This window comes from Nocardioides hankookensis, assembly GCF_042658885.1.
Classification (GTDB): Bacteria; Actinomycetota; Actinomycetes; order Propionibacteriales; family Nocardioidaceae; genus Nocardioides; species Nocardioides hankookensis.
On the sequence record NZ_JBHSRJ010000008.1, the window covers coordinates 333371 to 391041 of the forward strand.

Here is a 57671-nt window from a genome sequence, read left to right on the forward strand (position 1 = left end):
GCGCGACGAGGGCCGCCACATCGCCGTCGTCGTGGACGAGTACGGCGGCACCGACGGCATCGTCACCCTCGAGGACCTGGTCGAGGAGCTGGTCGGCGACATCCGCGACGAGTACGACGAGGCCGACCCCGTCACCGCACCCGACGTCGTCGACGCCCGCCTCACCATCGAGGAGTTCGCCCGCCTCACCGGCGTACCCCTCGACGACGGGCCCTACGAGACCGTCGCCGGCTACGTCATGCACGCCCTCGGCCGACTCGCCGAGGTCGGCGACACCGTGCTCGTCGGCGAGCACCAGCTCGTCGTCACCGAGGTCGACCGGCACCGGATCACCCAGGTCAGCGTGCGGCTGCTCGCCGGTTCCTCCGAAACGCCTCCGCCGGAGGACCCCCGCCCCTAGTCTCTCCCGGACCAGGGACGCGGCATCGGGCTGCGCCACTGCCACGGGGAGACACACATCTGCATGCGACGTGACCGCGCCGCCTACGTCCGACTGCCCGTCTTGCTGAGCGTCTTGCTCGTCGGATCGGGGCTACTCGTCCCGGCCTCGAGCGCGACGGTGAGCGCTCAGTTGCCGCAGGCATCGTCCATCGCTGGCGCATCACGACCGGAGGTCCACACCAGCGACCGCGAGAGGCACCTCGCCTCGCGCCCACCAGCCGTACACCTTCCAGGACGTCGTGCGGCGCCGCTCGCCGGGACGGACGAAGGTCGGATCACCGGCACGGTCACCGGCCCCGACGGCCGGCCGTTGCCCAAGATCAGTGTGATCGTCTACGCGTACGACGACACCGGCGTCTGGTACCCGTGGGACGAGGTATCGACGGGATCCTCCGGGCACTACGACCTCGGGCCCCTGGCAGCAGGGCCGTACCGACTGCAGTTCTTCGCCCCTCTCACCAACTACGTCGAGGAGTTCTGGCGCGACGCTGAGACGGTGGACTCGGCTGCGACGATCCGCGTCAAGCCTGACGTGGAGAGCGTCGCGGACGCGCAGCTCGCTCGCGGCGCAGCGATCCAGGGAGCGATCACCTCGGTCAACGGGGCGTCGACCGCAGGCATCGAGGTCCGCGCGTACTTCTGGAACACCCACACGAAGACTTGGGACTGGCGTTACTACGTCGCCAGTGACAGTCGCGGGCGCTACGACATGTCCGGTCTTCGGAGCGGCAAGTGGCGGATCGGCTTCGCCTACGAGGACGACACCTACTACGCCCAGTACTGGGACGGATCGCCGACCCTGGCGCGCGCCACGACCATCGCGACGGTGGCCGGCAAGAACTACCCGGGCCACGACGCGCGGCTGTCCGAACCCGCCGTCGCCAGTGGGACGGTCACCGACACCAACGGGGATCCCGCCGGGGACACGAACGTCTACGTCTACGCCTGGAGCGCCAGCGCGCAGCAGTGGTTCCTCTACAACAACGAGTACACGGAGCCCGACGGCAGCTACTGGACCGGCGGCCTCGAGCCCGGCTCCTACCTCCTCGAGTTCTCTGACAACGTGACCTTGGAGCGCGAGTACTGGGACGACGCCCTGACGTCGACGACGGCCGTGCAGCTTCGCGTCCACGACAACGACGAGATCACCGGCATCGACGTGCAGTTCTCGGACGGCTCCCTCCTCGACGTCGTCAACACCGGGCTGCCGACGACGACCGGCGTCGCTCGCGTCGGCCAGGCACTCGCAGCGACCTCTGGCACCTGGGGTCATGCCGGTGCACCCGCGGTGGCCTACCGGTGGTTCGCGGACGGCGTACCGGTGCCCGGGGCAACCTCGGCGACCTACGTTCCCGCGCCCAGCGATGTCGGCCAGGCACTCCAAGTGCAGGTGCGAGCCTCCAGTCCGGGCTACACCTCCACGACTGCCGCGTCATCGCCGCGCATCGTGGCCGCCGGCAGCCTCCGTGCGGTCACCAAGGCCAAGGTCGTCGGCAAGGCGAAGAAGAACGCCACGCTGCGGGTCTCCCCCGGTGCGTGGTCACCGTCGGAGGTCGCCGTGAGGTACCAGTGGTTCGCCGGCGCCAAGGCGATCCCGAAGGCAATCAGGCCGACGCTCAAGCTGGTCGGCACGACCCTCAGGACCGTGACCCGCAAGGCGATCTCGGTCGTGGCCACGGTGGCCGCGCCCGGCTACAACCCCGTCACCAGCCGGCTGAAGGTTGCGGGCAAGGTCAGGTAGCGAGCCCGACGAGCAGGATCGCGGCGACCCAGAGGAGCAGGGCGAGGACCGCGACCCCCGGCAGCCGGCGCGGGTGCGGCGTCCACCAGGCACAGGCGACGACGAGGAGCGCGACCCAGACGACGAGCAGACCGACCGCTGCCCACCACGGGACGACCAGCCCGCTCGCGGCGTAGAGGAAGAACGTGCAGGCCATCCCGGCCATGCCGATGAACGGCCAGGGCGAGGCCTTGGCGAGCGGTTCAGTCATTCCACTTCGGGTCGTTGTCCCACTCCTCGTTGCGCTGCTCGGCCTTGCCCAGCGCGCCCTCGGCCTCCTCGCGGGAGCCGAACGGCCCGAGCCGGTCGATCGGCGCACACATGTCCTCGCCCTGCTCGACGCGGTGGTGCTTCACGCAGAACCAGAAATCGCTCATGCCGGCAACGTACCCAGACCAGTCGCCGACGCAACGTTCCTGAAACACCAGGATGGGTAGGGTCCGCGCATGGAAACGCCCATGAGCACGCTGTTCGAGGGCTACTCGGGGACGCGCGCTGCGTACGACGAGATGTTCGACGCCGAGAAGCTGCGCCCGCCGTACGAACGCCTGCGCGACTCCCTCAACGACCTGACGATCCCCGACCTGGCCGCACGGGTCGAGGCCCTGCAGGCGAGCTATCTCGACCAGGGCGTGACCTTCGACATCGGCGGCGAGGAGCGCGCCTTCCCGCTCGACATCCTCCCGCGCGTGATCGAGATGGACACCTGGTCCACCATCGAGCGCGGCGTCCAGCAGCGGGTGGCGGCGCTGGAGGCGTTCCTCGCGGACGTGTACGACGCCGGGCAGGTCTTCTCCGACGGCGTGATCCCGCGCCGGGTGATCGTGACGTCGTCGCACTACCACCGCCAGGCCGCCGGCGTACGCCCGCCGAACGGGGTCCGCGTCCACGTCTCCGGCATCGACCTGGTGCGCGACGACGACGGGGAGTTCCGGGTGCTCGAGGACAACGTCCGAGTGCCGTCCGGGGTCTCCTACGTGATGACCAACCGACGGGCCATCTCGTCGGCCCTGCCCGAGCCGTTCGCCGAGCACCGGATCCGGCCGGTGGCGGGCTATCCCCAGCGCCTGTTGGCCGCGCTGCGCGCGGCCGCCCCCGCCGGCGTCGCCGACCCGACCGTGGTCGTGCTGACCCCCGGCGTCTACAACGGCGCCTACTTCGAGCACGCGCTGCTCGCCCGCACCATGGGTGTCGAGCTCGTCGAGGGCCGCGACCTGGAGTGCCGCCGCGGCCGGGTGATGATGCGGACCACCAAGGGCCTCGCACCGGTGCACGTGATCTACCGCCGCGTCGACGACGAGTTCATCGACCCGGTCCACTTCCGCGCCGACTCGATGCTCGGCTGCCCCGGCCTGATCGACTCCTCGCGCGCCGGCAACGTCACGATCGCCAACGCGATCGGCAACGGCGTCGCCGACGACAAGCTCGTCTACACCTACCTGCCCGACCTGATCCGCTACTACCTGAGCGAGGAGCCGGTCCTCAAGAACGTCGACACCTGGCGGGTCGGCGACGCCGAGGCCCGCGAGGAGGTGCTCGACCGCCTCGACGAGCTGGTCCTCAAGCCGGTCGACGGCAGCGGCGGCAAGGGCATCGTGATCGGCCCGCGCGCGACCGCCAACGAGCTGGTCGAGCTGCGCACCAAGATCCTCGCCGACCCGCGCTCCTGGATCGCCCAGCCCGTGGTGCAGCTGTCGACGGTCCCGACGTACGTCGACGGGCGGTTCGGGCCGCGCCACGTCGACCTGCGCCCGTTCGCGGTCAACGACGGCCAGCGCGTGTGGGTCCTGCCCGGCGGCCTGACCCGGGTCGCGCTCGCCGAGGGCGAGCTGATCGTGAACTCGTCACGGGGCGGCGGCTCCAAGGACACCTGGGTCCTGGCCGGCACCGGCCAGCCGGCGAGACCGCCCGAGCCCGTGCGGCCGGAGCCGGTCGCACCCGCACCGCAGTCCACCGGCCCGGCGATGTCGGAGCCGGGTGCCGACCAGGAGCCGCAACAGCAACAGCAGCAGCAACAGCAGGGGGTGGCCCGGTGCTGAGCCGGATCGCGGAGTCGATGTTCTGGATCGGCCGCTACGTCGAGCGGGCCGAGGACACCGCGCGCATCCTCGACGTGCAGACGCAGCTGATCCTCGAGGAGGCCGGCATCGACGAGCGCGAGACCTGCCGGATGCTGCTCCAGATCATGGGCGTCGAGATCGAGGACGACGACCCGGAGTTCCAGCAGGTCGACGTGACGACCGTGCTGCGCCACCTCGCCTACAGCCCCGACTCGTCCGTCTCGATCGCCACCGCCCTCGGGGCTGCCCGCGAGAGCGCCCGTCGGGCCCGCGAGACGCTGTCGGTCCCGATGTGGGAGGCGCTCAACACGACGTACCGCGCCATCCCTTCCGGCCAGTTCCGCTCGATGCGGCCGCCGATGGTCTTCCAGTGGGTGCGCGAGCGCGCGGCCCTGATCAACGGCACCGCGGACGCCACCATGACCCGCGACGAGGGCTGGCACTTCCTGATGCTCGGCCGCTGCATCGAGCGCGCCGACATGACCTCACGCCTGGTCGCGACCGCCGCGGTCTCGACCGGCTCGCCGTGGACGAGCACGCTGCGCGCGTGCGGCGCCTACGAGGCCTTCCTGCGCACCTACCGCGGCCTGGAGACCGACCGGGCGGCCGCGGAGTTCCTGCTGCTCGACCGGCTCTTCCCGAGGTCGGTGGTGTTCTCGCTCAACCGCGCCGAGCAGTGCGTCGACAACCTCGAGTCGTCGGGCCAGCGGGCCGGCTTCCAGAACGAGGGCCAGCGGCTGCTCGGCCGCACCCGCGCCGAGCTCGAGTACCGCTCACTGTCCGACGTGCTCGCTGACCTGCCCAACGAGATGGAGCGGCTCCAGCGCACCTGCGCGCTGGCCACCGACGCCATCACCCGCCGCTACTTCGCCCGAGCCGAGTCGCTCACCTGGCAGGGGGTCCTCTCATGAGCATGCAGCTGAGGGTCGTGCACAAGACGACGTTCGAGTACGACGGCCGCGCGGTCGCGTCGTACAACCAGGCCAGGATGACGCCACTGACGACGCCCGGCCAGATCGTGTCGCACAGCCGGCTCGAGGTCTCCCCCGCGCCGTGGACCTACGACTACCGCGACTACTTCGGCACCGCCGTGACCGCGTTCGAGGTGCTCGACCCGCACGAGTCGATGACGGTGACGGCGACCTCGACGGTGCACACCGACCGCGCGCCGGCCGGCATGCCGACGATCGGCTGGGAGCAGCTCGCCGACCCCGACGTCGCCGACGAGCACACCGAGTTCCTCGCCACCACGCCGGCCGTGGCGCTGCACCCCGAGCTCAGCGAGCGCGTGCAGCGGATCCGCGCCGACGCTGCGCTGCCCGGCGACGCCGCGCGCGAGGTGTGTGCCCTGGTCCACCGCGAGGTCGAGTACCGCGCCGGTGCGACGGACGTCCACACCCGGGCCGCCGACGCGTGGGAGCAGCGGGCCGGCGTGTGCCAGGACATGGCGCACCTGACGATCGGCGGGCTGCGCACGCTGGGCATCCCCGCGCGCTACGTCTCCGGCTACTTCCACCCGCAGAGCCGGCCGGCGGTCGGCGAGCAGGTGCCGGGCGAGTCCCACGCGTGGGTGGAGTGGTGGGACCACGGCTGGCACGCCTTCGACCCGACCAACGACTCCGAGCCGGGTGACCGCTACGTCGTGGTCGCCACCGGCCGTGAGTACGGCGACGTGAAGCCGCTCAGCGGCATCTTCTCCGGCGCGACCACCTCGGCGATGACGGTGGACGTGGCGCTCACCCGGCTGGCCTGACCCCGGGATGTAACGCCGCGGCACCCGCCCACGCTGTAGTGCGTAGCAGGGCGACGTCCGGCGCGCCCGGACGGGGAGAACCACATGTTGCGTCGTGTACTCATCGCTGTCGGCTGCGCTGCCCTGCTCGTCGGGTCGGTGTTCAGCCTGGTGACCGCGAAGGCCGACGTCCCACACGATCGCGCCAGCGCTCCCGTGATCAAGATCGGGAAGTTCCGCCACGACTTCTCCCCCAACGGCGACGGCTACCACGACCGCCTCGTGGTCCCGGTGACGCTGCGCAAGGCGTCGTACCTGCACGTGATGGTCACCGACCTCGACGCTGGTCTCAACGTCGTCTACAACAGGGTGCTGTGCCTCGGCCGGGCCGGCTGCCGGCTGAAGCCGGGCACCTACCGGGTCCCGGCCGCCGACATGTACCCGCTCAGCGCCTGGCGCCAGCGGCCCGGTGACTTCAAGCTCGTCTTCTGGGCCTCGGAGAGCCGCAAGGTCGACGCTCGCGACGTCAGCGCCGCGCGACGCGCCCGCACCGAGGTGACCCTCGTGCACGCCGTGCAGGGCCCGGAGCGGACTGTCCAGCGGTTCTTCTCGCCCAACGGCGACGGCCGCCAGGACGTCGCCCGCCTCGCCTTCACCCTCGAGCAGCCGTCCGTGGTCGAGGGCGTGGTGCGGGTCGACGAGGGCCACGGGGCGATCGTCGCCCGCCTGCCCCTCGGCCGGATGGGTGCCGGGCGCCACCTCTGGAACTGGACAGGGCTGGACGAGCACGGCGACCCGGTGGCCGAGGGCCGCTACGACCTCGCGATCTCCGCCACTCAGGTCGCCCGCCCGCGCCACACCGCGAGCAGCGGCTGGATCGGGGCCTGGATCCTGGACCGCACGCCGCCGGCCGCGCCGACGTCGGAGGCCACCCGTACGACGGTCTACCCGACCACCACCCTCTTCACCGACGAGGCCCGGTTCGAGTTCTCGAAGGACGTCCCCGTCGCTTCCCTGGACGCCACGGTGCTCCGGACGGACGGCACCCTCGTGCGCACGCTGGAGCCGAAGTCCATGCCGTGCGACTACGACTACGACCACGGCTTCGACGGCTTCGAGTGTGCGCTCGTGCGGTGGGACGGACGTGACGCTGCGGGCGTCGTACAGCCCGCCGGCTCCTACGTGCTGCACGCCGTCAGCTCCGACGCCGCGGGCAACCGGGCCGTCCAGGAGACCGCGCTCACCGTCTCCGGCGAGCCGCTCGTCGAGCACACCACGACCACGACACTGCCCACCGGGCAGCTGGGCGCGGGCACCAACGCGTGCTCGTACCCCCCGACGCCGCAGATCTGCCTCACCCACGGGCCGGTCGCCTCGGACCGCTTCCCCGGCGGCTGGTCCTACCGCTCTGAGGGCAGCGGCACCGCCCAGAGCGTCAACGCGGTCTACGGAGAGACCGGTCACGAGCAGTTCCGGGTGACCGTCACCGGCGGTCCGACCACCCCCGGCGACCCCGACACCGCCATGCTGAGCGGGACGCAGATGCAGGGCGACGGCAGCTTCATGTCGGGCTGGATCCCGATCACGATGTCCGATCTCCGCCTGAAGGCGTACGGCGCCTGGTCGGTGACGACGCAGGGCGGCAACGACTACGACACCGAGTCGGTCACCATCGAGCAGACCTACTTCGCCCCGGCGTCCTGAGGGTCACTCGCTCGTCACTCGTCCGTGGGCTTGAGCCGCTCCGCGACCCGGAGCACGGCCAGGCCGTGGTCCCAGTCGCCGCTCATGGCGGCCGCGAGCCGCAGGTGCGGCAGCGCCTCGGCGTGCCGTCCCTGGCGCTCCAGGCACCGGCCGAGCGCGTGCTGCGCCCAGTCGTCGGTGGGGTTGTCGGCCACGAGGCGCTCCAGGTCGGCCTCGGCGCGCTGGAGCTGCACCCGGATCAGGTAGGCCCAGGCGCGCAGGGTCAGCAGGCCGGCGTTGTCGGGGTCCGCCTCGAGCGCCGGCTCGAGGACCTCCAGGGCCTCCCGGGCGGCCCGACGCTCCAGGAGGTCGTACGCCGTACGGAAGGCCGACTCGGGTGCCGTCGTCTGTCCGGGGAACACGACCGGCGGCGTCGGCAGCATGTCGTCGTCCATGACTCCTGAACGTACCCTCAGGGCACCGGATTCCCAGGCGGATCGTCGTGCAGGATGCGTTGGAAGAGGATCGTGTCGCGCCACTCCTCGCGGATGTAGAGGAAGCGCTCGGCCACGCCGTACTCCTGGAAGCCGCTGCTCCTCAGCACTCCCTGCGAGGGCGTGTTCTCGACCAGCGTCCCGGCCTCCAGCCGGTGCAGCCCGAGCTTGGTCGCCTGCACCACCAGGTGCCCCACCCCCGCCTTCGCCAGCCCGCGCCCGAGGTGCTCGTGGTCGACCCAGTAGCCGATCGTCCCCGACTGCAGCACCGCCCGGACGATGTTGTTGAGCATCAACCGCCCGACCACCACGTCGCCGTGCCAGACCAGGTACATGTACGACCGGCCAGCCGCCGTCTCCCCCAGGTTCCGCGCGACCTCCGCCTCTTGGCCCTCGTCGGTGTAGAACGAGTCCGGCCGCCCCGGGTCCCACCGCGCCAGGTGCTCCTTGTTCTTCCGGAACGCCGCCGCCAGCGCCGCCCCGTCCCCCACCCGCAGCTCCCTGATCACATACCCGTCCACCACCGCTGCAGCGTAGCCACGGTGGTTGAGGTGCGAGCGAAACGGTCTCACCGGTGGTTGAGGTGCGAGCGAAGCGAGCCTCGAAACCACCACCCCGCAAACCTCCGGTGGTTGAGGAGGGCCGCCAGGCCCGTCTCGAAACCCCGGAAAGCCGACGCAAGGCCTGCACTCCCCTATCCTGACCCTGCGGACGGGCTGGCCGGGCGACCGCGTGGAGGCAACTCCCCGAGGAAGGTCCGGGCTCCACAGGGCGAGGTGGTGGGTAACACCCACCCGGGGCAACCTGCGGGACAGTGCCACAGAAAACAGACCGCCTCCCACCGCTTCGGCGGAGGGCGGTAAGGATGAAACGGCGGTGTAAGAGACCACCAGCGGCCGGGGCGACCCGGCCGGCTAGGCAAACCCCACCTGGAGCAAGATCAAGAAGTTCGGAGCCCTCGGGCCCCGGACGCGCGTACGTCTGAGGGCTGCCCGCCCGAGTACGCGGGTAGATCGCTGGAGGCGGCCGGCAACGGTCGTCGTAGATGGATGGTCGTCACGCTTCGGCGTACAGAACCCGGCCTACAGGCCAACCCGTCCGCAAAACACCGTCTGACCTGCGGAAACGCGATCACGACACCAATGCAGTCCGCAGATAGTCCGCAAGAAAAATACTCTTGCGCCTTCAACTACTCGCGCGATCTGTTCGAATACGTGCGGACCGCGGTGGTTGAGGTGCGAGCGAAGCGAGCCTCGAAACCACCACCGCGTACGTCTGTGGTCGCGCTCGTGACGAGCGCAATCTCGCTGGTCGAGTAGCCGTCGTGAGGAACGAGCGAGTCGTACCCCCTTCGTTGGTCGAGTAGCCGCGCGCGGCCGAGGAACGAGGTCGCGAGCGGCGTATCGAGGCCCCCGCAGCCATACCGCGGACAGCAACCACCGCCGATCGCTAAGGTCCGACCGTGTCCGCCGACGACAAGCAGATGAAGCTCCGGTACGCCGGCACCTGCCGCCTCTGCAACGCCGAGCTCGCGGCCCGAGCCGATGCGATCTACGAGCGCTCGACGAAGACCGTCCGCTGCCTCACCTGCTCCCCCGATCCGGCGGTTGAGGTGCGAGCGGAGCGAGCCTCGAAACCACCATCACAAATCGAGCACGTCCCGGTGGTCGAGCTTGTCGAGACCCCAGAAGCCGTGCACTCCGGCAACCCCGGCGCCTCAGCCCGCCGCGAATACAATCGCCGCCAGGCCAACCGCGAGACACGCATCCGCGGGAAGTACGGCAAGCTCGGCGGGCTCGTCCTTGCCATGAGCGACGACCCGCAGTCCACGAGAGCTTGGAACCAAGGCGCCAACGGCGAGGAGAATCTCGGTCAAGGTCTTAACAAGCTCGCCTCGCACAAGGTGCGCATCCTCCACGACCGCCGTATCCCCGGCACTCGCGCCAACATCGATCACATCGCCGTCACGCCGACCGGCATCTACGTCATCGACGCCAAGAAGTACAAGGGCCGGCCGTCACTCAAGCTCGAAGGCGGAATCCTCCGCCCACGCGTCGAGAAGCTCCTGGTCGGCACCCGCGACCACACCAAGCTCGTCGACGGGGTCCTCAAGCAGGTCGAGGTCGTCCAAGGCATCGTCGGCGACGCCATCCCCATCACGGGCGTCCTCTGCTTCGTCGAGGCTGACTGGCCGCTCATCTGCGGCGACTTCGTCACCCGCGACGTAAAGGTCTCCTTTGGCCCAGGAAGCTCTACCCGCGGCTCACCGTCAAGGGCTCCGCTTCAGGAGTCGACAATCTGCATCGCAAGTTGGCATCAGCACTGCCGCCTGCGTGATCGCCGAGTCGCTGGTCTGCTGCACACCGCCACCATTGCGCACCCCAGGCAGCTCCCGCTACGTGCAGATCGGGGCCTCACGGAGCGCGCCCGCCGCATTCGACGATCAGACAACCAATCGGGAGACGCGGAGTCCGGCGAGCGCTAGCCTCCAAGCCTGCGTCCGGTAGGCAGCCGGGGCCGACCGCCGGAGAGAGTTCGGAACTATGGCCACGAACAGTCCGTTAATTGTCCGCATGGCAGCTGAGGACCCTGCCGAGCGCGAGTTTCTGTCACAAGAGCTCGTCAACCGCGGACTCATCCCGCATGACAACACGGTGGACTATCTACTCAGCACGGTTCGAGCGGGCGCGATGACCGCCGAGTATTTGATCGCATCCGCCTCGCGAAGGCCCGACAGCGAACCTGCGTTCTTCATGGGCTCAATCATGAATTGGCTATGGGGCGCGGCGGAGCCGGAAGCCGTCAGTCGGTCCGAAGTGCTTACATGGCTCAATCACTCCGTTCTCACTCTGGCAGCGTTCAGTCCGAGCGCCGCGCAGTTGGCGGACGGCGCTGTCGAACGTATGGGCTCCGTGGCCTTCCTTGACTTGCTTGTACCTGACCGTTCCGATCCATCGATTCGGCGGGTTCAGGAACTCGCGGCTGCCGGCCGACGTATCGCCGCGCGCAGCCAGTACAACGCAGTTCGTGAAGCGCGCCGGGCTCGAAACCCTTGGCGCGGAATCGAGGAACTGAACGGTTTCGAGACGATCGCGGGCGACGCTGCGCTGCTGTCGCTAGTCGGGGCCAACATCGACCTCAGCCAACTCGATCGTGTCCTGCGATCTGACCTATACGAGCTTGCTGAGCAGTGGTCGCTGATCAACGCGGACGCGGAGGCGGCGCCGTCGGGGAGCTACGACCGATCGATCGTCGCGGTCGGTCCAACGGCAACGAGCCTGATGGTGACGTTCGAGGATGCGGAGGAACTTCGGGAGAACGACAGACGCGGGCAGATGCTCGTGTGGTTCGGGACGGATCGCGCGCCTCTAGTTCGCGATCATCTCGTCACCGGCTTCAAGAACGACGCGTCGTCTCCGCGAGAGGTCCACTACGGTCGGTGTCTTGTCTCCGTGCCCAAAGCACATCGCTTCGGCGAGGTGGTTACTCCGTGGTGGCGGCGGGTCGCTCGTCGGTCCAACGACGGAACCCTCAAACTTCGTGCGATCGAGAACTTCGATGGTCCGGCCCCCTTCGCCGCCAGCATCAACGACGCCCTGCAGGATGATCTAACGGATGAGCATTCGGCTCTCATCTACATTCACGGCTACAACACCAGTTTCGAGGCTGCAGCCGTCCGTGCGGCGCAACTCGGGTTCGATTTGAACGTCGACGGAATCACGGGCTTCTTCAGTTGGCCGTCGGCAGCGAAGGCGCGTATGTATCCTCGTGACGCCGACAACGTCGCGGCCAGCGAGCCACCGTTCTCGGAGTTCCTCAATACGCTCACGTCGCAGACGGCCATCACTCGCTTGAACCTCATTGTCCACTCAATGGGCAACCGGCTCGTGGCTGAGGCGCTTCACGCAGTGGAGCCGTCCCTTGCGACGAAAGGGGTAAAGCTCGGCGCGATCGTCCTCGCCGCACCTGACATCAATGTCGACCGGTTCAGGCAACTCGCTGCGGTCTACCCGCTCGTCGCCGCGAGCACAACCATGTACGTTTCCGAACGGGATCGAGCGCTCGGCGCCTCTAACTTCATCTGGGACTCTCCCCGCGCCGGACTAACACCTCCGATCACCGTGGTGCCGGGCATCGACACCATCGAGGTCACAGATATCGATGTCTCCCGTCTAGGCCACGGCTACTACGCCGCTGCACACCCTGTGCTCTACGACATCCGCGAAATTCTGCGCGGAAACGCCGAACCCCACACGCGGGTTAGGCTACGCGAACTGCGAGACAAACTCGGCCCGTATTGGCAACTGACACCGTGATTGTCTACGCGAGCGCGGGGGTCTGCTACACGAGGCGGTGTCATCGACCTAGCCCATTTCGCCGCCACTCGGCGCAGCGCAGTCGCCGGGCGGAACCCTTGACTCGTCGCAAGTCGCGAGTCGGCGCGCGAGAGATCGGGGCGTCGCTACCGTCGGTCGTCCGTACGCATGAGCTCGAATGGCGGCAGATTTTCATCGAGCACGTGATCGATGAGAATCCCATACGCCGTTGCCATCCCGCGGATATAGGGCGCCATGGCAATGCGCATGTCCTCAAGCGCCTTCCAGAACGCGTCCATGTCGTTCAAGTACCGCTGCGAGTCCGGGCCCGCTTGGTCTATGAAGTCGCGGGCCGCGTTTCGGACTGCCCGAAGCGCCCTGTCCATGTCATCGCCTTGCTCAACTGTCGCGAGTTCGCGCTTCATCAGTTGTCGGATCTCGTCCGCAGACCGGCGGCAGTACTCAGGATCCTCGCGACCGTGGCTATAGAAGAGCACCCGGCGGTCCTCGAGATCCGCCAGCACCCGCCGAGCCACATCTCGGTTTGTTTCCAGGTACTCCCATTGCACCGACCACGGCCCGACCCCCGTGATCCGAATGCTCTGGTTTCCGAAGTTGAACGGCACCACCGCAGCGTAATCACTCCGATCGCGATGCGGGACAGGTCTAGTTGGGCACGCGCTCCGCTCGCCCGCTCGTGCGGTCGCGGGTGTTATGCCGCTACCCGTCTTGGTCGGCGCCAACGCGCGGACATACCGCCGCGATCGGCACTATGTGGAAGCATTCGGCGACGGCGGGAGACTGCTGATCCAAACACTGGGGCTTAGTCACGTAGAGCCTGCAGTCGAATGGCAAACTCGCTGCATGAAGCCGGCTCCGTGGTTGCAGCCGGGCGGCAGCCTTCGTTGCTTCGCGTGCGAAACGTCCGCCGCCCGTCTGGGGCGTGGTGGCGATCCAGACAAGTTCAACGCCGATCTGCGGGAATCCCATCGCGTCCTGTGGAGCAGACCCCTGCCTGACGGCCAGAAGTTGGAACTCGAGGCGGACCGGTCCGGCTACCTAAAGGTCGTCTCACTTTCGGAGCGCCGCACTGTCGGCAGCGACAACTTCGCCACTACGCATGGGAACGCCCTACCCACCCTGGCTCGGGCGGTCGATGGATTTTCTCACGGTCACCTGTGCACCTTCTGCACGATCGGTGGCTACATCGTCTTCCCCAATGGTCTCGCGCAACAACTGCCAGTGCGGGCAAACAGCCGTGCACGCCGCTGGACCGTGAACCAAGCTCGCGGAATGGATCGACGCATCGCAGACCGATTTGACCTGACACTAGAGGTCATTCGCATGTACTACGCCGGGATAACTGATCGCGCACAGAACCCGATCGGCGACGTCCTCGAAGCCTACGGATGGTGGTTCGAATTGTTCGGGAGTGGGGCCCCGGGGTTCCCACGTATGCCGACTACTTCTTCTTAACGCCAATGCTAGACACCGACGGCGCCGTAAAACCGTTCGGAGCACTCTCGCTGGACTTCACGAACGCGCTCCCGGGTCACGACACTGACGCCTATCAGGCGTACGTGGCCGAACAACTTGAGTTCGTCAGCTTCCGGAACGCTCTCATCGAACGCTGGTGGAACGACGCCTACTCCTGACCGCTCGAGTGGCGCCCTTACCGCCGCCGGTGAGCTCAAGGACGGGAAAGCCCGCAAGTACGAATTGGGGCCGGGCTGAGGACGACGTCTCGGGGAGCGAGCAGGCGAACACGACAGCCGCATCAAGATTCGAGGTCGAGGGTCACCCCTGCGTTCAAGAGTTCCGCCCGAAGGATCATCTCTACGGCTCTGCGTAGCGCGGAGAGCCACTCCGCTTGACTGCTGGACGTCAGGACTGCCCACCTGTGCCAAGACTGTGCGGACTGAACCGGATCGGTCGCTAGAAATCGACCGTAGTGACCAGTTGCGTTACGCCGTCCATACCAGGCACGGACGGCCTGGTAGAGGTCGACCGCCGGCTGAACGGCCGCACCGGCATCGATGTTGCGGGCACGAAAGTGCTCAGAAAGAAGCTGATAGACCCGCGGCGCGGCGTAGCTAGTAGTGCCGTGCTGCCCCGGCCATTCGGAGCCCGTCGACAGGAGCACCGGTTGCCCTTCCCCGACTCGAGCGCCCGACAAGAGCTCAAGAATCGACCAGAGGCGCAGGAAACGGGCGTCAGCGCTCGGTTCGGCCAGTGCCTCCCTGTACAGGTCTGCGCACAAACGAAGCAGGGGGTCGCTACGTATGCCTTGGGTCAATTGCAGGATCTCGGACTGACTCTCTCCTGAGATGAAGCCGCCCAGGAGGTTCCCGGAGTACCCGCCACCGTGGTAAAGGAGTCTGCCCTCGACCCGGCCGTCAGGCTCGACTCGTTCGACGATCGTCGCAATGGGTCGCGCACTCGCTTGGCGTGTTAGCGCCAGCACCGCAATCAGTTCGCGACCCAAGTCGTGAACGAGGCCTGCGGCCGCCTCATGCGTTTGTCCATAGACCCGCGGGCACAACAGGTACGCGTATGGCGACTTGGCCTGAACCTGTTGAGTCCACCAGTCCTCGGGTATCGGCATCGCCCAACCTAGGCTCTGACGGATATCGTCCAGCGTCTGTGCCTGCTCTCCCGCCGACGGTCTCGCCGACCATGGCCGCATCTCACCGCTGGGCACCCGCTGCGATTGGGTGAGCAACACGCCCTCGATAACGAGCACGACACGATGCTCGACGGCGCCGTCTGCATCAGGCTCACCGAGCGGTTGACTGTAGCGTTCCTCTTGTGCGGCGGCGATCCGCCGATAGACGGGCTGTATGTCGGCCTCGGATGTCATCTCCTCGGTTGGATTGAGAATGCTCATCGCGACCACCGGCTGAACGAAAGTGTCTCCGTCCACGATCAGAGAATGAATCCAGAGCGCTGTTTCACGATTCAGCGACAGGCCACCCGCCAGCTCGATCTCGCCGTTTCCATCTGAGTCGATCTCCAGGGTCGCGCCCGCAATCCACATGACTTCCACGTCGTCGGTCCCGAACACGGCAACCTGCACCTGCTTTCCAGACCATTCACCCGCGCCCGTGACATTGATAGCGACTCTGTCGCCGTTGCTGAACCACCCCGGGAGTAACCGGGCTGCGAGACCAGCCGGCGGGACCTTTGGCTCTGTCATGGAGCGAAGAGTAGGACGCAGCAGGTACCCAAGCCGGTGGGATCTGCAGCGTCGCAGCTGCTGGCCTGCATCATGTCGCCGCGATCCGCCGAGGGTCGGACAGGGCACGTCCTGCTGGTGGTCACTTCCGGAACGAGGTCTCAACCGGGTCGAGAAAGAGGATGCAGTCGCTCGGCCGGTACTGGTCAATGTCAGCGACGACGTGGACGAGGTCTCCGGTACCGAAGCGATTCGGCACTTGGCCCGTGAAGTTCAGGTCGAAGGTGTTGACATCCTCAAACTTGAAGTAGGGGCCGACTGTGGCATTGCCAGCCTTGTCTCCGGGGGTGATGAGGATGTCGTACCTGGTGTCCGCGCTACCGTGCGGGGCCATGTCGGCGATGCCGCCGTCGAACTCGATGGTCCGGTCGGCGTTCTCGTTGGCGAACGCCTTGACCGCCTTATCGCACTCCCCGCCTACGAGAATGGCCGCGAACTTGTCGCTGTTCTTGGCGGTGATGACCGTGTCGGTCTCCTCGGTCTCGGTCGGGGGCTCTTCTGCTCCCTCGCTCGGAGTCTCGGAAGCCGCCTCAGTCGGCGTGGGAGACGCCGACGGGGTATCGGAGGGCATCGCGGGCGTGCTACTGACTGCCGGCTCCTTGGCGGTGGCGTCTTCGTCATTGTCGCCTCGGGCAAGACTGACGATCCCGACAATGGCGAGGATAAAAACGCCGACCCCGGCGAGCGCAGCGATCGGGATCCAGGGCACCTTGGGTGCGGGCTTACGGAAGGTAAGCGTGGTTCGCAGTTTGCCGGGGGTCTGGTCCACGAGCTCCCAGCCTTGGCCCTCCCACTTGGAGATGGACCGGGCTTCTGTGCCGCGGATGGCTTGGACGGTCTTGTGCTGGTACTTCACGCTGTCATCAGCCACGCGGCTTCTAGCCCCCCGGTATCACTTTGCTTGGTTCGGAACTCACGGGAGCATACGGGCCGAGTCCGGGTTGCAGGTGGGTCTCTCTCACTCTCGGCGACCACACGCGGGGCCAAGGCCAAATCCGCAGCGGCCCGACAGGTCAGGTTCAGCGCATGTCCGCTCTTCCCGACGCTCTTTGCCGCACGCGGCCGGACCTCCGGGATGATCCTCATCCGCACTCGCGCATTCGATAGCTCAGGGGCCGAGGCCTTCGATCTTCGCGCATCGTGCGGACAGGTCGCGGATGCTCTGCCACACGGCTGCTCGCGGCGCGTCGATCTTGAGTGCGCGGATGTATTCGTCGAGGCGGTGCGGGCGTTGCTGGAGGTAGGAGATGGCCTTGTTGAGGCTCTCTCCGACCGTCCCGCCGTACGCGTCGACCGCCTTGTGCGCGCCGGCCTTCAGGGCGGCTGCGTCGGGTCTCATCATGGCGAGGTCGATGAGGTCGCGGCTGAACGTCGATGTGTCTGCCCAGCGGTCATCGTTGGCAAGCAGCTTACTTGCGACTTGGTCGGTTCTCGTCAGGATTCGTACGCCGCAGATCTCATCCTTCGAGGACGGTGCGTCGAGGTCGATGCGGCCTTCGTGGATGATCTCGAACTTGATCGCAGCCCCCGCGACCAGCACCGAGGTCCGGATCCCGTAGCCGTCGACGGACGGTGTTCGACCTACTTCCAGCTCGCGTGTAGCCAGAGCGTCGAGTCCCTGTTCCCTGACGATCTGGCGCAACGTCCGGTAGGACCGCCGGTCGGAGACCAGGAAGTCGATGTCGACCGATTCGCGGTACTCATCGTTGGCGAGGACGATCGCGGTGCCGCCTCCGAACCAGCAGTTGTGCTCGGCCAGGAGTGGTGCGTTGAGCATCGACAGCACCTCGGCGACCCGTCGGTGGTGCGGCCGCCTAAACAAGGAGTCGCCCGTTGCTGTAGGTGTCCGCGAGGTGACGGATGAACGCCTTCTCGTGATCGGTGAGGGCTGCTTGGTCGAGGTGCCGCCAGCCGCGTTCGTAGAGGTTGAGTGCCTCTGTCTCAGTGATGGTGACGCCGGCGTCGGTCTGCCACGCCAACGTGCGCAGGCCGGGGTAATCACCAACCGTGATCGTCTCCGGCTCTGCTGCTGGCGCCTCGAGGATGGGGATGACGAGGTGGAGCCCGAGCGCAGTCGCGACGTTGGCGTAGGCCCCGATCGTGACCGAGGGGTTGCCGGCCTCGATCCTGTGCAGGGTCACGCGCGACACGCCAGCAGCCTCGGCACAAGCGACTACCGTGACACCAAGGGCCTTCCGGCGTTCACGCAGACGGGCGCCCAGGCGTTCGAGATCCGCCTGCTGCTCCGGACTCGTGTACGGACTACTTGCTGGCATGTTTCTCATTTTAGTCATTCGGTCTTTCGAGTCAATAATGAGAAACATTTGGAGGAAAGGCGGCACTGCTATCCGGCGGGATGCACCTCACTGCCCTCCCGAGAGCGGCCGAGGACCGAGTCGATCGCGTCGCGCGTACGGTCGTCGGAGTCGGGCCACAGGTGGCTGTAGGTGTCGAGTGTCTCGACGGCGGACGCATGGCCGAGGCGGGTCTGGACGGTCTTGACCGACTCGCCGTACCGGATGAGCAGCGAGGCGTAGTAGTGCCGCAACGCATGCATGCCCGGTCCGGTGGCTGCGTTCAGTCCAGCGATCTTGGCGACCGGTCTCCAGACGTGGCCGAAGGCCTGGCGGGTGATCGGTCGGCCCTCGAGGGTGAAGACCAGGTCGTCGTCGGCGATGTCGCGAGTGGCCAGGTGCTCGTTGAGGGCATCGACGACGGTCACGGGCAGCGGGATGGTGCGATAGCTCGCCCTGGTCTTGAGTGGCCCGAACTCAGTGACGCGTCCGAGCCGGGTCAACAACTGGCGATCGACCACTACCGGGCGTCGGACCACGCCCGCCGGTCCCACGATTGGCGCAGCGCCGGGCCGGGCTCCTCACCAGGATGCTCGCCACGCCACTGGGCCTCGCAGCGATCGATGTTGATCTCGATCTGTCGAGTCCGCGCGCTGAACGCTCCGGTGTACGGCGCCAGCTCGACCACCTCGCCGCGCTGGTCGTCGAGCGAGTACCCGTGCGCGGCCAGCGTGGTGCGAAACCCAGGATCGGTCATCACAGCGGCGTGCCCGATGCCGTTGATCGCCTCCAGGCTGTCGCGTACGCCCACGGTGTGCAGTCCGCGCCACCGCCCCGCCGCGAAGACCCGCGCGTTGATCTGCAGGTGGAGGTGCCGGTGCGGGTCGCCGGCACGAGAGGTGAAGTGACGGACGACGGCGGCCTCGATCTCCTCGACCGGCACCTGCACCTGCCGACCGCGCGGCCCCGCCCGAGTCGTCGCGTGCCCGGCCAGCCACCCGACGATCTCGGCTGCGGCACGATCCTGGGCAGCGTCGTACGCCGCCGCGATCTCCGGGTGCAGCGCCGCAGCGACCGACCCCGTCTTCGGCCCGTTGACGGTGACCTCGACGAAGCGCACAGCCTGGTCGTCGTTGCGCAGCCGACCCTTCGCCACGCCCGTCTCGGCGCCGTAGCCGGCGACCCACTTCTCATAGGTCTCGCCGTCCAGGTCGAGCTTGCGCTCGAGCACCAGCGTCTCGCCGGCGATGTCGCGACGAGCGACGAACCGCTGCGCCAGCCCGCTCCCCTCAGCCAGGTAGTAGTCGTCGGCCCGGGACCGATCCGCCTCGACGTAGTCGCGAGCAGCGCCGGCCGGCCCGCGGTAGATCTTCATCCCGCCATGCACCCGAGAACGCCTCCCTCGATAACCGTCGATTTCCATAAACCTGCAGGTCAGAGCCGGTTTGCCTTACCCAAATTGGTAGCATGCGTGCCGCTGACGTGGACGGGCGGAGTCACGACTGACCGAGAGCGATTCGTGAGTCGTTGGTGGTTCGTAGTGGCATTCGAGGGTGCCGAACGTCGATGCTTCGGCCGGGAGGCGGCGGGACCAGCTTGGCCCGGCATGAACCGGGTGGTCGTCGCCCCTGATCGATCCCAATCGGCAACGCGGCCCGCCGGTGGTCCGTGACAGATGTTGGAGTCAGCCGGTCCCAGCCATTCGGACTGGACAAGGGAATGGTGATCGCCCCGAACCAACCCGCCCTTCTACATCGAAAGGACTTCCTCCGGCCTCCGATGTGTGACTGCGGTGCCGTACCCCTCGACTGCGGACTCTAAGAGGGCTCCGAGATCACCCCCGTAGTTGGCCTGCGCCATCTGTCGCACCGCGCTCGCGAGCGTGCCACCCGAAATCAAGACGACCGGGTACTGGTCGTCGATGATCTCGATCTGGGCCTGCCGCGAGAATGAACCGGTCGTGACATAGACGCCGATCCACCCCCGACGCAGTCGCGCGACCACGCGGGCGACCTGCTCCGGTGAGATCGACGAGGTCGGCAGGATGCATTTGGCCTGCCCGAGCACGACGACCGGTGTACTCGCGGCAAGCGAACCCATGTCAATACGCCCGATGAAGTCCACTCCCCCGTCGCCGGACGACCTCGAAAGCCAGCCCTCCTTGTATCGAGATCCGGACTCTCGGAGCACCTCTGCCGCCACTCGCGATGCGAGTAGCTCAAAGGCATGCTTCCGGCCGTCGAAAAACGCGTACACCTGCTGCAGAACTTGATCCTCCGCGCTCCCCGCCTGGGGCTGCTGCTCCTTGTTCGACTTCACCGTGCTCGCCAGAACGCGCCGTCGAACGCCCGGAACAGCGACCCGTCCCTGCTTCACCCAACGAGTCCAAGCTTCGGGTGCATGTCGGAGTGCGTCTTCGGCCGTCAGCTCGGGATCGCGTCGGTCATCGATCCAGCGCAAGTCGATGCCGTCGACGTCGCCTCCGGAAATCACCGCAAGGTCGAGCACCAGGTTCGGAAAGCTTCGCCCTGTCTCCGGATCACGCTGCACCACATGCTCGAGGCGTTCAATGATTGCTGCGCCGCAGAACTCGACGTGTCCCTTGACCACGGCACGTCCCTCTCGATGCACTGTGACGCTGCGGAACAACAGAAGTGGTGGAGCGAGTAGGCGTTCCTGACGACTCGTGCCTGCATGAAGCAACGCCGCCTCAAGCAGTAGCCGGTTCCCCTTCGTCGCACCCGGCAGACCGACGGTTCCAGGCTTGTGGTCTCCGAAGTACCTGACATGACCGTGATCGAGGTCGAACTCGTCGTGCCACGGGTTCGTTTCGTGGCCCGCCTTCCAGGGACTGGATCGGATCGCGATCAGCGCTCGTCGACCGCCGTCCGGACCCACCACTTCGGCAGGCGAGTTGATGCCAGCTTCGAGCATCACCATCGGCCGACCGAGGTCCGCCGGGCTCATGAGCCAGTGGTAGTTGAGGAAGCCGTCGTGTTCGACCTCGATCTGGTTCGCCTTTCGGGCGTACCGCAGCTCGTCGTGGATGAACACGTGACGCGGCGTGAGCTCGCCTGATGGATCGGGCCACACGACATCGACGCGCAACCTATCCACCACGGGTTCCTCCCGCCAGATTCCAGAGTGAGGCCTACAAGCTATCGAGCGCACCGGAGGCGCGAGGGAGAACGCATCGTGAACGCGGGCTCGGCCAGCAGGCCCATTCAGGGTCGCCGTTCCTTTACCGCGGAAACGATCGCCTCCGCGACGTCGGCAGCACGCTGATGCTCCCAGAAGCGAAGGACCAGCCATCCCTCCTCACGCAGGCGTTCGGAGGTATCGAGATCCCGCTGGCGATTGTTCTCGACCTTGTCGGCCCAGTAACTCGAGTTCGTCTTGGCGATGGTGTGATGGTCCGGGCACCCGTGCCAGAAGCACCCGTCGATGAACACCGCGACCCTGGCTCGCGAGAAGACCAGATCAGCACGACGGTTCAACGCGGCGATAGGCCGAGCATCCACCCGGTACCGGAGACCTTGGGCGTAGATGATCCGCCGCACGGCCATCTCCGGGCCCGTGTCGCGCCCACGATTGCTCCTCATAGATCGGCGCGTCGCCTCCGAGGAAGCCCACGACGGCGAATCGGACACTTCTGCGACCTCCCTCGACCCCAACCTGCCGCCGGAAGCCCGGGGGAGGGGCCCTGGGGGACCTGGTCTCACGAGCCACTTTCGTCACGGCACGGCGTTGCTGCCGAGACTGTCCGTGCCGGAACGTACGCTACGTGCCATGACGAGTCCGACCGTGATCGACCTCTTCTCAGGCTGCGGGGGCATGACGGTCGGGTTCCACGAAGAGGGCTTCGAGCCGGTGCTCGCCGTGGAGTGGGACCGACAGGCCGCCGCGACGTACGCCGCCAATTGGGGCGAGGACCACGTCATCGCCGGCGACATCGCTGCAGTCGAGAAGCGTCAGATCCCACTCGCCGACCTCATGATCGGCGGCCCTCCATGCCAAGGATTCTCGAACCTGGGTTTGAAGAAGTTGGACGACCCGCGAAACCAGCTGTGGCGCGAGTACATGCGGTTTATTCGTACGGCGAGGCCTCAAGTGTTCGTTATCGAGAACGTAGACCGATTCTCGAAGTCGCCAGAGTTCCAGATGCTCGTCGACGAGGTAGATAACGGCGTTCTAAAGAATTATGAGATTTCGTACGGCGTCCTGAACGCCGCTGATTACGGCGTATCGCAACGGCGGCGTCGGACCATCGTCATCGGCTCCAGGGTTGGCAAGATCGAACTGCCAAGCCCGACGCATGCTCGCCTTCCAGAGGCCGGTTCGGGCCTCGCTCCATGGAGAACTGTTCGCGATGTCATCGAAGGGCTCCCAGCTCGCCCCGATTCGACCGAGCTGCCGGAGTCGACGACGCAATTTTTCGGCGAGCCCATGCCCGGTGTCTTCAAGGGACTCGACATCCACTTCCGTCGGAACCCGAACCAGCTGTCCCTCGATCGGTACTCGTTCGTCCCCCCCGGTGGTGGTCGCTTCGATGTTCCCGTCGAACTCCTCCCCCGCTGTTGGCGCGAGAAGCCCACTGGGACGACTGACGTGATGGGGCGGATGCGTTGGGACGCTCCATCGCTGACGATCCGCACTGAGTTCTTCAAGCCGGAGAAAGGCGCCTATCTTCATCCTCAGTGGGTTCCAGGCCGCCAACGCCGCGGAGACGACTCCAAGTACGTCAAGGGCGACCCGAAGAAGTCGATCGATCGGGTGATCACCCACTACGAGGCATCGCTGATCCAGGACTTCCCGACGGACTACCTCTGGGTGGGAACAAAGACCGCGATCGCGAAGCAGATCGGAAATGCGGTCCCGTCCGGCCTCGCGCGTGCGATTGCGAAGCAGGTGCGTCCCTTTATCGCCTGATCAGCCCAAGCCCACCCTGCGGGGCTGACAGACTGCCCGGGTGCTTCAGGACGCGCTGCCGCTCGACGACGAACCCACGACGGCCGACCAGGACTCGCGAGCGCGAGCCATCCGCCGGCGCCGCAACACCTTCCGGACGCACCCAGTGCCGACGGACCCGATGGGAAAGGTTCCGCGGGCCTGGTCGCTCCGCCAGGGACTCCAACAGTCGGTTGCGCCCGAGCTCGCCGAGATCGTCGCTTGGTTCGAACAGGAGCCGGACGCGCGCGAGCGGTTTCGTTGGGCGCTCCGCGATTCACTGGACGAACTGCTCGACGGACAACGAACAGGACGTTGGGCATATCAGCACCTCTCGAAAACGGAGAAGACCTACCTCGGGACCGCGGTCGAGGTGAACCTGACGAAGGAGTTCGAGTTCGCGAACGGCGATGATCTCGACTGGCGCATCGCGGCCCGAGACGTTGACTGCAAGTTCTCGAAGGACATGGGTGGTTGGGAGATCCCCATGGAGATGTACCTCTGTGATGATCACGAAGACCGTCAGGGCAAGGCGGACCATCCGGCTCTTGTGACGTGGATGAACGACGATACGAGCCGTTGGGCCGCTGGCCTCGTCACGATCACCGATGAACGTCTGCGGTGGCGGACCGATAAAACAACGGGCGAGGTGCGGCGCGCCTATAACCGGGACAACAAGCGCCGCCTGGCCGATTCAGCCTCAACCGACATTTACTGGCTCTGGGGCGGACTTCAGCAAGACCTCCCGCGAAACCTGCTGCTACACATGGAGCCCGCAGTCCGGGACCGGATCTTCTCGTTCCCTCGGTCGGGCCAAGCGCGGGTCAACCAGTTGTTCCGCGAGGTCCGGGAGTCGATCGTCAGTAGGCAGATGGTACTGACTGTGGCGCAGCAAGACGACGCCCCGAAGCGCGCACGAGACGCGCGCTTGAAGCTCCAGAATGAGGGCCTGTTGGTCCTTGGGCACCAGGAGACACACCCTCGCGTTGCCGCCGCTCTGGGACTTCCGGTGCCCGTCAAGGGCGAGTGGATCTCTGTGCGCGTGGTGCCTGTCGAGCCAACAGACAGCCGCCCATTCTTCAGCGTGGCTGAGCAGCGCTGGGCTCGATCGCACCGCGACGAGCCGGTGACTCCAGCTCCCAAGCTCGACATTGTCTGGACCTGAAACGGGACGTGAGTCGCTAACTCTGGCGCGAAGCGATGTTTCTCAGCGGGCGCGCCGCGACCGCCCGGCAGCGGCGTGCGCCTAGCCTTGGCACGTGGGCGACCTGCGGATCATCGACCTATTCGCAGGGTGTGGAGGCCTGAGCGTGGGCTTCCACGAGACCGGGAAGTACGAAGCAATTGCGGCGGTCGAATCCGATCTGCAGGCAGCTGCGACGTATGCCCTGAACTTCGGCGACCGCATCCACGTAGGAGACATTGCCGACTGGGCCAACAGCTCGATGCCGCGTGCGGACGTCGTGATCGGCGGACCTCCGTGCCAGGGCTTCTCAGCGCTGGGCAGGCGCGATCCGGCCGATCCGCGGAACAGGCTCTGGCGCCACTACGCCGCCGTCCTCGAGCGAGTGCGACCAGCGTTCTTCGTTCTGGAGAACGTTCCGCAGTTCCTAAGCTCCGCCGAATACCGGCACTTCCAGAAGCTGCTCGCCGTCGGCGGCACACTCGATACCTTCGCCGTCGAAGCGTTCGTCTTGAACGCTGCCGACTACGGAGCGCCGCAGGCCAGAAAACGCGCGGTGGTGATCGGCCGCAGGCGCCAGCTGGCACCGATCGGCCCACCCCCACGTACCGGGCGAACCGCCCTCGCAGAGGCGTTCCCGACGTGGCTCGAATCACGTGTGGACGCTGTCGACCTGCCTGAGAGTGTCATCTCTTTCCGCGGACAGGACGTCCCTGGGCCGTTCAAGCTGCGAGACCTCCACTTCACCCGAACTCCGAACGAAGTATCGCGGGCGAGGTACCTGTCGATCCCGGCGGGCGGCAGTCGCCTCGACCTTCCAGATCATCTCCAGACTCCGGGCTGGCGGCGACATCGCACCGGCGCCGGCGACGTGATGGGGCGCCTGTCGTGGGACAAGCCCTCCGTGACCATTCGTACCGAGTTCTTCAAGCCCGAGAAGGGTCGGTTCCTCCACCCCTCCGAGCATCGGGCGATCACCCATGCCGAGGCTGCCCTCATCCAGGGGTTCCCGGAGTCGTTCCAGTGGTGCGGAAGTAAGGCTTCGATCGCGCGACAGATCGGCAACGCCGTCCCTGTGCCACTCGCCCAGGCGATCGCCGAGCATCTCGCGAAATTCATCGCCGTCTGACGGGCCCCGTCAAGCGGCACCGGGATACGTTTACCAAAGCCACGGTATCTGTCAGTGGCATCTCCTAGATTCGCTGCGTCGGTAGGCGGGAGTTCGACCGGCTCGGATGTCGTCTGGCAGGGGGTTGCGGTGCAGGGTTGGGAGCGCGGGGCTGACGGTCTTGCTAAGGTTGTATGGGAGCAGACCGACGTCTGCCTCAAGGTCTACGCCGAGGACCCGAGCCGCGTGCTGCAGGACGCGAACAACGAACGACGGATCTCGGAGGGCGGGTACGCAACCCGACAGCTTGAGGAACTCCTTCAGAACGCGGTCGACGCCGCGCGCAAGGCCGGCGAGCGGGTCGAGGTCCTTCTCACGAAGGACACCCTGTACGTCGCCAACGACGGTGAACCGTTCGACGAGCGCGGGCTTCGGTCGGTGATGGCGTCCGACATCTCGTCCAAGGACGACGACAAGATCGGGAAGTTCGGCATCGGTTTCAAGTCGGTCCTGGCGGTCTCGACCAGTCCCCGCGTTTTCAGCCGCACTGTCTCGTTCGGCTTCGACAAGGCCTGGGCCACCGAGACTCTGAAAGACGAGGGATACGAGTTCGCCCAGTATCCGACGATGCGCTTGGCTCGTTCACTCGACCCGATCGCGGAGGGCTCGGCGCGAGACCATAACCTCCGCGAACTCATGGAGTGGGCCAGCACTGTGGTCGTCGTGCCTCTCGCGGTCTCCTACGAGACGATCTCGCGCCGTCTTTACGACTTCCCGGCGGAGTTCATCCTCTTCTCCCCGCACATCAAGCGCGCGCGGCTCAGGAACCTCGCCGAGTCGGACCCTGCTGCGAAGCAGGGAACCTCAGGTCGCCCATCCGATCGATCGATCAGTCAAGAAGCGGTCACGGATGGCTCTGTGATCCTCAAGTCTGGCGGAGTATCGGCCCGTTGGGTCGTGAAGCGCGCGATGCATGTACCCAGCAGCTCGGCGCGCCGAGAGGGCGGTCATGTTGCGTCCCGTCAGCAGGTGGAAGTCCAGTACGCCCTACCGATCCCGCCCGGTTCCAGCCGCCTGGGCCGTTTCTGGGCCTACTTCCCCACCAACTTCGAGACCACGCTCACCGGGCTCATCAACGCTCCGTGGAAGCTGAGTGACGATCGTACCGGCCTCCTCGAGGGCGGGTTCAACATCGAGCTGCTCGAGAAGCTTCCGCGGCTCGTCGGCCAAGCGCTGCAGATCCTCAGCGGCACGAGCGATGCCGTCTCCGCCCTGGACGCGATGCCCGCGCGAGGACTCGAATCCCGGAACTGGGTCGATCGGGAGATCAACGATCCGATCTTTAGGGAGCTTCGACGGGTGCCCTCCCTGCCCGACGGCACCAATACCCTCCGCCGACCTGCCGACGTCAAGTGGATCGGCGACGCACCGAACGAGTGGCTCGAACACTGGGCGCGGATCAAGGATGCGCCTCTCGAGAAGTGGTTGCACCCCAACGCCTACTCGAGTCCTGAGCGTCGCAACAAGATTGTGCGATTGATGCAGCACGAGCGCGGCTCGTCGGATGCCCCGACTCAGTCGGGCATCGACGAGTGGCTGGAGTCGCTCGTCGCCCCCGGGACCGTGGAGGCGTCTGCGGAAGCGATCCTTCTCGCAGCCAGAGTTGCGATGGACGCTGCAGCGTCGTCCGAGGTGAAGGTTCGCAGCGCCGCCGCCGGCGTGCGTAGCACGAAGATCATCCGCTTGGAGAACGGCGAATTCCGCGCGCCCGCAAAGGGCCGAGTCTTCGTGCGTGTTCCTGGTGACACGACCTCCGACGTCGATTTCGTCGACCCGGCACTCGCCGCGCTGCCTGCGGTGCGCGAAGCCTTGAGTCAGCTCGGCATCGTCGTGATGGACCGGAGCGGAGAGCTCCGCCGTTTGCTCGCCGAGGCCAAGACGTCCGCAGCACTGAAGTCGCCAGCCAGCGTCTGGCCTGCAATCTGGACCGTCCTTCGCGACATTCCACGCGACACCGCGCTCCAGATCCTGCGTGAGGACCTCGGGCAGGACCTCGTAAGTCACGTACGCGTCCGGACTGCGGCTGGCACCTGGCTGCCGATACCGCAGGCTTTCCTGCCAGGCAGGATCATCCCGGCAGACGGGAGCCGGGACCGCGACCGTCTGATCGACCCGGGCTTCCATTCGCCCGATGAGGATCTGCTGCACGAGCTGGACGCTGTCGACGCCCCCGTGTGGCGGATGCATTCGCCGACCGAGCCGTGGTTCGCGGTGTACGAGGACGGCATGCGCGATGCCTTCGTGGCCAAGCAGCCCAAGGGCGGTAGCCGGCCGGACCCGGCGAAGATTGAAGTCTCCGCTGGGACGAAGGGCTCCCCTCCCCCGTGGCCGCTTGCCCCCCTTCGGACGCTGAGCCCAGAAGGCATCGCAGCCGCAACGGAGCATCTGATGTCGCGGCCTGTGAGCGCGAATTGGCGGGTTCAGCACGCGTCGAACGCGAGCTATGGCAGCTTCCAGGTCATCCCTCCCGAGGTGTGGTTCCTACGGAAGCACGGCCTGTTGCGCACTGAATTCGGCGTCCGACGCCCTACATCCACGCTGCTGGCTGGTGATGCCATCGATCCGTCGATCCTGCCCGCGGTCGACGTCTCGGATTCGTGGGCCACCGCGCTGGGGATCGAAAGCGACCCCGAGAGACTCACCGCCGCGGAGTGGCGCGACCTGAAGGCCGTGGCAGACACCTGGCGCGGGCCTGGAGACGACGAGCGCCGGACGACGTTCTATGCCTGGCTCCCGGGTCGCATCGAGTGCGATTCCCTCGTCGTGCGAGTCGGCCGCCAGTTGCAGGCTGTGGAGACGAAGAACGTCGGCGTCACATCCGAACCCGCTGTGCACGAATCGATGGTGGAAGCGCAGATCCCCGTCCTGTTCGTCGACGACGCGGACGACGCCGACCGGTTCATCGAGACGTGGGGCATGCCTCGGGGCAAGGACCTCCTCCAAGAGGAGATCGTGGCCGAAACATCGGGAGAAGCCGTCTTCTTGACCGATATGTACCCGCCGTTGAAGCTGCGCCTCGATCCGGCCGATCAAGACCTGCGACTCCAACCGGCATCCAGGCTGGTCAAGATGATCGCGACTCCTCGGGGTCAGGTAGCGTCGCCGATCCAAGCGCGCCGCGACGGGGATGTGATCCTCGTGACTGCCACCAAGCCGACCGAGCAGATCGAACAGGTTTCGCGCGTACTCGGCCTCGGTATGGATGCCGCAGCGATCGCCAAGGTTCTGCAGCAGATGGAACGGACGGCCACCAACAAGCTGCGGGCCGAGCTCAAGAAGGCCAAGTCGGATGACGAGCGGCTGGTCGTCGCCGTCGGCGTCGACGCGCTCCGCAGGTGCGTACCGGCTCAGGCGCTCGAAGTTCTCGATGGAGCAACAGGTGGCGCGAGCCCTACGGACGTCGCTTCCCTCGCACGCTCTGTGCATGGCGTCGCCATCCTCAAGCAGCTCCGTCCCGCCCTCGAAGAACGCGGCCTCGAGCCGCCACGCGAGTGGACGGGACGGCACCGGACCCGCCAATGGGTCCACGACCACGGGTTTCCCTCCGACTGGGCAGGGTTCCCCGGGAGCACTCGCGCTGCGGTGGAGGTGATCGACGGGCCCGCGATCCTCAGCCCCCTGCACGACTATCAGGACTTCGTCACCGATCGCATCAAGAGCATGCTCCGAGGCGTGGGCAACGAGCGCGGGATGGTCTCTCTGCCCACCGGCGCCGGGAAGACCCGCGTCACCGTGCAGGCGCTCGTGAATGCCGTTCGTGAGGGTGACGTGCCTGCGAGCGTCCCTCAGATCTGGATCGCCCAGACCGACGAGCTCTGCGAGCAGGCTGCTGAGACCTGGACCTACGTGTGGAGAGCGATCGGGCCGCAGGTCCCGATGCGTCTCGGCCGCCTGTGGGCGAACAACGAAGTGCCCGAGGAACCCGGGACGTTCCAACTCGTCATCGCCACGGTCGACAAACTCAATTCGCTGGTGTCGCGATCCAACGGCGAGTACGACTGGCTGCGGCAACCTTCGGTGATCGTCATCGACGAGGCTCACACGTCGATCGCCTCGTCCTACACGCGCGTGTTGGACTGGCTCGGGCGTGGCGCGCGACCGCGCAAGGGAGAGGTTCGCAAGCCTCTGATTGGTCTAACGGCAACGCCGTTCCGCGGTACCTCGGTCGACGAGACCGAGCGGTTGGCGGGCAGGTACCTCGGGAACCGGCTGGACCGCGGCGCCTTCGTCAAGGAGGACCCCTACGAGGAGCTCCAGGATATGGGCGTGCTCGCTCAGGTCAAACACCGGATCCTCGATGGCAGCGACGCCGAGCTGACCGCATCCGACATCGCCGAGATCGAGAAGATGAAGCGATTGCCTCCGGCTGTGACCGAGCGCCTCGGCGCAAACCTGACGCGGACGTTGAAGGTCGTCGATTCCATCGCCGCGCTCCCCGACGACTGGACGGTACTGGCGTTTGCGCCGTCTGTGGAGAACGCCCGAGTGCTCGCGGCGTTGCTCTCGCATCAAGGGATCCCGGCCGTTTCAGTCTCTGCGGACACCGAGACGGCGGCACGACGCCACTACGTGGAGGAGTTCAAGGCAGGGCGCATCAGGGTCCTGACGAACTTCAACGTTCTGACGCAGGGCTTCGACGCACCCAAGGTCCAAGCCGTCTACGTCGCGCGGCCGACCTTCAGCCCGAACGTCTACCAGCAGATGATCGGTCGCGGGCTTCGCGGTCCCAAGAACGGTGGTTCGGAGGAAGTGCTGATCGTGAACGTCCAGGACAACTTCCAGCAGTACGGCGATCTGCTCGCCTTCCGGGAGTTCGAGTACCTCTGGACCAAGCGATGACCGAGGTCTCGCTGGACGACAGCCAGCGCGCGACCGTCCAGATCGACCCAGAAGAACGCCAGATCGTGATAGCCGGCCCCGGCTCGGGCAAAACCGAGGTGGTGTCCGCACTTATCGAGCACCTCACGGAAGAGGAGGGCGTCGATCATCTAGACGGACTCCTCGTAATCAGTTTCTCGAATGCCGCAGTCCATGCCGCGGAGGGCAGGCTGAGAGACCACGGCGCCGCACCGGTGTCAGTCCAGACATTGGATTCGCTGGCTTCCGCGTTGCTGAGAGATCTCGCCACGGAAGACCACACAGACTTGGACTTCGACGGCAGAGTCGTAGAAGCCACGCGTCTCTTGGAGATCGACGGATGGGACCGGATCGGCGACCTTCAGCATCTCATCGTCGACGAGGTCCAGGACGTTGTCGGGGTTCGCGCAGACTTCCTGCTGGCGATCATCGCGGCCATCCCGGCCGATGCAGGATTCAGCCTCCTGGGGGATCCGGCTCAAGGGATCTACGACTTCCAACTTGGGCCGCCCGGCAGTGACCGCGCGCCTGCTTCGACGACCACCTCGGCGCAGCTCCTGGAATCGGTAACTGAGGCCCATGCCCCGGCGCTGCGCCAACTGACGGGTCAGTATCGCGCCGCAAGTCGCGATGCTCGGACCGCCATGCGATTGCGCGACGCAGCCCTTCCCGACGGGGAGGCAACTGAGATGGAGGACTTCTTCGCCGACCTCGTTCACCTCGGCCGCATCGAGGAAGCCGTAGATCTCCTTCGAGGCTGGTCAGGGACAACGGCGCTGCTCACGTCGACAAACGGCCAGGCACTGGCGACGGCCGGCGTCCTTCGACGCCTCGGCATGGTTGTGGAGATCCGACGAAGCGCCCATCACCAGGTCGCTGCCGGGTGGATCGCGGCGACGTTGGGCGACTCGACGACCGACAGCGTCGGCAAAGCGGGCTTCGAAAAGCTGATCTCCGAGAGGCATCCAGACATCGATGCGGCCGACGCCTGGCGTGCCCTCAGAAGCCTCACCGGCGCTCGCGGCACCGAGATCACGGTCAGCTCTATCGCCAACCGCCTGCGAGCCGGCCGCAGCCTCCTTCCCGACCTGACGCAGCGGCCCTCGGTGGACGTCGTGGTGTCGACCGTTCACCGGTCCAAGGGCCTCGAGTTCGACAACGTTGTCGTGCTCGACTTCCCTTCGCGGGGTCGCATCGCGGCTGACAGCGACGTGGACGGGGCCCGCCGCACCCAGTTCGTCGCGCTCAGCCGAGCGCGGAGCTACCTTGTCCGTGCGGATGGCCCCGATGATCGAGACCTCCGGCTGGCCACGAATCCTGCAACTCAGCGAGCTCGGTGGATCGTGGGCGGACATAAGACCTGGATGACGTTCGGCATCGAGATCGGCGTCGGCGACATCGAGCCGGTCTTCGACGATCCCGCGCCCAGCCAGGCGCACATAGAGGCGGAAGTCGTGGCGGGCGCTGACTTGGATCTGCGGATCGATGTTGAGGCGTCGACCTTGGAGTTCCCGGTCTACGCGGTCATCCACAACGGGATGACGATCGCTCGCACATCTCGGACTTTCGGCGAGGATCTGGCCAGCCGCATCGGGACCCTCGAACGACGGCGAGGCACGTGGCCGGCCCTCTACGGCGCTGAGGTCGAGGCCATCGCCACCTCTGCATCAGATTCTCGGTCGGATTCGTCGTGGCGTCACGGCCTCTATCTCGCACCGATTGTCACCGGACTTCTCACCCTCGACTGGAACGGATCAACCGAATGAGCAAGCTCGACCCTTGGTACGAAGCCCGTGCTCGGATGGTCGACGCGGTCGTTGCCGACCTCTACGGCACGGAGGCGGACGATCGCCTGGACGAGGAGCCTCTGGAGCGATTCATTGTTGGAATCCTCCACCCCCGCACCGCCGACGGAGCGGCCGCGCCGGTCGAGGTTGCCGACGAGGACCCTGACAGCGAAGGCGGCACCGCCCCGGACGCAGACTTCGACCCAGGCGTGTCGTTCGCACACCTGCGTTACCCGTCGACGATGGGTTTGACTTTCGGCCTGACCGCGGACGCCACCGGCTTCGAGGTCGAGGTCGTCGCCGATCGGTACGAACCGCTGGAGCAGCCGGCGGAAGGCGCGACCGAGACCACCGGGGTGGCAACTCGCGCATACGGCAAGCGGGTCACCGACTGGCGACGCGTTGCAGTCGGGCCAGTCATCGAGGCTTTCGAGCTGGGCCCGGGATCCGACACCAGGCAGGTCGCCGACGGCCTCGCATTGCGCATGGTGCAGCGCCCCGCAACGGACGGAGTCGTGAACGTAACTGTGGTGCTCGTCAACACCCACAGCAAGCCGGAGAAGGGTCGGTCCGATGGCCTGTGCTGGTTCCGTCCCGCGCTTCGGGTGCGGGTCGTGGATGGGTCCCTAGCTGACCGGAGGCCCGACCGCGAGCTCGCTCACATGGACTCCGACGAGCGCAGCGGCGAGCTGCTCTACCGCAAGCAGCGGCACCTCGCGGTCGGGCACGGCGTTGCTGTCACCTGGGACGAGGGCGACGTCGTTTCGAAGGTAGCCACGACGTTCTTCCCCTCACACGATCTGCAGCTAGCTCAGGCTGATCGCGATGACGTCCGTGGGCTCGGAATGCCGAACCTCGCGTCGGCGGACGCCAGCGCCGCGCTTGAACGCCTCGTTGCGCAGTACGAGTCGTGGATCGACGAGGAGGCCGAGAAGCTGCCTTCGTTGACGACGGCGCACGCCGATACCGCTCGCGGTCATTTGTCCGACGCCAGGGTGGCGGCCGCGCGCATGCAGCGCGGTATCGAGCTACTCCGCCGTGACGCGCACGCAGCCGAGGCATTCCGGGTCATGAACCTTGTGATGCAGCAGCAGCGCGCGCGGCAGGAAATGGTGCGGCGAGGTCTGACCGTTCCTCCGAGCGACGTCGTCGGCGCATGGCGGCCGTTCCAGATCGCGTTCATCCTCCAAAACCTCGAGGGAATCGCGGACCCGCATTCCTCGGATCGCGATCTCGCCGACCTGCTGTGGTTCCCGACCGGCGGTGGCAAGACCGAGGCGTACCTTGGCCTGATCGCGTTCACGCTAGTCCACCGACGGCTTCGCGGCGCAGGCGCGGACCGAAATGGCGCAGGGGTGGGCGTTCTGATGCGGTACACGCTCCGGCTCCTGACTCTGCAGCAGTTCGAACGCGCCTCCGGCCTCATTTGCGCGCTGGAACACTGGCGGACCGGCGAGGCAGGACACGTCGATTGGGAGCCGTTCTCCATCGGTCTGTGGGTCGGCCAGGGCGCGACACCCAACAAGACCGAAGACGCTGCGAAGGCGATCAGAAAGCGTCAAGGCGGCGAGGACCCCGGTGATCTCGGCGACCCGATTCAGTTGCTGCGGTGCCCGTGGTGCGGTTCCAGGCTCGGACCCGAGCACTACGAGGCGGATACGCGTCGAGACCGGGTAACTGTCCGTTGCCCGAATGGGACCTGCCGGTTCGCATCCGGTGACGGGTTGCCGGTGCACCTCGTCGATTCGCAGGTGTACGCGGTACGTCCCTCCTTGGTGATCGGGACGGTCGACAAGTTCGCGATGCTCGCTTGGCGCGAGCGAAGCGGCGCACTGTTCGGCTCGAGGCACGATGCGCCGCCGGACCTCATCGTTCAGGACGAGCTGCACCTGATCAGCGGCCCGCTCGGGACGCTCGTGGGACTGTACGAGACTGCGATCGACGAACTCGCCACAGATCCTCAGACACGCGCGCGCCCGAAGTTGGTTGCTTCGACTGCGACCATCCGGCGTGCCGCGGACCAGGTGAAGGCGGTCTTCGATCGTGATGCACACCAGTTCCCGCCCCCCGGAGTGGACGCCGACGACTCCTTCTTCGCAGTCGACGCGGCACCGGATGTGAAAGGCACGAGGCAGTACGTCGGGCTCATGGCGCCAAGCGCGAGTCACGCCACGCTCCTGATCCGCACATACGCAGCCGCTCTCCAGGCCGCCAAGGATCTCGATGCGTCCGATGACGTCCGCGACGCCTACTGGACGATCTTGGGCTACTTCAACAGTCTGCGAGTGCTCGGCGCCGCGTACATCCAATCGATCGACGACGTTCGGGACAGGGTCAAGGTCGTTGCCCGCCGTGGAGGAACGGACCTGCGGGAGACGCGCGATCCACGCGAGCTGACGTCCCGAAAGAAGTCCAGCGAGATCCCTCAGGAACTGGACGCCTTGCAGACAGCTTTCCCCGATCCCAACGCCCCGGACATCGTCCTTGCGACCAACATGATCTCGGTCGGTGTCGACGTCGATCGTCTCGGCCTGATGGCGGTGATGGGTCAGCCACAGACAACCTCGGAGTACATCCAGGCCACGAGTCGTGTCGGGCGCAGTCGCCCGGGTCTGGTGTTCACGCTGTACAACGCGTCGCGCTCGCGAGATCTGTCTCACTACGAGTCGTTCACGTCATACCACCGCGCGCTCTACCGCCAAGTCGAGGCGACCGGTGCGACGCCGTTCGCTCCGAGGGCGCTCGATCGTGGACTTCATGGTCTTCTCGTCATCCTCGCCAGGCACCTGGTGTCGGGTGCGGCCGGAGACAAGGCAGTAGACGTGCCTGTCGACAGCGACGCTCTGGGCGACATGGCACAGGTGATCATCACCCGCGCCCAGCGGGTGGACCCTGCCTCCACGGCGGACGTTGAAGAGGCCCTCGACTGCCTGATCGAGCACTGGCAGGTGGCCGTGGAGGAGTCCGACGTACTGCAATATCCGCGCTGGGCTCAACAGGGATCAGAGGTCAAGGGACTGATGATCCCAGCAGGCAGTTCGGGAATGGACACGTCGACTGGTGAGCCCCTGGCCGAGATCTTCCCCCCGGCCGAGCCGCCGTGGCCGACGTTGATGTCCCTCCGGAACGTGGACCGGGAGAGCACCCTCAAGATCGTTTCCAACCGACAGACGAAGGCGGTGCGCGATGGCGACCACTGATCGCCCGAAGGCACGACAGAGCCAGCTCGTCACCACCTATGGCGTCGGGTCGCTGTACCCGGCCGGCGATGAGAGCTTCATGGTGTGCGGCACTGATGACTGGGACGAGAAGTGGTCTCCGTCAGTCGAAGAGCCGCGCCTCGCACGCTCTCTGGGGGTCCACTCGTTCAAGGCCCCTTCCAGCGGCAAACGAAGCGGCGATGTCCCGGTCGTGCGCTTCCCGCTCTTCCACTACTGCCCGGAATGCCGGCGCCTGGACCGCTTCTGGGCCTTCGACGCCAGGAAGATGGAGTGTCCAGACTGCAGCCGCGATCTAACCCCTTCACGCTTCGTGGCGTGCTGCGAAAACGGGCACATCGAGGACTTCCCCTACTTCCAGTGGGTCCACCGCGGCGCCGACACCTCCGGTAGCGACCACACGATGCGCCTTGAGTCCCGTGGAGCCTCGTCTTCGCTTGCAGACATCGTCGTCCGGTGCTCGTGCGGTGTTCCGGCCCACGACCTCGACGGGTCCTTCAACCGAAACGCCCTCACCGAGATCAAACGATGCGGAGGCAAGCGCCCCTGGCTCCTCGGTGCCCCCGACGAGATGTGCGACAAGCCGCTGCGTGCCCTCCAGCGCGGATCGTCCAACGTCTGGTTCGGCGCCGTTCGCTCGTCCATCTCCATCCCTCCGTGGTCGAGCCCGAACGCTCAGTTTGTAACCAAGCACTGGACGGTCCTCGAGCACCTCCCCGAAGACGCGCTGCGCGCCGCACTCCCCGGGATGATCGCTGGCCGAGGCGGCCTCTCTGTGGATGGAATCATCGAAGTCGTTCGCGGACGGAAGGGGCTCCAATCCGGAACGCAGCCGACGGACAAGGACCTCCGTGAGGAGGAGTACCGGGCGTTGATCGACGGAAACGACGGCGGCGCATTGGACACATTCCAGTGCGTGCCCGTCGACGTCGACGCCCGGCTTCGCGGAATCGTCCGTCAAGTGTCAAGGGCGACGAGACTGCGCGAGGTGCGAGCGCTCCAGGGCTTCTCGCGGGTCACCCCGATGCCAACCGACACCACGAGCCCCCGTCTCGCGCCGCTGAGCGTCACGCCGCTCTACTGGCTCCCAGCGACCGAGGTCCTCGGTGAGGGGATCTTCGTCAGGCTGGACGAAGACGCTGTCGCTGGATGGGAGCGAACGAAGCTGGCCGAACGGCGCCACGGAATGCTAAGCCAGTCGCTACGGCAGCGCGCGACCGAGTCCGGCGCACCCGTCGTCGAGGCGCCCTCGGCACGCTTCGTCGCAATCCACTCCTTTGCTCACGCGCTGCTCCAAGAGCTAAGTCTGGATGCCGGGTATCCCATCGGATCACTGCGGGAACGGGTCTACGCGGAACCGGGCCAGTCCGGTCTTCTCATCTACACCGCCTCGTCTGATGCTGCGGGCAGCCTCGGAGGACTCGCGGCGCTGGCAGCGGAGAAGCGGTTGGCTGACTCCGTGATCGCGGCATTGAGCCGGGCGAGCTGGTGTTCCAACGACCCGGTCTGCTGTGAGTCCGGCCCCTCCGGCAGCGACGGACTCAACTTGGCCGCGTGCCATGCATGCCTCTTGCTTCCCGAAACCAGCTGCGAGCACCGAAACATCTACCTCGACAGGGTGTCGATCATCGGTGAAGCCGTTTGCTCGAACGATGGGCTGTTCAGCGGCTTGTACGCCTGACGCACGCTTGTCGATTGCTTGGCAGCTGCGGCGCGGTGTCGCGAGGCCACCCGCGCTTGTTCCGCCACGCACGGCAGACCCGGTCGAGTTCGAGATGACATTCCACCGGACGAAGTCGCCGCTGGGCCGTTCGATGCTCTTCGACGAGGCCCGCAACGAGGTGCCACTATTCGAACAGCGTGCAGGCGCTAGCTCCGATTCAGTCCGCCCAGAGTCCGCAAGAAGTTCGTCAACCTCCGTTCCGGACCATCACTCAGGATCAGCGTTTCCGCAGGTCAGATGGCATTTTCCGTCAGTTTCCACAAACGAACATTTGTGCGAGAACCGGCCCCGGCCTACAGGCCAGCCCGTCCGCACCACGCCGAGGTGTCAGCGCTTCACCTTCGCGCCGGCCGATGTCCCAGTGGCCTTGTTGTAGCCCGTCAGCGTCGCGGTGACGCGGACGGTGAGGGTGCGGCCGGCGTCGGCCTTGGAGAGCTTGAGCTGGCGGGCGGTGGCGCCGGGGATGGCGGTGCCGTTGCGGAGCCACTGGTAGGTGACCTTGACGCCCGTGGGGCTCCAGCGGCCGGGGCTGGCGGTGAGCTTGCGACCGACGAGCCTGGAGCCGGTGATGGTCGGGCGGGCGAGCATCTTGATGGTGCCGCGGGCCACCGCGCGGGTGGGCGCTGACGTCTCGGTGGTGGAGCCGTAACCGGCCTTCGTGGCGGTCACCCGGACCGTGAGCGTGCGGCCGGCCAGGGTGGGACCGACCACGAGCGTCGTGGCGGTGGCTCCCGGGATGGTCGCGCCGTTGGACAACCACTGGTAGGTGAGGGTCGCGTCGCTGGGAGTCCAGGTGCCGCCGGAGGCGGTGAGGGGGCGGCCGACCGTGGCGACCCCCGACACCTTCGGACGGGTGGTGTTGAGGATGGTCCGCCGCGCCACGGGCCCGGTGGCGTCGGAGGTGGCCGACCGGGTGGTGTGGCCGTGGCGGGAGCCGGTGACGACCACGCGGATGACGTCGCCGACCTCGGCCGAGGTGAGCACGTACGTCGACGACGTGGCGCCCGGGATGTCATCGCCTCCGGCGGTCCACCGATAGCCGAGTTCGTCCGGCTCGGGGCTCCAGCTGCCCGGCTGCGCCGTGAGCGTCGCACCCTCGACCGGAGAGCCGGAGATGGAGGGCCCGGACGCCAGGGCGAACGTGGCCGGCGTGACGGTGACCTGCTTGCTAGCACTGGCGTCGGCGTGGTTGCCGTCGCCGGCGTACGTCGCTGTCAGCGCACGCTCGCCCGGCTCCACGTCGGTCGGCAGTGCGAAGACGGCGGAGCGGGCGGCGGTCGACGTCGCGGTCAGTGCCGTGGACCCGACCTTCAGCCCGATCGCGCCGGGGAACGGCCCGGCGCCACCGACCGTCACCGTCACCGAGGTGGCGGTGCCGTACGTCGTCGACGCGGGCGCGGCGATCTCCACCGTCGGCGTCTGCTTGGCGATCGTCAGGGTCGACTCCCCCGACGCACCGGCGAGCACCGCGTCGTCGCCGGCGTACGACGCCACGAGCGTGTGCGTGCCTGCGGCGGTCCCGGCCGGCACGTCGATCGAGCCGACGCCCTCGACGAGCACGACGTCACCGAGCGGGGCGCCGTCGAGGCTGACGGTCGCCTTCGCGGTGGGCGGCGGGTCGGCGACCACCTCGACGGAGACCGGCACGGCGGTGCCGTACGTCGCGGAGGTCGGGACGTCGAGGGTGATCGCGGGGCTGGTCCTGGGGTTCCCGACCTTGATCCGGACGGTCGCCGGCTCCGACGTCGCGTCGCCGTCCGCGGTGGCGTACGTGAAGGTGTCGTAGCCCTCCCAGCCCGGCTCGGGGACGTAGGTCAGTGCACCCGTGTTGAGCAGCGTCAGGGTGCCGTGCACCGGCTCGGTGACCACCGTCGACCAGATCAGGTCGTCGTCGGCGTCGCTGTCGTTCGCGAGGAGCCCCGGAGCGGGGAGGTCGAGCGTCACGTCCTTCGGGGTCGCCGCCGTGTCCGGCTGCGCGACCGGCGCGTGGTTGGGCAGCTCGATCCCGGCACCGTCGAACGACGTGCCGCTGTCGTCCGCGACCTCCAGCGTCGCCGACCGGCTCGGGGCGTCCCCGAAGTCGTGCTGCACGGTCACCCCGTTGGCGCTCGCCCCGTCCGAGAACACCCAGCGGTACGTCGCGCCGGCGCCCGCCGTCGACGTCGACCCGTCGAACTCGACGACCGTGCCGGAGACCGTGTGCGCCGTCGCGTGTGCCTCGGGTGGGGTCACCGGCGCCGGTTCGGCGTACGCCATCACCGTCGTGGGCTCACCGTCCTCGGCCACGTCGTCACCGTGGACCTCGACCCGCCAGGTCCCGGGAGCCGGGTCCGTGATCACGGTCGTCGTGGTCGTCGCCGTGGAGGTGACGCTCACCCCGGGTGCGTCCGGCGGCACCAGGTCGCCGCTGGGCGAGTAGATCCTCGGGGTCACGGTGCTGCCGGGGATGGACGTCGTCACCGTGAGGTTGCGGGCGCCGTACGGCACGAAGACGTCGCCGGCCGGAGAGTCCTGGCCCGGGTATGACAGCAGGTTCTTCTTCAGGTCGTCGCCCATCGCCCCCTTGAACTCGGTGGCGTAGGCCTGCTGGCCGTACTTGTTGGGGTGCAGGGAGAAGGCGACCGGGCCGTAGTTGTTGGGCGTCGAGAAGTACGGGTTCACGACGGAGTTGAAGCCCGAGCTCTCGTTGAGCCGGTCTCCGCGGCAGAGCTCCTTGCCACCGAACGCCGTGGCGGGCGACGCGTCGACGTAGCTGATGCGGCCGCCCAGCTCCTTGTTGGCCGTGGCGATCGCCGCCTGGATGCGGTCGTTGAGCTCGGCCACCAACCAGTAGACGAACGTGCGCTCGTTCTTGCCCAGGCTCAGGACCACCGGCAGGTCCTCGAGCAAGAGGTCGCAGGTCGCCGAGCCGTTCATGTCGACCAGCTGCGGGTAGCCGCCGACGTAGATCCGCGCGTGCGGCGCCCGGGTGGCGATGTCGGTGTAGGCACGGACCAGCCGGTCCTCGAGCTGGCCGCCGGTGAGGTTGCGAGGACTGGAGAAGCGGTCCGGGTCGATGGTGCCCATCTCCACGACCTTGTTGATGGAGCGCGCCACCTGGACGGCGCACCAGACCTGGGCGATCTTCACCGCCTTCTCGATCCCGTGCAGGCACTTGCCGCCGCCGATCAGCGTTGAGATCCGTTCGTCGACGGCGGACTTGTAGTCCCACATCTGCGCGACCTCGTTGAGGATCGGGTTGTCCCCGATGATCTTCCCCGCGAGGATCTGCCCGGTGCAGTCGAAGATCACGCAGGACTGCGCGATGTCGGCGAAGCCGATGTCGTTGCCGCCGAGCGTCATCGTCACGACGTCGGTGAACTGGTTGACCTCCTGGTCCTGCGCCCGGACGTTCTCGTTGCCCTCCTTGCGGTTGTCGGACCAGATGTCGGCAGCCACGGCACCGGAGCAGGCGTGGAAGACGGCCGGCTCGAGCCCCAACGACCGGTCGTTCGCCAGGATCCGGCTGTAGGAGCCCTGAGCGGAGCGGTGGCACAGGTTGTCGTCGCCGTACTTCTCGTGGTTGGTCACCGGGCTGTAGTCCTTGGCCGTCCCCGGCTCGAACGCCGGGACGCCCTCTCCGGCCGAGAACGAGTCGCCGAGCGCGACGTAGCGGGCCGGTCCGATGCCGAGCTGGTGCTGGAAGTGCACGCTGCCGTCGGAGTAGAGCGTCCCGAGGGCGTAGTAGCGGCCGATGGCGTGCTGGCTGGCCGGGATCGTGTAGGACTCGTCGCCGTCGCTGTGCGTCGCGATGTGGTCGTTGACGACCGTCCACCCGCCGCCGCGCAGCGACTGCCGCGCGTAGAGCGTGTAGCCGGTGACGTGCAGCCCGTCCGGCGCCGCAGGCCGGGCCCAGGTGAGCTCGGCCCTGTCACCCGCCGGCGGGATGGTGACCGTGATCGGCGTGGTCCGCGGGGCGAGCGAGGAGTCCCCGACGTTCGGGTCCTCCGGGCAGGGGTCGTCGCGGGTCTCGAGCTTCGGGGCGAGGTCGACGTCTCCTCCGGTCCGTTGCACGAACGAGCTGCCCAGCACCAGCCGCAGTTGCTTCACCTCATCGTTGCCGAGGCCCGGATAGACGACGTACGACGCCGTCCAATAGCCATCGGGCGCGATCGCCGCCGTGCCCTGCACCTGGGCCGGTGACGGGGCGTAGAAGAAGTCGGCCTGCGTCTCCGGAGCGTCGGCCGCACGGTCGAGCATCTCGACCTGGAAGTTGTAGACCGGGGCCGTCGAGACGTTGTGCACGCGCACGTCGAAGGCGTACGGCGCCCACCGCGTGGCCCGGCAGTCCAGCACGATCGACGTCTCGAGTGCGCCGGCGCCGTCGACCTTCAACGGGTCTCGGGATCGGCCGACCAGCCGGACGGTCTTGTCGAGCGGGGAGACCGTGGCCGAGTACTCCGCCTCGATGTCGTAGGCACCCTCCTCGTCGCCCCGGACTATCCAGGTGACGCTCCTGCTCCCGCCGCCCGGCACGTCGCCGACCGCCTGCGTGGCCTGCTGGGGCGTGGCCGTCGGTGCCAGGCTCAGCCCGGACGGGAGCGGGAGGGACGCGACGCCGTCGGTGAACGTGAAGCCCGTCGTCAGGTTGGAGACGACCAGCTTGACCTCGAAGAACTCCTTGAGCCACGAGGCCCGCATCGGCAGCACCAGCCACTGGATGACCGGCGCCTCCTCGACGTACGTGACCTCCGGGATCCACTGGTAGTCGCCGAACGTGACGACGCCGCCACCCCCGCCGTCACCGCCGCCGCCCCCGCCACCGTCGTTGCCGCAGTTGTCGTAGCAGATGACGCCCGTCGGCGTGACGTAGACGCTGATCTCCTGCGGCGGCGGTACGTCGGCGGCCGGGACGTCCGGCACGAAGAACAGGTTGATGGTCGCTTCGTAGACGTGGTAGTTCTCCGGGTCGGCGACGTCGATGCCGGCGTCCTGGATCTCCTCGATCGTCATCTCGTGCTGGTCGAGCGTGACCGAGCCGACCTCGCCGGTCTCCAGAGTGACGGTCGCGTCGGCGCGACCGTCCGCCAGCTGGGCGGCGACGGAGGCGGGCCGGTAGCCATCGGCCCAGACGTAGGCGCTGACGGGGCCGTCGGGCAGTCCCTGGATCCGGGCGACGCCGTCGCCGCCGGAGGTGCCGGTCAGGCGCGTGCCGTCCGGCGCGACCACGGTCACCTCGGCCCCGCTGATCGGTCCGCTCGAACCGCTGACGGTGACGAAGAGTCCCTTCAGCGGCTCCGGTGCGACGACGTCGACGATCGCGGTGTCGGTGGCGCTCTCCGACCCGGCGGCGGCCCGCAGGGTCACCGTGTAGCGGCCGGGCTTGGCATACGTGTGCGTCGTCTGCGCACCCGAGCCGCTGCCGCCGTCGCCGAAGGTCCAGGCGTACGAGGTGAGCATGGCCGCCGGTCGCGAGGCGCCGCCGTCGAAGGAGACCGGCTGACCGGCCTCGACGACCTGGTCGTCCCCGGCGTTCGCGGAGACGGGCTCCGGGAGCACGGCCGTCACCCGGGTCACCTTGGCGGCGCTGAGCCGACCGTCGGTCACCGTCGTCTTGACCTGGAACGTGCCGGGCCGCCCGTAGCGGTGCTGCACCGGCCCCGCGGGCGGGTAGGGCCCGGTGGCCGGGGCGGTGCCGTCGCCGAAGTCGACCTTGTAGGTGAGTGCGTCGTCGTCGGCGTCGGACGCCGCCATCGTGACGGCCACGTCGAGCGGCGCCGCACCCGATGTGGGCGTGACCGTGCTCGTCAGGGTCGGGGCCGTGTTCGGTTTGCCGGTGGCGGTGACGGACAGCGTCTTCGACGAGTAGCCGCCGGCGCCGTTCGAGACGGAGACGAAGACCGGGTAGACGCCGGGCGCGTCGAAGGTGTGCTGATAGGTCTGCTCGCCGTACGGCGAGGCGACGTTGGACGTCTGGATCGGCGACCCGTCCGCCCAGTCGACGCGGACGAGCACCGTCTGGTCGTTGGGGTCCGACGTCGTGACCTTCAGCGTCGTCTCGACAGGGGCCTGGCCGGTCGCCGGGTCGATCGTCGCGTCGAGCGGGATCGCGGTCGGGTCGATCGCGACCTCCCGCTCCGGCAGCGTGTAGGAGTGCTGCGCGCCGAACCGGTCGTGCCAGTAGACGGTCGTGTAGAGGGTGGCCGGCCCCGCGTCGAAGCCGCCCATCGCGTGCGTGGTGCGCCACTGCCCGTTGGCGGCCGCGTTGTAGATCGTGAAGGTCCGCCCCGCCAGCCAGAGGCTGACCTGGTCGGTGGCGTCGGCGAAGGCCGCGGCGGGTTGGAAGACGAACGCCGGCCGCCCCGACAGCGTCGCGCCGGCGTCCGGCCTGGCGAGGGTCCCGGGCACCCGGTAGTCGACCTCGAACGGCACCTCGATGGTGTCGCTCAGGCCACCCGCGTCGGTGATCGTGCCGACCAGCGTGTACTCGCCGTCCGGCAGCAGCTCATCTGCGTCGTCACGCCCGGGGAAGCTCACGTAGTTGTCGTCGTACCCGTAGTCGGCGCACGAGCGCGGTCCGGCGCCGTACGCCGGCGGGATCGTGCGTACGACCGCGCCGGACGAGTCCTTCAGCTCGAAGTCCGACCAGGTCACCGGCGAGCTGTCCGTGCACTCGAACCCGACGTAGCCGTCCGGTGTCTGTCCCGGACCGGAGAGGGTCAGCACCCGCGCGCCCTGGTAGCGGACGGAGAGCCGCGGCGGGTCGTCGTCGAGCACCGTCACCTGCCGCTCGACCTGGTAGCTGTGGCCCATCCCGAAGCGGTCCAGCCACGTGATCGAGGCCGTCAGCGTCTGCTCCCCCGCCGTGCACGCCGACACGTCCGTCGGCACGACGTACGACCCGTCCTCCGCCGGGTCGTACGACGTCCGCCACCCGCACCCCGGCAGGTAGAAGGACACCTGGTCCACGTCGACACCGGCCGTGGGTGTCACGACGAGCGACACCTCACCCGACAACGACGCACCTGGGTCGGGCGACGTCACGGCGCCGGGGACCCGGTAGTCGACGTCGAACGGCACCTCGACCGTGCTGCTCAGCCCACCGGCGTCGGTGACGGTCCCGACCAGCGTGTACTCGCCGTCGGCGAGCAGCTCGTCGGCGTCGTCACGTCCCGGGAAGCTCACGTAGTTGTCGGTCCACCACTGCCCGCACGACCGCGGTCCGGCGCCGTACGCCGGCGGGACCGTGCGGACCACCGCACCCGAGGCGTCCTTCAGCTCGAAGTCCGACCAGGTCACCGGCGAGCTGTCCGAGCACCGGAAATAGGCATACGCGTCTGCCACCGCTCCCGGACCGGTCAAGGCCAGCACCCGCGGCCCGCGGTCGTAGACCGAGACCTGCGGCGCTCCCTCGTCCAGCACCGTCACGGGCCGCTCGACCTGGTAGCTGTGCCCCACACCGAAGTGGTCGAGCCAGGTGATCGACGTCGTCAGCGTCTGCTCGCCGGACGTGCACGCGGACACGTCGACTGACACCGCGAACGACCCGTCCTCGCCCGGGTCGTACGACGTCCACCACGAGCACCCCGGCAGGTAGAACGACACCTGGTCCACGTCGGTGCCCGCTGCCGGCATCACCGACAGCGACACCTCACCCGACAGGCTCGCACCGGCCTCGGGAGCCGACACCGCACCCGGGACCCGGTAGTCGACCTCGAAGGGCACCTCGACCGTGCCGCTCAGACCGCCCGGGTCGGTGACCGTGCCGACCAGCGTGTAGTCGCCGTCAGCCAGCAGCTCACCCGCCTCGTCACGCCCCGGGAAGCTCGCATAGTTGTCCGTCCACCACTGACCGCACGTCCGCGGCCCCGCGCCGTACGCCGGACCGACCGTGCGCACCACCACGCCCGACGCATCCCGCAGCTCGAAGTCCGACCAGGTCACCGGCGAGGCGTCCGAGCACCGGAAGTAGGCATACGCGTCCGTCGGCTGGTCCGGACCCTGCAACGTCAGGACCCGCGGACCACTGTCGTGTTCCGACACCGACGGCGCGCCCTCGTCCAGCACCACCACCGGCCGCTCGACCACGTGGCTGTGCCCTACACCGAACCGGTCCAGCCAGGTGATCGACACCGTCAGCGTCTGCTCCCCCGCCGTACACCCGGACACGTCGCCCGAGACCACCCACGACCCGTCGTCCGACGGATCGTCCGCCGTCCGCCACCCGCAGCCCGGCAGGTAGAACGACACCTGGTCCACCTCGACGCCGGCCGTCGGGTCCACCACCACGGAGACGTCGCCTGACAGCGAGGCACCCGGATCGGGCGACGAGACGACACCGGCGCTGCGGACCACGACCTCGGTGTCGAGCCGGGCGGTCTCCGCCCCTCCGTCGCGGCCGACCGCCTCGGCCACCAGCGTGTAGAGCCCCGCCGGCACGACGGCGCCCGTGCTGTCGTGGCCGTCCCACTCGAACCACCGGTAGCCGCCCGGGAACGACTCGTCGCTCGTCAGCGTGGCGACCGTGGTCCCGAGCTCGTTGCGCGCCTCGACGGTCACGTTGGCCGACTCGGAGAGGTAGAGCTGGGCGCCGAACGTGTCCTCGTTGCCGTCGCCGTTGGGGGTGAAGGCGCGACTCGAGGTCGACCAGCCGACCCAGACCGCCGCGTGCGCCGGGGCCATCAGCGCGACGAACAGCGCCGCGACGACCACCAGCGGTACTCCGACCCGCCTTCCGAGCACGCCGACCTCGCCCCCGTGACGCCGGCGCCCCGCGCAACCGGCGACGACAAGATAACGACGCCAGGCGCGCTTGACCGGCGGTCAACACAATCGACCCAAACCGGACTAGGACAGGTGTGGCCCGACAGATCGGGCACTCGAACACATGTTCTAGTCTGAGTGGCGTGAGGGCGGGGGACGGATCAGGACAGCGTGGTCACACGACGCCGCGCCATGTCTGGGTCAACGTGACCGGCAGCGCGGCGTACCGGTACGCCGGGGTGCTGATCGACTGGCGGGTCGACGGTCGCGGGAGCTGGGAAGCGCTGGTGGTGTGGGTGGACGGCGGCGGCAACCTCAAGGCACACGCGCACATGGGGTGGGTCGCGGCGGCACACGTGCGACCGACGGACGACCAGGTCGACTAGGTCGACTAGGTCGATCCCCGGGTCACAGCTTGCGCTTGAGGGACAGCGCGGGCTTCTCCACGAAGCGGTAGGTCAGCGAGGACAGGGCGATGGTGACAGCGGCGACGAGGAGCACGTTGACCGCGAACCCGCGCAGCCCCAGGCCGGCGACGAGGTCGTGGTCCATCAGCCACCAGATCACCGGCAGGTGCCAGAGGTAGACGCTGTAGCTGATCAGGCCCAGGTAGGCGAACGGCTGCAGGCGCAGCACCGAGGCGAGCCAGCTCGGGCCGGACCGCGAGGGCACGGCCACGGCCGCGATGACGAGCGCGGAGGCGATGCCGGCGATCACGGCGGCGTACGACGAGGACGCGTGGTAGGCGACGTGGTAGAGCAGCACGAGGGCGGCCGCGACCAGCAGGGCGCAGACGACGGCCGAGGCGCGGAGGCGACCGGCGGCGATGCTCAGCACGACCGCGACCAGCATCCCGTAGCCGAAGAGGTCGGCCTGCGCGAGCAGGCTCCGGGACAGCACGGCGGTCCAGGTGTGGCCCCACAACCACGGGGTGGCGCCGCCGGGTGGCAGCTGCGCGACCTGGTGGGTGATCCAGGCCCGGGTGGCCAGCCCGACCGCGATCAGCACCAGCGGTGGCAGCAGGACCGCGGACCGCTTCGACACCACGCTGCCGAGCCGGTACGCGCCGTACGCCAGGACCGGCATCACGACGTAGAAGGCGATCTCCGCCGTCAGCGACCATGCCGGGGCGATGCCCGTCAGCATCGCCGAGGGGACGTACGACTGCGCCACGAACAGGTTCGCCAGGATGTCCCCCGGGTCGGTCATCCGGCCCGCGATGTCGCCGGTGCTCAGGCCGGGTCCGCCGTCCAGCCAGACGGCGCCGAGGACGAACGCGGACAGCAGGAAGATCGCGAGGTACGGCGGGTAGATCCGCAGGAACCGGCTGCCGGCGTACCGGCGGATCGATGGGAAGTCGCGGTGCCCGAGGATCGCGTCGGCGAACGGCTTGTAGAGCAGGAAGCCGGACAGCGCGAAGAACAGCGTCAGCCCGTGGGTGAGCAGCGTCGTGAGCACCCCGACCTGGCCGGCATTGGCCGAGATGCTGAGGTAGTTGGCCGTGTGGTGGACGAGGACGCTGAGGGCCGCGATCCCCCGCAGGCCCTCGATGCCCTCGAAGCGGTCCCGCACGATCGCGGTCGGCGGGTGCGCCGTCCCCTCGGTCACTGTCACTGGGCGGACTCTAGTTTCTGCTCAGTCGAGCGTGAACTCGACCTTGCGGGTGGCGACGTCGGCCACCGAGAGCCTCACCCGTACGTCGGTGCCCAGCGGGAGCGGCGCGCCGGAGACCACGCGCGCCTCGACGTCGGGGTCGTGCACGACGACGACGCCGCGGTGCGGGTCCTTCTCGTCCACGTCGACGACGACACCGGCGAAGGTCTCCCCCACGTCGTCGGCGAGGACGCCGGCCTCGACGAGGTCGAGGACGGCGCGCTCGTAGGCGTGCGCCTTCGAGGCCGACCCCTGCAGGGTCTTGGGGAGGCCGGGCAGGGCGGCGTGCACCCAGTCCGGGATCTCGGTGCCGGCGCAGAGGGCGAGGCAGACCTCGCCGGCGTACCGGTCCCCGAGGCGGCGCAGCGGCGCGGTGACGTGGGCGTACTCCTCGGCCAGCGCGGAGTGCAGCGGCTGGGCGGGGACCTCGCCGTCAAAGGCGACGTAGCCGCTGCCCCTCAACAGCCGCGCGCAGGCGTTGACCATCGCGGCGTGCGCGGGGATCGACGGGTCGAGCGAGCGGATGAAGTCGGGGTAGAGGAGCTCGGCGGGCCACTCGATGCCGAGCGCGCGGGCGGTGCGGTGCAGGCGTTGTACGTCGCGCGGGTCCGGCAGCGGCAGGGTGCGCAGCAGGCCGACCCGGGCGTACATCATCAGGTCGGCGGCCGCGAAGCCGGTGAGCAGCGAGATCTGGGCGTTCCAGCGCTCGACGGGCAGCTGCTCGCGGAACTCCAGGTGCCAGCGCTCCCCCTGCACGTCGACGTCCTGCTCGGGCAGCGGCAGCGAGACGCCGCCCCGGGACGCCTCGCGGGCGATCCGGATCTCGCCGACCTCCTTGAGCAGCACCATCGACTCGTCGGCGGTGCCGTCGTCGAGCGCGCCCTGCACCTGCTCGTAGGTGAGCTGGGCGGTCGAGCGCACCCGCGCCCGCTCCACCTGTACGTCGGTGCGCGTGCCCTCGGCGTCGAGCCGGATCGTCCACAGCAGGGCCGGGCGCACCTGGTCGGGCAGCAGCGACGCGGCGCCCTCGCTGAGCACGGGCGGGTGCAGCGGGACCTTGGTGTCCGCGCCGTACAACGTCTCCCCGCGCTTGTGCGCCTCCACGTCGACCGGGTCCCCGGCCGCCACGAACGCCGCGACGTCGGCGATCGCGTAGCGGACGACGTAGCCGCCGTCGTCGCCCCGCGAGAGGTGCATGGCCTGGTCGAGGTCGCGCGCGCCGTCGGGGTCGATCGTCACGAAGGCGACGTCGGTGCGGTCCAGCTCCGGCAGGCGCGGTGCGGCGGCTGCGGCCTCGGCGGCCGCCTCGACCTCGGGCGGGAACGTCGGGGAGACATCCAGCTCGGTCAGGATCGCCTCGATGCCTCCCCGCAGCGTGGCGGCGGCCACCCCGTCATCGACGGACCGGACCCGGACGACGCGACTGCTCGGCATACCGGCACCATAACTGCGTGCTGATCCTGTTGCCGCCCAGCGAGGGCAAGTCCGCGCCGCGTCGCGGCAAGCCGCTCGACCTCGCCGCCCTCGACTTCCCCGCGCTGACCGAGCCGCGCGAGCGGGTCCTGGACGCGCTCGTCGAGCTCTGCGAGGGCGACCCGGACGTCGCCGCGAAGACCCTCGGCATCGGCAGCACCCAGCTCGACCTCGTCACGCTCAACCGCTCGCTGCGGTCCAGCGCCACCGCGCGGGCCGACCAGGTCTACTCCGGCGTCCTGTACGACGCCCTCGACGTCTCGACGCTCTCCACGGCCGCCCGGCGGCGGGCCACGGCGCGACTGGCGGTGACCTCGAGCCTCTTCGGGCTGGTCCGGCCGAGCGACCGGATCCCGGCGTACCGCCTCTCCGGCGACGCCTCCCTCCCCGGCCTCGGACCGGTCGCCGGCGTCTGGCGCGAGCACCTCGGCCCGGTCGCGACCGCGGCGGTCGGGCGCGGGCTGCTCGTCGACCTGCGCAGCGGCATGTACGGCGCCTTCTGGCGGCCGACGCCGGAGGTGAAGGTCGCGACCGTGCGGGTGCTGCACGAGCACCAGGGCCAGCGGAAGGTCGTCAGCCACTTCAACAAGGCGACCAAGGGCCGGATCGTGCGGGCGCTGCTCGAGAGCGGCGCCGACCCCCGCACGCAGGCCAGGCTCGCTGACGCACTGCGCGACCTCGGCTGGACGGTGGAGCTCGACGGCGGACGCCTCGACGTGGTCGTCAGCGAGGTGTAGCGAGCGGGTCGTGGCCGGGCGGCAGGGCGTTGTAGAGGCGCATCGAGGGTCGGTCGTCGTACCAGTTGAGGACGGTCACGGACGCGGGCGTGAGCTCCATCCGGTAGACGGCGTCGAGCGGCGCGTCGAGCGCGTGCGCGACGAGCGTCTTGATCGGGGTCACGTGGCTGACCACGACGACCGTCCGGCCGGCGTACGCCTCGAGGACGCGCTCCAGGCCGGCGAGCACCCGCTCCTCGACGACGCGGAAGGACTCTCCCCCGCCGGGCGCCACGTCGAGCGAGCCCAGCCACGCCTTGAGGTCGTCGGGGAAGCGTTCGCCGACCTCGGCGAAGGTCATCCCGTCCCAGGTGCCGAACTCCATCTCGGCGAAGCCGGGCTCCACCTCGACCTCGCGGCCGAGCGCCTCGGCGATGATCTCGGCGGACTCCAGCGTGCGGCGCACGGGCGAGGCGATCACGGCGTCGATCCGGTCGGCGAGCAGGCCCAGCCAGTCGGCGACCGCGCGGATCTGGTCCTTGCCGTCGTCGCTGAGGCCCGGGTTGGCGCTCGCGAGGCCGCCGGAGAACCTCTTGTCGACGGTGTGCGGGGTGACGCCGTGACGCACCAGGATGACGGTGGTCGGCACGCTCGGCGGCCCCCACGCGCGCACCTTCGGCTCCGGCCGCGGCGCGCGCTTGCCGTCGAGTGCCTCGTTGACGAGCCGGTCGGCGTGCTTGTTCTGCTCCCGCGGGATCCAGGTGTACGTCGTGCCTGCGGGCGCGAGCTCTCGGGCCTCCTCGGCCAGCGCCTGCATGTCCGGGTGCTTGATCTTCCAGCGCCCGGACATCTGCTCGACGACGAGCTTGGAGTCCATCCGCACCTCGACCTCGGCGCCGGGGGCGAGCGCGGCGGCCAGCCGGAGCCCGGCGACCAGGCCGGAGTACTCCGCGACGTTGTTGCTCGCCACCCCGATCGTGCTGCCGTCCTCGCCGAGCACCTCGCCGGTCTCGGCGTCGGTGAGCACCGCGCCGTACGCCGCGGGACCGGGGTTGCCGCGCGAGCCGCCGTCGGCCTGGATCAGGACCTTCGTGGGTCGGGGCAGGGTCACAGCCCCGACTCGGAGGTGCGCACGAGGATCCGGTTGCACTCCTCGCAGCGGACGACCTCGTCCTCGGGGAGCGCCTTGATCCGGCTGAGCTCGACCGAGTCGAGGGTCAGCTGGCAGCCGGTGCACGTGCGGGCGCGCAGCGCGGCGGCGCCGACGCCGCCCTTCTGCTCGCGCAGCCGCTGGTAGAGCGCCACGAGGTCGTCCGGCAGGCCCTCGCCGGCGGGGCCGCGCCGGGCCGCCAGGTCCTGGAGCTGCTCGTCGATCGCGGCGACCTTCTCGTCGCGGGCCACGGCCAGCGCCGTCAGTCGCTCGTCGGTCTCGGCGACCATCGCCTCGTACTGGGAGAGCTCCTTCTGGGCCTCCTCGATCTTCTCCATCACCTCGAGCTCGTCGTCCTCGAGGCTGGAGATCCGGCGCTCCAGCGACTCGAGCTCGTGCTGCATCCGCTCGAGGTCCTTGGGGTTGGTGATCAGGCCCTGGTCCATCCGGTCGCGGTCGCGCTTGCGGCGCGTCTTGACCGCCTCGACGTCGAGGTCGACCTTCTTCTGCTCGGTGGTCAGGTCGTCGACGCTGATCCGGGCGTCGCGCGCCAGGTTGTCGACGTCCGTGCGCTTGGCCGTGAGCTCAGCGATCTCCGCGAGCTCGGGCAGCTTGGCCCGCTGGTGACGCAGCTGGTCGACGTGGGAGTCGAGCTCCTGGACGTCGAGGAGCTTGAGTTGGGCGGCGGGATCGGCTTTCAGCGGGGTCTCCTCAGATGCGGTGCTGCCAGGGGTCCGTGCAGATGGTGCTCACGCGGGTCTCCACCGTATCGCCCAGCGCCTCGCGCAACCGAGCCTCCACCACCGGGAGCCAGGTCCACTCGGCCGCCCAGTGCGCCACGTCGAGCAGCGCGGGTCCGCCGCGCTCCAAGAACTCCCCCGCCGGGTGGTGCCGCAAGTCGCTCGTCACGTAGACGTCCGCGTCGGTGCGCGCGACGGTGTCGAGCAGGAAGTCGCCCGCCCCACCGCACAGCGCGACCCGTCGTACGGCGCGCTCCGGGTCACCCCCGACACGTACGCCGTGCGCCGTCGGCGGCAGCGCCGCGGCCACCGTGGCGGCGAAACCGCCGAGCGTCGTCGGCTCGACGGTACCGATCCGGCCCGTTCCGGTGTCGGAGGTGCCGGGGTCGGCCAGCTCGACGAGGTCGTACGCCGGGGTCTCGTAGGGGTGCGCGGCCAGCATCGCGGCAACGACGGACTTGCGGAGGCGGCGGGGCAGCACGACCTCGACCCGCTCCTCGGCGACGGCCTCCAGCCGGCCGACGTCGCCGATGGTCGGGTTGGCGCCCGCGAGCGGCCGGAACCGGCCCGTGCCCGCGGTCGAGAAGGACGCCGTGTCGTAGTCGCCGATCCGCCCCGCGCCCGCCTCGGCGAGGACGTCGCGGAGCCGGTCGGCGTCGTCGACCGGGACGAAGACGGTCAGCTTGTCCATCGACATCGCCGGCGCCGGGAGCAACGGGCGGACGTCGGTCAGGCCGAGCGCCGCCGCCATCGCCTCGGAGACCCCGCCGATCGCCTGGTCCGCGTTGGTGTGGGCCGTCAGCAGCGCACAGCCGGCGCCGACCAGGGTCGCGAGCGTGCGGCCCTTCGGCGTCGTCGCTGCGAACCCGTGGACCGGCTTGAGGAAGAGCGGGTGGTGCACGACCAGCAGGTCCGCTCCCCACGCCGCCGCCTCCTGGGCGACCTTGAGGGTGGGGTCGACGGCAAACATCACCTTCGCCACGGGCTGCTCCGGGTCGCCGTGCACGAGACCGACGGCGTCCCAGGAGTCGGCGGTCTCCGGCGGGTACCAGCCGTGCAGCAGGTCGACGACGTCCGACAGGTGAGGCATGGGCGTCAGGCTACTGGCGCCGCCGGCCGGGGCTCGTCGTACCTGACCGCAGCGTCGTTGGGAGCGTTCCCGCACAGCACGAACGTCAGGTACGACGCCGTCCTGCGCCCGTGGCTAGGCTCGACGCATGTCCGTCGTGAAGATCAACGCCATCTCCGTCCCGGCCGACGCGCACGAGGAGCTCGAGAAGCGCTTCGCCCACCGCGCCCACACGGTCGACGGCTCCCCCGGCTTCCTCGGCTTCCAGCTGCTGCGCCCGGTCAAGGGCGAGGACCGCTACTTCGTCGTCACCCACTGGGAGGACGAGGAGTCCTTCGCGGCCTGGCGCGGCGGCGCGGCCGCGGCCCACGCCGGACAGCGGGCCAACCCGGTCGCCACCGGCGCCGAGCTGCTGGAGTTCGAGGTCGTCCTCGACGTACAGGCGCCCTGACTCCTCGGGCACTTCCCCAACTTCTGGGCCTTTGCAATGCCCCAGAAGTTCAGGGATACCCGGTGAACCGGGTATCCCTGGGAACCCTCAGTTGACCTGCCGGTCCCGGCCTTCCCAGAACGGCGCCCGCAGCTTGAACTTCTGGAGCTTGCCGGTCGCCGTGCGGGCCAGCTCGTCGCGGAACTCGACGACGGTCGGGGCCTTGTAGCCGGCGGCCTTCTCCTTGCACCAGGAGATCAGCTCGGCCTCCGTCACCGACTGCCCGTCGGCCAGCACGACGAGCGCCATGATCGTCTCGCCCCACTTCTCGCTGGGGATGCCGATGACCGCGACCTCGGCGACCGCGGGGTGGGAGAAGATCACGTCCTCGACCTCGATCGAGGAGACGTTCTCACCGCCGGTGATGATCACGTCCTTCTTGCGGTCCGAGATCGTCAGGTAGCCGTCGTCGCCGACGACCCCGCCGTCGCCGGTGTGGAACCACCCGTCGGCCAGTGCCCGCTTGCTCTCCTCGGGCTGCTCCCAGTAGCCCTCGAGGACGACGTTCGAGCGGGCCAGCACCTCGCCGCCTCCCTCTTCCGGGTCGCCCTCCGAGATCGCCAGCCGTACGCCGAGGGCGGGGGCGCCCGCTCGGGTCAGCCTGGTCGCCCGCTCCTCGGCGTCGAGGTCGTCCCACTCGGCGCGGGTGCGGTTGAAGGTCAGCAGCGGCGAGGTCTCGGTGAGGCCGTAGATCTGGATGAACTCCCAGCCCAGCTCCTCCTGCACCCGCGCGACGGTCTTCGTCGGCGGCGGCGCACCGGCCATGATGATGCGCACCCGGTCACGCCCGGGGATCTCACCCTCCCAGGTCTGCGCCGCCTCCAGCACAGCCGCCGCGACGGCCGGGGCCGCACACATCACGGTCACGCCGTGGTCGCGCACCCGGCGCAGGATCTCGGCGCCGTCGACCTTGCGCAGCACGATGTGCTTCGCGCCCAGGCCGGTCATCGCGTAGGGCATGCCCCACCCGTTGGCGTGGAACATCGGCAGCGTGTGCAGGTAGACGTCGCGGTCCGAGACCGTCGCGTGCATCGCGAACGTGACCGCGTTGACCCAGATGTTGCGGTGCGTGATCTGGACGCCCTTGGGGCGGGCGGTCGTGCCCGACGTGTAGTTGATGCAGGCCGTCGCGTTCTCGTCCGGCTCCCAGGCGCGCGGCTCGGCGTCGGCCGCGGCGTACAGGCTGTCGTCGTCACCGAGCACCAGCTTGATCTCGGCCTCGACGCCCTTGAGCGAGTCCTCGAGCTCGGGGTCGATGAGCAGCACGCGGGCGCCGGAGTGCTCGACGATGAAGCTGATCTCGTCGGGACGCAGCCGGAAGTTCACCGGCACCAGGACGCGACCCCAGCCGCTGACCCCGAAGAACGCCGTGAGCAGCCGCGCACTGTTGTGGCTCACGATCGCGACCCGGTCGCCCACCTCCAGCCCGAGCTCGTCGAGCTTGGCCGCCATCCGGCGGGCGAGCGCGCCGACCTCGGCGTACGTGAGCTCGCCGCCGCCCAACGGCGGCGCCGGTTGGTCGGGCTCGTCGACGACGCCCACCCGCTCGCCGTAGACCTGCACGGCTCGATCGATGAAGTCCGACACGCTGAACGGGACGATCATGTCGCCACTGTAACCAGCCGCCGGCGGGATGAGAGTCCTCTCATCGCGCTCTCACGGTCGCCCCACGATCGGGGAGGATGGTGCCCGCATGAAGACGGTCTGGAAGGTCCTGCTCGGGCTCGCCCTCGTCGTCCCGATGGGGGCGTACGTCGCGGGCTCGCTCGCCGCGTCCGCCTCGAGCGACCCCGAGCCGCGGCAGACGATCCAGATCCGCGAGCCCGAGCCCACCCGGTCTCCGACGTCCACCGCGACGCCGACCAGGACGCCGTCGCCGTCTCCGACACGGTCGGACGATGACGATGACGACGTCGAGGTGATCACGCCGTACGACGACCTCGAGGACGACCACGGCGGCGACCGCGACGACCGCGACGACCGGGGTGACCGGGGTGGCCGGGGTGACGATCACGGCGGCCACGGTCATGGCGGGGACGACCACAGCGGGCACGGTGGGCGTGGCGAGGACTAGCGTCTCGGTCCGCGTCCGGATCACCGCGACCGTGGCGCTGCTCCTGCTCGCCGGTCTGGTCGTGGCCGGCGCCGTGGTCTACACGATCGAGTCCCGCCGGGTGGACCAGCAGATCGCGACCCAGACCGACCAGGAGTTCGCCGAGCTCACGGCCCGTGCCCAGGAGGGCACCGCGGCAGGCGTCGGGCCGATGCTGCGGGACTTCCTGCAGAGCAAGGTGCCCGACGACAACGAGCTGCTGCTCACCTGGGAGGACGGTCGACCCACCGGGCAGTCGCCGGCGTGGAACGAGATCAGCGGCTCGGCCTGGATCCGCGACGTCGTCAACCCACTCGTCGACACCAACGGGAGCACCGAGGTCGACTCCGAGTTCGGCCGCCTCGGGGTGGATGTGCAGACCGTCCAGCAGGGCGACAGCCGCGGATCCCTGGTCGTCGTCACGTTCCTGGACCGCGCCCGCGACGGCCTGCACGAGACGATCCGCACCTACGCGATCGTCGCCGGGCTGGTCCTGCTGGTCGTCACCGCGACGGCGTTCTGGGTCTCGGGTCGACTGCTGTCGCCGCTCCGAGCGATGCGGCGCACGGCCGACGAGATCTCCGAGACCGACCTCTCCCGGCGTCTGCCGGTCACCGGCAACGACGACCTGACGGCGCTGACCCGGACCTTCAACGGCATGCTGGACCGGCTGGAGTCGGCGTTCGTCGGCCAGCGCGAGTTCCTCGACGACGCCGGCCACGAGCTCAAGACGCCGCTCACCGTGCTGCGCGGCCACCTCGAGCTGCTCGACACCGACAACCCGGACGACGTCGCCGAGACCCGGCTGCTGCTGCTCGACGAGATCGACCGGATGTCCCGCCTGGTCGGCGACCTGATCCTGCTCGCCAAGAGCGACCGGCCCGACTTCCTGCGCACCGAGCCAATGGACCTCGGCGGGCTGACCCTCGACCTGGTCGCCAAGGCGCGCGGGCTCGGCGACCGCGAGTGGGTCCTCGACGGCAGCGCCGACGCGAAGATCGTCGCCGACCAGCAGCGGCTGACCCAGGCCGTGCTCCAGCTGGCCGACAACGCGGTCAAGCACACCCGCGACGGCGACACCGTCGCGATCGGCTCGGCGGTCACCGACACGGAGGCCCGGCTGTGGGTCCGCGACACCGGTCCGGGCGTCCCGCCCGCGGACCGTGAGCTGATCTTTGAACGTTTCGGGCGCTCCGCCGTACCTCCTGGTGACGAGGGCTTCGGTCTGGGCCTCTCCATCGTCGGGGCCGTCGTGCGGGCGCACGGCGGGACCGTGGCGGTGGAGGACGCCACACCACCGGGCGCCCGGTTCGTCGTGACCCTGCCCAGGACCATGTCGAGAACCACGCTGGAGGACGAGTGGCCCGCATCCTGATCGTCGAGGACGAGGAACGCATCGCCGCGTTCGTGGCGAAGGGGCTGCGCGCCGACGGCCACCTGACCACCTGCGTGGGCAACGGCCGGCACGGGCTCGAGCACGCGCTGAGCGACGACTTCGACCTGATGGTGCTCGACATCGGGCTGCCCGGCCTCGACGGCTTCGAGGTGCTCGACCGGCTCCGCTCGCAGGGCTCCCAGCTCCCTGTCATCGTGCTCACCGCCCGCGACTCCGTCGGCGACACCGTGTCGGCGCTCGAGGGCGGCGCCGACGACTACATGCCCAAGCCGTTCCGCTTCGCCGAGCTGCTCGCCCGGATCCGGCTCCGGCTGCGCCAGCCCAGCGACGCCGGTCGCGCGCCCGGCGACGTCATGGAGTCCGGCGGCGTGCGGCTCGACGTACGCACCCGGCGCGCCGACGTCGAGGGCCGCCAGGTCGAGCTCTCGGCCCGTGAGTTCGCGCTCGCCGAGATGTTCATGGTCAACGCCGGCCAGGTGCTCTCCCGCGAGCAGCTGCTCGACCAGGTCTGGGGCATGGACTTCGACCCCGGCTCCAACGTCGTCGACGTGTACGTCGGCTACCTGCGCAAGAAGCTCGGACCCACCTCGATCGCGACGGTTCGCGGAATGGGCTACCGGTTCAACCGCTAGACCGCATACTGCTCCGGTGTCATCGACAGAACCGCGGCTCGGGCGTGGCTGGTACGCCTTCGGCGGCGTGGTGCGCCAGCTCTTCAGGGTCGTCCTGCTCCTCCAGCTGGCCTCGGTGGCCATCGCGGTCTGGGGCATCGGCACCTTCGACGCGTGGACGGCGACGACCGGCATCGCCGACGCGACCCAGCAGTACGACACGGTGAAGCGGGCCAGCGGCCGGCTCGGGCTGGCGGTGGAGCTGGTCGCCGGCCTGGCGCTCGCCGGCTGGCTCTACCGCGCGCACCGCAGCGACCGGGTCAGCTCCGAGTGGACCGAGCACTGGGCCGGCTGGACGTTCCTGGGCTGGGTCCCGCCGTTCTGCGTCTTCATGCCCTACGGCATCATCCGCGACCTCCGCCAGGGCGCACAGGGTGAGCCCGTGACCCGCTGGCCGGCCCTCGGCTGGTGGATGACGACCCTCGTCGTCGGCGCGTTCGTGAGCTGGCTGTCCGCCGCGATGTACGCCCAGGCCGACGGCCCGGGCGTCACCGTCGGCCAGCGGGCCGACTCCTACGCCTCGGGCGCCTGGATCGACCTGGTGAGCGGGCTGCTGCTGAC

Annotated in this window: 44 protein-coding genes and 1 other RNA gene (2 of these 45 running past the window's edge); 25 read left to right on the forward strand and 20 right to left on the reverse strand. The window is 68.3% G+C overall.

Annotated elements, in window-relative coordinates; all coding sequences use genetic code 11:
* Both ACFPYL_RS19065 and ACFPYL_RS19070 read left to right on the forward strand, forming a co-directional pair.
* Nucleotides 1-400: the 3' end of a hemolysin family protein gene (locus ACFPYL_RS19065; protein WP_379157943.1), read on the forward strand. It extends 896 nt beyond the left edge of the window; the window shows 400 of its 1296 coding nt (coding positions 897-1296); the start codon falls outside the window, past its left edge; its stop codon occupies nucleotides 398-400.
* A 63-nt stretch (nucleotides 401-463) separates the two neighbouring features.
* Nucleotides 464-2182, forward strand: coding sequence for a carboxypeptidase regulatory-like domain-containing protein (locus ACFPYL_RS19070; RefSeq protein WP_379157945.1), 1719 nt, complete (start codon nucleotides 464-466; stop codon nucleotides 2180-2182).
* Here ACFPYL_RS19070 and ACFPYL_RS19075 read toward each other — a convergent pair.
* Both ACFPYL_RS19075 and ACFPYL_RS19080 read right to left on the reverse strand, forming a co-directional pair.
* A complete protein-coding gene (locus tag ACFPYL_RS19075) occupies nucleotides 2175-2432 on the reverse strand; it encodes a hypothetical protein (RefSeq protein WP_379157947.1) in 258 nt (85 codons plus the stop codon). The genes ACFPYL_RS19070 and ACFPYL_RS19075 overlap by 8 nt on opposite strands.
* Entirely contained in the window at nucleotides 2425-2598 is a 174-nt protein-coding gene (locus ACFPYL_RS19080; protein ID WP_379157949.1) for a hypothetical protein, read from the reverse strand. The genes ACFPYL_RS19075 and ACFPYL_RS19080 overlap by 8 nt, the downstream gene beginning before the upstream one ends.
* 81 nt (nucleotides 2599-2679) lie before the next feature.
* On the opposite strand from ACFPYL_RS19080, the gene ACFPYL_RS19085 reads away from it, so the two are divergent.
* The 4 genes from ACFPYL_RS19085 to ACFPYL_RS19100 all read left to right on the forward strand — a co-directional run bounded on the left by ACFPYL_RS19085 (nucleotide 2680) and on the right by ACFPYL_RS19100 (nucleotide 7717).
* Nucleotides 2680-4260, forward strand: coding sequence for a circularly permuted type 2 ATP-grasp protein (locus ACFPYL_RS19085; protein ID WP_379157952.1), 1581 nt, complete (start codon nucleotides 2680-2682; stop codon nucleotides 4258-4260).
* Nucleotides 4254-5192 carry an alpha-E domain-containing protein gene (locus tag ACFPYL_RS19090; RefSeq protein WP_379157955.1) on the forward strand — a complete coding sequence of 313 codons (939 nt, stop codon included), beginning with the start codon at nucleotides 4254-4256 and terminating at the stop codon, nucleotides 5190-5192. The genes ACFPYL_RS19085 and ACFPYL_RS19090 overlap by 7 nt, the downstream gene beginning before the upstream one ends.
* Nucleotides 5189-6034 (forward strand): transglutaminase family protein, encoded by an 846-nt coding sequence (locus ACFPYL_RS19095; protein WP_379157958.1) that lies wholly within the window; start codon nucleotides 5189-5191, stop codon nucleotides 6032-6034. The genes ACFPYL_RS19090 and ACFPYL_RS19095 overlap by 4 nt, the downstream gene beginning before the upstream one ends.
* Before the next feature lie 84 nt (nucleotides 6035-6118).
* The gene (locus ACFPYL_RS19100; RefSeq protein ID WP_379157961.1) at nucleotides 6119-7717 is read left to right on the forward strand and encodes a FlgD immunoglobulin-like domain containing protein; all 1599 of its coding nucleotides are present in this window, start codon (nucleotides 6119-6121) and stop codon (nucleotides 7715-7717) included.
* A gap of 14 nt (nucleotides 7718-7731) precedes the next feature.
* Here ACFPYL_RS19100 and ACFPYL_RS19105 read toward each other — a convergent pair whose 3' ends face one another.
* Nucleotides 7732-8151 (reverse strand): tetratricopeptide repeat protein, encoded by a 420-nt coding sequence (locus tag ACFPYL_RS19105; RefSeq protein WP_379157964.1) that lies wholly within the window; start codon nucleotides 8149-8151, stop codon nucleotides 7732-7734.
* 17 nt (nucleotides 8152-8168) lie between these two features.
* Nucleotides 8169-8714: a GNAT family N-acetyltransferase gene (locus tag ACFPYL_RS19110; protein WP_379157967.1), complete on the reverse strand. Its 546-nt coding sequence runs from the start codon at nucleotides 8712-8714 to the stop codon at nucleotides 8169-8171.
* 188 nt (nucleotides 8715-8902) lie between these two features.
* Here ACFPYL_RS19110 and rnpB point away from each other — a divergent pair.
* The 3 genes from rnpB (at nucleotide 8903) to ACFPYL_RS19125 (ending at nucleotide 12506) form a co-directional block, all read left to right on the forward strand.
* Nucleotides 8903-9291: RNase P RNA component class A (rnpB, locus tag ACFPYL_RS19115), an RNA gene on the forward strand.
* A 361-nt stretch (nucleotides 9292-9652) separates the two neighbouring features.
* Entirely contained in the window at nucleotides 9653-10675 is a 1023-nt protein-coding gene (locus ACFPYL_RS19120; protein WP_379157970.1) for a nuclease-related domain-containing protein, read from the forward strand.
* 88 nt (nucleotides 10676-10763) lie between these two features.
* Nucleotides 10764-12506 carry an alpha/beta hydrolase gene (locus tag ACFPYL_RS19125; RefSeq protein ID WP_379157973.1) on the forward strand — a complete coding sequence of 581 codons (1743 nt, stop codon included), beginning with the start codon at nucleotides 10764-10766 and terminating at the stop codon, nucleotides 12504-12506.
* A 146-nt stretch (nucleotides 12507-12652) separates the two neighbouring features.
* On the opposite strand, the gene ACFPYL_RS19130 is transcribed toward ACFPYL_RS19125, so the two are convergent.
* On the reverse strand, nucleotides 12653-13132 hold the full coding sequence (locus tag ACFPYL_RS19130; protein ID WP_379157976.1) for a DUF6650 family protein: 480 nt from the start codon (nucleotides 13130-13132) through the stop codon (nucleotides 12653-12655).
* Between the two features lie 238 nt (nucleotides 13133-13370).
* Between ACFPYL_RS19130 and ACFPYL_RS19135 the strand changes: the two genes are divergently transcribed.
* Together ACFPYL_RS19135 and ACFPYL_RS19140 are read left to right on the forward strand one after the other, a co-directional pair.
* Nucleotides 13371-13982 (forward strand): DUF6994 family protein, encoded by a 612-nt coding sequence (locus tag ACFPYL_RS19135; RefSeq protein WP_379157979.1) that lies wholly within the window; start codon nucleotides 13371-13373, stop codon nucleotides 13980-13982.
* Between the two features lie 5 nt (nucleotides 13983-13987).
* Nucleotides 13988-14161: a hypothetical protein gene (locus tag ACFPYL_RS19140; RefSeq protein ID WP_379157981.1), complete on the forward strand. Its 174-nt coding sequence runs from the start codon at nucleotides 13988-13990 to the stop codon at nucleotides 14159-14161.
* Nucleotides 14162-14283: 122 nt separating this feature from the next.
* Here ACFPYL_RS19140 and ACFPYL_RS19145 read toward each other — a convergent pair whose 3' ends face one another.
* From ACFPYL_RS19145 to ACFPYL_RS19180, 8 genes are all read right to left on the reverse strand, one after another.
* Entirely contained in the window at nucleotides 14284-15702 is a 1419-nt protein-coding gene (locus tag ACFPYL_RS19145) for a hypothetical protein (RefSeq protein WP_379157984.1), read from the reverse strand.
* A gap of 121 nt (nucleotides 15703-15823) precedes the next feature.
* Entirely contained in the window at nucleotides 15824-16612 is a 789-nt protein-coding gene (locus ACFPYL_RS19150; protein ID WP_379157987.1) for a DUF4839 domain-containing protein, read from the reverse strand.
* Between the two features lie 237 nt (nucleotides 16613-16849).
* Nucleotides 16850-17518 (reverse strand): nucleotidyl transferase AbiEii/AbiGii toxin family protein, encoded by a 669-nt coding sequence (locus ACFPYL_RS19155; protein ID WP_379157990.1) that lies wholly within the window; start codon nucleotides 17516-17518, stop codon nucleotides 16850-16852.
* A 37-nt stretch (nucleotides 17519-17555) separates the two neighbouring features.
* Nucleotides 17556-18065: a helix-turn-helix domain-containing protein gene (locus tag ACFPYL_RS19160; protein ID WP_379158164.1), complete on the reverse strand. Its 510-nt coding sequence runs from the start codon at nucleotides 18063-18065 to the stop codon at nucleotides 17556-17558.
* Between the two features lie 20 nt (nucleotides 18066-18085).
* Nucleotides 18086-18589 (reverse strand): tyrosine-type recombinase/integrase, encoded by a 504-nt coding sequence (locus ACFPYL_RS19165; RefSeq protein ID WP_379157993.1) that lies wholly within the window; start codon nucleotides 18587-18589, stop codon nucleotides 18086-18088.
* The gene (gene mobF / locus ACFPYL_RS19170; protein WP_379157996.1) at nucleotides 18556-19410 is read right to left on the reverse strand and encodes a MobF family relaxase; all 855 of its coding nucleotides are present in this window, start codon (nucleotides 19408-19410) and stop codon (nucleotides 18556-18558) included. The genes ACFPYL_RS19165 and mobF overlap by 34 nt, the downstream gene beginning before the upstream one ends.
* A gap of 374 nt (nucleotides 19411-19784) precedes the next feature.
* Nucleotides 19785-21152 (reverse strand): restriction endonuclease, encoded by a 1368-nt coding sequence (locus ACFPYL_RS19175; RefSeq protein WP_379157999.1) that lies wholly within the window; start codon nucleotides 21150-21152, stop codon nucleotides 19785-19787.
* Between the two features lie 107 nt (nucleotides 21153-21259).
* Nucleotides 21260-21685: a very short patch repair endonuclease gene (locus ACFPYL_RS19180; RefSeq protein WP_379158002.1), complete on the reverse strand. Its 426-nt coding sequence runs from the start codon at nucleotides 21683-21685 to the stop codon at nucleotides 21260-21262.
* Between the two features lie 139 nt (nucleotides 21686-21824).
* On the opposite strand from ACFPYL_RS19180, the gene ACFPYL_RS19185 reads away from it, so the two are divergent.
* The 7 genes from ACFPYL_RS19185 to drmB all read left to right on the forward strand — a co-directional run bounded on the left by ACFPYL_RS19185 (nucleotide 21825) and on the right by drmB (nucleotide 36876).
* Nucleotides 21825-22964, forward strand: a complete 1140-nt coding sequence (locus ACFPYL_RS19185) for a DNA cytosine methyltransferase (RefSeq protein WP_379158005.1) — start codon at nucleotides 21825-21827, stop codon at nucleotides 22962-22964.
* A gap of 40 nt (nucleotides 22965-23004) precedes the next feature.
* A complete protein-coding gene (locus ACFPYL_RS19190; protein ID WP_379158008.1) occupies nucleotides 23005-24147 on the forward strand; it encodes a NaeI family type II restriction endonuclease in 1143 nt (380 codons plus the stop codon).
* Between the two features lie 94 nt (nucleotides 24148-24241).
* On the forward strand, nucleotides 24242-25294 hold the full coding sequence (locus tag ACFPYL_RS19195; RefSeq protein WP_379158011.1) for a DNA cytosine methyltransferase: 1053 nt from the start codon (nucleotides 24242-24244) through the stop codon (nucleotides 25292-25294).
* Between the two features lie 129 nt (nucleotides 25295-25423).
* A complete protein-coding gene (locus ACFPYL_RS19200; protein WP_379158014.1) occupies nucleotides 25424-30172 on the forward strand; it encodes a DEAD/DEAH box helicase in 4749 nt (1582 codons plus the stop codon).
* Nucleotides 30169-31956 carry a UvrD-helicase domain-containing protein gene (locus ACFPYL_RS19205; protein ID WP_379158017.1) on the forward strand — a complete coding sequence of 596 codons (1788 nt, stop codon included), beginning with the start codon at nucleotides 30169-30171 and terminating at the stop codon, nucleotides 31954-31956. Before ACFPYL_RS19200 ends, ACFPYL_RS19205 begins: the two co-directional genes overlap by 4 nt.
* The gene (locus tag ACFPYL_RS19210) at nucleotides 31953-35177 is read left to right on the forward strand and encodes a helicase-related protein (protein ID WP_379158020.1); all 3225 of its coding nucleotides are present in this window, start codon (nucleotides 31953-31955) and stop codon (nucleotides 35175-35177) included. The genes ACFPYL_RS19205 and ACFPYL_RS19210 overlap by 4 nt, the downstream gene beginning before the upstream one ends.
* Nucleotides 35164-36876, forward strand: coding sequence for a DrmB family protein (drmB, locus tag ACFPYL_RS19215; RefSeq protein ID WP_379158023.1), 1713 nt, complete (start codon nucleotides 35164-35166; stop codon nucleotides 36874-36876). The genes ACFPYL_RS19210 and drmB overlap by 14 nt, the downstream gene beginning before the upstream one ends.
* 369 nt (nucleotides 36877-37245) lie before the next feature.
* Here drmB and ACFPYL_RS19220 read toward each other — a convergent pair whose 3' ends face one another.
* The gene (locus ACFPYL_RS19220) at nucleotides 37246-45639 is read right to left on the reverse strand and encodes a PKD domain-containing protein (protein WP_379158025.1); all 8394 of its coding nucleotides are present in this window, start codon (nucleotides 45637-45639) and stop codon (nucleotides 37246-37248) included.
* 164 nt (nucleotides 45640-45803) lie between these two features.
* Between ACFPYL_RS19220 and ACFPYL_RS19225 the strand changes: the two genes are divergently transcribed.
* Nucleotides 45804-46046 (forward strand): hypothetical protein, encoded by a 243-nt coding sequence (locus tag ACFPYL_RS19225; RefSeq protein WP_379158027.1) that lies wholly within the window; start codon nucleotides 45804-45806, stop codon nucleotides 46044-46046.
* A gap of 22 nt (nucleotides 46047-46068) precedes the next feature.
* On the opposite strand, the gene ACFPYL_RS19230 is transcribed toward ACFPYL_RS19225, so the two are convergent.
* Complete coding sequence (locus ACFPYL_RS19230) at nucleotides 46069-47274, reverse strand: acyltransferase family protein (RefSeq protein ID WP_379158030.1); 1206 nt, start codon at nucleotides 47272-47274, stop codon at nucleotides 46069-46071.
* 21 nt (nucleotides 47275-47295) lie between these two features.
* Nucleotides 47296-48747, reverse strand: a complete 1452-nt coding sequence (locus tag ACFPYL_RS19235; protein ID WP_379158033.1) for an RNB domain-containing ribonuclease — start codon at nucleotides 48745-48747, stop codon at nucleotides 47296-47298.
* 17 nt (nucleotides 48748-48764) lie between these two features.
* Here ACFPYL_RS19235 and yaaA point away from each other — a divergent pair, with 17 nt between their 5' ends.
* Nucleotides 48765-49523, forward strand: a complete 759-nt coding sequence (yaaA, locus tag ACFPYL_RS19240; RefSeq protein WP_379158035.1) for a peroxide stress protein YaaA — start codon at nucleotides 48765-48767, stop codon at nucleotides 49521-49523.
* Here yaaA and ACFPYL_RS19245 read toward each other — a convergent pair.
* Genes ACFPYL_RS19245 through ACFPYL_RS19255 form a run of 3 tightly spaced genes read right to left on the reverse strand, consistent with a single transcriptional unit; the run spans nucleotide 49510 to nucleotide 52482 of the window.
* A complete protein-coding gene (locus tag ACFPYL_RS19245) occupies nucleotides 49510-50613 on the reverse strand; it encodes a histidine phosphatase family protein (RefSeq protein ID WP_379158038.1) in 1104 nt (367 codons plus the stop codon). The two genes, yaaA and ACFPYL_RS19245, sit on opposite strands and share 14 nt — an antisense overlap.
* Nucleotides 50610-51353 carry a zinc ribbon domain-containing protein gene (locus ACFPYL_RS19250; RefSeq protein WP_449289722.1) on the reverse strand — a complete coding sequence of 248 codons (744 nt, stop codon included), beginning with the start codon at nucleotides 51351-51353 and terminating at the stop codon, nucleotides 50610-50612. Before ACFPYL_RS19250 ends, ACFPYL_RS19245 begins: the two co-directional genes overlap by 4 nt.
* Before the next feature lie 10 nt (nucleotides 51354-51363).
* The gene (locus ACFPYL_RS19255) at nucleotides 51364-52482 is read right to left on the reverse strand and encodes a Nif3-like dinuclear metal center hexameric protein (protein WP_379158044.1); all 1119 of its coding nucleotides are present in this window, start codon (nucleotides 52480-52482) and stop codon (nucleotides 51364-51366) included.
* Nucleotides 52483-52609: 127 nt separating this feature from the next.
* Here ACFPYL_RS19255 and mhuD point away from each other — a divergent pair, with 127 nt between their 5' ends.
* The gene (gene mhuD, locus ACFPYL_RS19260; protein WP_379158047.1) at nucleotides 52610-52912 is read left to right on the forward strand and encodes a mycobilin-forming heme oxygenase MhuD; all 303 of its coding nucleotides are present in this window, start codon (nucleotides 52610-52612) and stop codon (nucleotides 52910-52912) included.
* 87 nt (nucleotides 52913-52999) lie between these two features.
* On the opposite strand, the gene ACFPYL_RS19265 is transcribed toward mhuD, so the two are convergent.
* Complete coding sequence (locus tag ACFPYL_RS19265) at nucleotides 53000-54556, reverse strand: AMP-binding protein (RefSeq protein WP_379158050.1); 1557 nt, start codon at nucleotides 54554-54556, stop codon at nucleotides 53000-53002.
* Between the two features lie 88 nt (nucleotides 54557-54644).
* Between ACFPYL_RS19265 and ACFPYL_RS19270 the strand changes: the two genes are divergently transcribed.
* The 4 genes in view from ACFPYL_RS19270 to ACFPYL_RS19285 are tightly spaced (at most 16 nt apart) and all read left to right on the forward strand, a layout consistent with a single transcriptional unit that may run on beyond the window.
* Nucleotides 54645-55025 carry a hypothetical protein gene (locus tag ACFPYL_RS19270; RefSeq protein WP_379158053.1) on the forward strand — a complete coding sequence of 127 codons (381 nt, stop codon included), beginning with the start codon at nucleotides 54645-54647 and terminating at the stop codon, nucleotides 55023-55025.
* Complete coding sequence (locus ACFPYL_RS19275; protein ID WP_379158056.1) at nucleotides 55012-56418, forward strand: sensor histidine kinase; 1407 nt, start codon at nucleotides 55012-55014, stop codon at nucleotides 56416-56418. Before ACFPYL_RS19270 ends, ACFPYL_RS19275 begins: the two co-directional genes overlap by 14 nt.
* The gene (locus ACFPYL_RS19280) at nucleotides 56403-57071 is read left to right on the forward strand and encodes a response regulator transcription factor (protein ID WP_379158059.1); all 669 of its coding nucleotides are present in this window, start codon (nucleotides 56403-56405) and stop codon (nucleotides 57069-57071) included. Before ACFPYL_RS19275 ends, ACFPYL_RS19280 begins: the two co-directional genes overlap by 16 nt.
* 16 nt (nucleotides 57072-57087) lie before the next feature.
* A protein-coding gene (locus ACFPYL_RS19285; protein WP_379158062.1) for a DUF4328 domain-containing protein crosses the window boundary here: on the forward strand, nucleotides 57088-57671 show its 5' portion. 97 nt of this gene lie beyond the right edge of the window; the window shows 584 of its 681 coding nt (coding positions 1-584); its start codon is at nucleotides 57088-57090; the stop codon falls past the right edge of the window.

Bases quoted from the DNA above. Each gene is read 5' to 3' on its own strand.
- ACFPYL_RS19185 (WP_379158005.1), top strand. From the start codon at position 21,825: ATGACGAGTCCGACCGTGATCGACCTCTTCTCAGGCTGCGGGGGCATG.
- ACFPYL_RS19135 (WP_379157979.1), top strand. From the start codon at position 13,371: ATGAAGCCGGCTCCGTGGTTGCAGCCGGGCGGCAGCCTTCGTTGCTTC.
- mobF (WP_379157996.1), bottom strand. From the start codon at position 19,410: ATGAAGATCTACCGCGGGCCGGCCGGCGCTGCTCGCGACTACGTCGAG.
- drmB (WP_379158023.1), top strand. From the start codon at position 35,164: ATGGCGACCACTGATCGCCCGAAGGCACGACAGAGCCAGCTCGTCACC.
- ACFPYL_RS19255 (WP_379158044.1), bottom strand. From the start codon at position 52,482: ATGCCTCACCTGTCGGACGTCGTCGACCTGCTGCACGGCTGGTACCCG.
- ACFPYL_RS19085 (WP_379157952.1), top strand. From the start codon at position 2,680: ATGAGCACGCTGTTCGAGGGCTACTCGGGGACGCGCGCTGCGTACGAC.
- ACFPYL_RS19080 (WP_379157949.1), bottom strand. From the start codon at position 2,598: ATGAGCGATTTCTGGTTCTGCGTGAAGCACCACCGCGTCGAGCAGGGC.
- mhuD (WP_379158047.1), top strand. From the start codon at position 52,610: ATGTCCGTCGTGAAGATCAACGCCATCTCCGTCCCGGCCGACGCGCAC.
- ACFPYL_RS19095 (WP_379157958.1), top strand. From the start codon at position 5,189: ATGAGCATGCAGCTGAGGGTCGTGCACAAGACGACGTTCGAGTACGAC.
- ACFPYL_RS19140 (WP_379157981.1), top strand. From the start codon at position 13,988: ATGCTAGACACCGACGGCGCCGTAAAACCGTTCGGAGCACTCTCGCTG.
- ACFPYL_RS19155 (WP_379157990.1), bottom strand. From the start codon at position 17,518: ATGCTCAACGCACCACTCCTGGCCGAGCACAACTGCTGGTTCGGAGGC.
- ACFPYL_RS19145 (WP_379157984.1), bottom strand. From the start codon at position 15,702: ATGACAGAGCCAAAGGTCCCGCCGGCTGGTCTCGCAGCCCGGTTACTC.
- ACFPYL_RS19125 (WP_379157973.1), top strand. From the start codon at position 10,764: ATGGCAGCTGAGGACCCTGCCGAGCGCGAGTTTCTGTCACAAGAGCTC.
- ACFPYL_RS19235 (WP_379158033.1), bottom strand. From the start codon at position 48,747: ATGCCGAGCAGTCGCGTCGTCCGGGTCCGGTCCGTCGATGACGGGGTG.
- ACFPYL_RS19105 (WP_379157964.1), bottom strand. From the start codon at position 8,151: ATGGACGACGACATGCTGCCGACGCCGCCGGTCGTGTTCCCCGGACAG.
- ACFPYL_RS19070 (WP_379157945.1), top strand. From the start codon at position 464: ATGCGACGTGACCGCGCCGCCTACGTCCGACTGCCCGTCTTGCTGAGC.
- ACFPYL_RS19210 (WP_379158020.1), top strand. From the start codon at position 31,953: ATGAGCAAGCTCGACCCTTGGTACGAAGCCCGTGCTCGGATGGTCGAC.
- ACFPYL_RS19100 (WP_379157961.1), top strand. From the start codon at position 6,119: ATGTTGCGTCGTGTACTCATCGCTGTCGGCTGCGCTGCCCTGCTCGTC.
- ACFPYL_RS19160 (WP_379158164.1), bottom strand. From the start codon at position 18,065: ATGTTTCTCATTATTGACTCGAAAGACCGAATGACTAAAATGAGAAAC.
- ACFPYL_RS19270 (WP_379158053.1), top strand. From the start codon at position 54,645: ATGAAGACGGTCTGGAAGGTCCTGCTCGGGCTCGCCCTCGTCGTCCCG.
- ACFPYL_RS19205 (WP_379158017.1), top strand. From the start codon at position 30,169: ATGACCGAGGTCTCGCTGGACGACAGCCAGCGCGCGACCGTCCAGATC.
- ACFPYL_RS19075 (WP_379157947.1), bottom strand. From the start codon at position 2,432: ATGACTGAACCGCTCGCCAAGGCCTCGCCCTGGCCGTTCATCGGCATG.
- ACFPYL_RS19265 (WP_379158050.1), bottom strand. From the start codon at position 54,556: ATGATCGTCCCGTTCAGCGTGTCGGACTTCATCGATCGAGCCGTGCAG.